The organism is Pseudoalteromonas sp. DY56-GL79 (assembly GCF_041414765.1).
In the GTDB taxonomy this organism is placed as follows: Bacteria; Pseudomonadota; Gammaproteobacteria; order Enterobacterales; family Alteromonadaceae; genus Pseudoalteromonas; species Pseudoalteromonas piscicida.
Window position 1 is genome coordinate 57,672 of sequence record NZ_JANHZS010000025.1, and the last position, 40,549, is coordinate 98,220.

Here is a 40,549-nt window from a genome sequence, read left to right on the forward strand (position 1 = left end):
GGCGATGCGTGAGTATATCTTTGAACCATTTGGCTTAAGTAGTATGAGTTATGGAGGAATCGAAAAGGCGTTTGGTGAAATTGCATCAGGGTACTTTGTTGATGATGAGGGCAATGAAATTAATACGCAGCCTTACTATGCCAATATTGGTGTGGCTGATGCACCGATTGTATCGACGGCTAAGGACCTTGGTGACTTATTTAAAATCATAATAACGAGCCCAGATATTCCCGCGAAGGTGCGTGAGCAATTGCTAGGGGACTCTGTATGGGTGGATACTGATGTCACCGGACAGCAATACAGCATGGGTATCTTTAGTGAGCACGTCGGAAATGAACCTGTTTATCATCATAACGGTGCTGAGATTGGGTACGCGACGTTAAATTGGTATCTGCCGTCAAAAAACATGGTTATGAGTGCAATTATTAATTGCCAAGGCTACAACCAATGCAATACAGAGATTGACAAAATCTCAGATAAATTACGCGATACACTTTTTGGTTTGTAAAGATAAGGGGCTACTCAGTAGTGGCCCCTCAAGTCAATGCAGAAGTCTAAAACTGGTATTTCGCCCCAATAAATGCAAAACGTCCTACACCCGAGCCATAGGCACTATCAAAGTTACCAGTGCCGCCGACGATAAACGGACCTTTTTCATCAAATAGGTTATTCACACCGCCATAAACAGAGAGAGTGCGGTTATCGCCTAGCTCCATACTGTAGTTTACCGTTAAGCTATGAGTCGTTACTGATGGCAGTGCACCTTGCCATAGGGGCTCTGGATTGGCTATACAGGTTGTTTCGCCTGTTGCACAGCGTTCATTATTCTTCTCGATAGCAGCTTGCCAGTCTTCATATCTCGAACGGCTGGCTTCCACTGCACCTTTATATTTTGTGCTCCAGCGTACACGCCAGTCATTCTTATACCAAGTTAGTGAAATAGCGCCTTTGTCTTCAAATATATCGGTGTTGAGGTAGCCTTCATAAAGGTCTTCGTATTGCCCATCAGGACCCGTACTGGTGATTGAGTATTCGATCACGTGTGTCCAATCGGCTTTCACCTTAAAGCTACCATAATCGCTAGCGTCATACACATATTCTAGTGCGATATCGTAACCTTTAGTACGGATCTCATCCGTGTTGATGACACGTTGATTGACTTCATAAATCTGCCCTTCTTCATCGCGTTTAATATCACGACAAAACTCGTTACTGTCACCGAATTCCATAGACGAAGCGTAACAGAACTTAATGATGTCTTCGTTAGCAAGTGAGCTTACCGCATCATCAATTTGAATATCGTAGTAATCTAGCGCAATTCTAAAATCCGGTGCAAAGGAAGGCGCTAAAGATAAACCAAAGGTGATGGTATCTGCGGTTTCCTCAAACAGCTCGCTATTTCCTGAGTTGGGTGAGTAGCCGTTATTTTCGTCTTTAAAAGTACCTTCAGCGGCGATAGCGGCTTGTATTCCCGCATCTTTACGGCAATTGTCGTGGCCTGCATCTGTTGACGTCGCGGTAACACCATCACAGATATCATCAAAGCTATCATAGTCGCCACGAGGTGGTGACATAAGTTCGGTGATTGTCGGTGCTCTCATGGCTCGAGCCCAGTTTGCACGAATGGAATAACCTTCGATTGGCTCATAAATAAAGCCAGCCTTGTAACTTTGGATTAATCCCGTATTTGCCCAGCTGTAATCTGCGATACGAGCAGAGACCTCGGCGCTAAGCGATTTTGCCATTGGTGCGTCTTTTAATAGTGGTAACGATAATTCACCGAAGATTTCACGAACACTTACATCGCCTTCAAATGTGGGCACATAGTTAAACGTTACGCCACCATTTGGCACGTTGGTCGATACGCTCTGTGTATCTTTTCTGTATTCAAAACCAAAAGCTGAAGCAACGGCGCCTGCCGGGAGTTCAAATAAATCACCAGTAACAAATCCAGATACCGTTACCTGATCAATATCGGTTGTAATGGAAGGATTGGCGCGAATATAGTCTGCCGCCTCAGGTGTGATTGAGCCTTCACCGAATAAATTAATTGGTACACAGCCTTGGCTACGTGCTTGCTCGTCTTTACACTGAATCGTACCATCAGCAAGGCGCTCAGCATTTAGCGCCTGTTTAACTCGCGCAACGTAGATTTCGTTACTGCGGGTTTGTTCTTGCTTAAATTTGCCGTAACCTACAGAAACATCCCACTCCCAGTCATCCCAAATATAACCGCGGAGACCACCCCAAGTTCTGATTGTTGTTCTTTCATTGCTGTTGACGATATTACCAACTTCAGTAAACAGCCTATCCCATTTTACGCCTTTTGAGCTTGCCTCAGCTCGAATTGCTTCTGGCATATATGGATTATCATAAGGGATACGGCCCATGCAGTCGGAGCCAAATTGATTACTGTTTGGGTCATAGGTCACAATCGCATCGCACTCATCCTCACTTTCTGGCGATTTAACATTGCGCGAGGTATTACGGCTATATTGCAGTTGGAAGTATGCTTCTATAGCAGAATCAAATTCGTACTCTGTTTTAACTGCCGCTGAGAGATCTTTGTCAGGCACCTTTAACATTGTAAATTGGTTGAAATCGATACCGTGAAGTTCTTCTTGCCAATCGTCACGTAAGGTGGTGCCGTCGTACCAAAAGCCGGAGTTAGGTTTGGCACTGCTTGATTCATCAAATACACCACCGGGAATTGAGTCGCTTAAACTTGTCCACTGGGATTTATCAATATCTCTCATGCAGTGATAGGCACTTTTTGTATCAGGGTCGTAGTTGGCAGTGAGCATCACGTTGCACATACGGTCGGTATCGTAGTCCCAGCTATCTTGCTGCTGAGCACGCTTTCTATCCCAGTAGCTTAGTCCCTTTTCTTCGTCGTAAGTGGCACTGACAAATAAGTAGCCTTTACCATTATCGTAAGTCGTACCGTAATCAGCATTTACCGTATATTCACGAGCGCCGCTTTCGGTACTTTCACCACCTCGAGCACTAAATGTAGCCCCTTCTTGATCTTGCTGAGTAATAATATTCACAACACCTGCAACTGCATCAGAGCCATAAGCTGCCGATGCACCACCGGTAATGATTTCAACTCGCTCAACCATACCTTTGGGGATGGTTGATAGGCTCACATAGTTGCCTGAATAGCTGTTTGATACCACTCTTCGGCCATCAATTAACGTCAATGTCCGACTAACACCTAGCTCACGTAAGTCGATAGTTGAAAGCCCAGTATTTTGCACGCTGCTTTGCGAGTTACCATTCCCTGTACCTTCACTTACTTGCGGCATTTCTTCAAAAAGAATATCTGAAAGCGAACCGAAGCCTGCATCATTGAGAGACTCAGCCCCCATAGTGGCGATAGGAGTAGGTACCGAAAAGCTATCACGCTTGATACGAGAACCGGTGATGACGATTTTTTCTAGTGCTTTATCTTCACCTTGCGTTTTAACTACCGAACTACTTTGTTCAACTTGTTGGCGGTCGATTTGTTGCTCTTCTGCAGTTGCTGTATTGCTACATGCGAGCGCAATAGACAGGGCGAGTAATTTAATATTATTGTTAGGTGACACGGGAGTCCCTCTTTTAATTTCTGATTGTTGTTTATTTATTAGATAGTTAGGGCTTGTTGAAAGAAGTACATACCTCATTGTTTTGACTAAGCAAAAAAGCACTGCACCTCATTTTAGCCATTGTGACTGTCACTATGATTCATGCAACGAATTGGACATCTATTCTTTGACGTTTTTAACTCTATTTAATATCTATTATAAAATAAGTATACAATTCAATTTGTTAGGTCTTATTTCTTGAGGTGTTGTATTGTTGCCATGATGTTTGTCGCGTTACTTTTGTCTTTTGGTCGCTAATTTAGGTATGATTTACAACGTATTTACTCATGGTTATAAAAATGCAGCACAGTGCGACTTATCAGTTATTAGATGTCAATATTGATCCGGTTGGGCATATTTTGTCCAGTGCCGGGCAGGAGTGTTGTGTCCAGCCTAAATTTATCGAAGTGTTGACAGTATTGGCGCTTGCTTACCCAAGCGTGGTTACTCGAGAAGAAATCATTGAGCAGGTTTGGGGGGGGAACCTATTTGTTGGAGAGAAAGCGCTAACTAATGCAATTTGGCATCTTCGCAAAACTTTTAAAACCCTACTTGCAGGCAACGAAGAAGAAAGCAGCACCGCTGATTTTGAGGTGATCGAAACCATAAGAAAGTCTGGATATAGACTAAAAATACAGCCAACCTTCATCGATATCCAGGCTACTCCCAGTAAGCCTGACGAGCAAAATTTACCTTTCAAGCTCAAAGTGGCAGGGGTGGTAACCACATTATTCATTCTACTGAGTGTTTTTATATACTTCTTAGTTGAACAGTCAAGCCATCAGCTCGAAAGTGTGACGGATTACCCTGGACGTGAGCTTTTTCCTAGTGTTTCCCCGAATGAGCAGTACCTAGCGTTTGCTTGGCGAAAGTTTGGCAGTCATGCAGGACTATATTTAAAAAATCTAAAACGTCCTGATGAACCTCTTGAAGTATTAGTCGATGGCCCTGGAAATGTCTCTGTATCTGTGTGGGGGCGAGACAATCGTACGCTCTTTTATATAGAGAAGCGCTCAGAAGCATGTACGATTAAGTCACTGAATATAGTGACCAAAACACAATCAAATATAGCGAGCTGTATTGCAGATACGACCACTACCTTAAGCTATTCAGCTGAAAAAAACCTCCTTGGATTTATCGCAAAGCAAAGCCCTATGGATCCTCCAAAAGTAACCTTGCTAAATTTAAACGATAAAACAGCGACAGAGTTAGGCTGTGAGCTAGATTGTGACGGGAGTGGGCTTGAAAGTATTGCGCTTTCTCCCGATGCCAAGCAAATCGCGATTAGTCGCAACTTGCCGAACGGACTTGAAAATCTCTATTTGAAAAATCTGGATACCGGGAAGGAAGTTAAAATATTAAGTGGACATGATGATCTGCGAGGCGTGAGTTGGCATCCCAATGATGATTATTTGGTTGTATCGATGATTGAACATGGCGCACGTCGCGCGTATAAACTTTCACTTGAAGGTAAAGTATTGGGGACATTGCCATTTGATGGGTTAAGTTACCCAAGTTTTAGTCAATCAGGGCGTTTATATTTTCATGACTGGAACATTAATACTTCTATTATGAAACTTGACCTAAACGCGCAGGTCACCAGTTCACCCTTTCCATTACTACAATCACAAACTAGCTTTCGTTATCCCAGTTATTCACCTGTGTCGGAGCGTTTACTCTTTGTGTCTAACCAATCAGGGTTTGATGAAGTTTGGGTGTCTAATTTGGAAGGTGATCAACGAATACAACTGACAGAGCTTGGGTTACAAGCAATGCACCCTACATGGTCACCTGATGGCACTAAAGTGATTTTTACCACAAAGTCACATCAAGGAAGCCAACTTCAACTTTTGGATATGGCCACTAAACAAGTAACGCAACTAAAAACTGGGCTAAAGTATCACGGTAAACCCAGTTGGTCCCAAGACGGTAGCTCAATTTATATTTCTGATGACAATAATGTATTTCGCATTTTTCTTGATTCAAAAAGCGCTCCAGTGAAGTTAACTACTGGCACCACCGCACTTGAACATGAAGGGTTGTTGTACGTATATAAAAGCGAGACACAAGAAATGTGGTGTATCGATTTAGCAACTGGGGTCAACACGCTGTTATTTGAAAATGCACACTTGGCTTCGAGCGCAAGCTGGTCAGTGTCCGATGCGGGACTTTACTATTTGTATGTTCGTCGTGGAGACTTCCGCATTAGTTATTTTGACTTTGCCAGTAAAGCGCATAAAGATATTATCCGAGTTCCAGAACGTAGCTTTAGCCGAAGTCGCGGGCTTGTATATATAGCAGAAAAACAGTGGCTGCTATTTACCGGTTACGAAATCCCACAAGTAGATATAAAACGAATCGAAATGTAGTCATGAGTCACAATTACTCGACTATCATAACCACAGGTTTGGATAAGAAATTAGCTATTAGCTATCCCAAGCTCAGGTTATATAACAAACTCAAGGCAATTTGCCCTTAGATGAAGGATTTAAACAATGATTGAAGTTGGACAAAAATTACCACAAGCCGAGTTGAGCGAACTTACCTCTGACGGCATGGTTAATCACGAAGTAACGGCGTTGTTCGCTGGTAAGAAAGTAGTGCTTTTTGCGGTTCCTGGTGCCTTTACACCAACTTGCTCTGCATCTCATTTACCCGGTTTTGTCGTGAATGCAGATAAACTTGCTCAAAGAGGTGTTGATATCATCGCATGTGTATCGGTAAACGATGCTTTTGTAATGAAAGCTTGGGGTGATGCACAAAACGCAGAAACAATTATGATGCTTGGAGACGGTGATGCGAGCTTTACCAAAGCGCTAGGACTTGAAATGGATACCGGTTCATTTGGCGGTGTACGTTCGCAGCGTTACGCTATGATTATTGAAGATGGCATCGTGACAACACTCAATGTGGAACAACCTAAGCAATTTGAAGTCAGTAAAGCTGAAGTTATTTTAGATGCTCTATGACTGTAAAACTAAATGACCTGAAGTTCGGGTAAATAATACCAGTTCGCTTTGAATGGCCTAAAGGTGCTCTTGTCTGAGCGAATTGGTATGAAAAAGGGCTACTATTTATTGCTTTTAGAAATCATCCAAAAATGATTAGAAAACGTGCGTCATGGCTGGAGACGAAAGTTTTCCTACTCTTGTAAAAGGTTACATGGAGTTAATGTCGTTACAGTATTTTTCCGGCAATGTCAGAGGTCAATATGTGATGGTAAAATCAGCCGATGATTTTGACGAGTGTGGCTACGTTATAAAACACAGTTTTATACCGCCTGGCGAACTTAATAAAATAAAGCAAGTCGTTTTAGCGTTTCATCATGCGTGGCGGGCTGACAATAATGACTTTTATCAAAACAGAGCAGTAAATTCTGCCTACCTTACTGCATCAAAGTACTTAGGCGAACAGCAAAGGCTTGTCCTTTTTCAATTCATTGCCTCTACTTCTCTGGTGTCTCTAGCCGCATCCATATTCTCGGGTGAGTTTAGGTTTATGAATACTCAGCTATTTTTTAACCCAGTGAACATCACTCAACTCAATTACTGGCACCGAGATCCGCAATACCATTTAACCATCGAAGAGCAAAAACAAGCGTTGTTGTTGGGGCCTGAAGTGGTTCATTTTCGGTTAGCACTGGAAGATGAGCCCGGAATAGAATTGATACCGGGTACCCACAAGCGTTGGGACACCGTTCAAGAGTTAAATGTGAGGTTAGAGCAATCAGGGCATCATAATCATGAAAGTCTGTTAGAAGGTAAAACTATTCCACTGAAAGCGGGTGATCTTCTCGCTTTCTCAGCCAATATGATACATCGCGGTATTTATGGCAAAAATAGGTTGGCACTTGATATATTATTTTGTGAGAGTGACCCCAAACTCACTCAGTATATTAACCAAGAGTGTTTACCCGAGGGTGAAATGCTGACGTTACTTGACGTACCACATGTTTTTCATCGTTAAGTAGTTTATACCAATTGCACTAAGTCTCCAATCAATTTGAAGGGTGAAATACCATATTAGCGTCGTTAAAAATTTCTCATTTAGAACAACTAAATAGCAAAATTTTTGTCTAGCTACTAAAGCTATTTCTCCGCTTCAAATTGCTCATTTACCTAATACAATTGGTATTATTTCGAGGTAAGTAAAGCTCAACACGATTAGCTCCTGTTGAGCTTAAAATATGAATTAATTAACCTGAGCTGCGGATAATTAATGCCTTTCTAGCAGCCAGTTTTAGCGCTAACTGCGTTGAATTCACTTCCAATAGCCAGCTATTGGTGCGTAAATTCGCCTTGTTTTCCCTAAAACTTGCTGGCTAGACAAGGAAAAAACTAAGTTGTGCTTTAGCAACAATGAGTTGGAACATTCCTTATCCAAACCTCAGGTTAATTAGATTCTATAAGTCGCATTCGCAGGATTGGAAAAGGCTTTCCCATATCGTCAGTTGGTGAGCGTTCATATACCTTAAAACCTTTTGCTTCATAAAAGCCGATGGCTTCTGGGTTTTGCTCATTGACATCAACAAACTGCACATTTTGTGTTTCAAGTGCAAAGTGAAGCAGCTCAGTTCCGACACCTTGTCCTCTGCTTTTCGCGAGTACAAACAACATCTCGATTTTTTGGTCATTTACACCAATAAAACCGACAATATCCGCGTCGCTATTTTTTACACAGTGCAGCGTAACGTTTGGAAACGCCTGTTCAATAATAATAGGTTTAAAATAAGCGATATCCGCCTCAGTGATAAAATCATGAGTGGCTCGCACAGAGTCTTCCCAAACAGCCAGTAATTCCTGGTAATCGCTTGGTGTAACTGGACTTATCATCATTTTTCCTTTTGCCTAATAAAACAGTCCAAATGGGGTAAAACGATAAACAAAAGGAAGATTGGCCAGCGGGACGAGCATAACATACCCGATGCATTAAGGGTACAACGGGTATATTCAGATAAATTACTTGTATGTGGTTGTATAGATTGTGCGTCCTTAACTATTCATCTAGTTGAAAAAATGCAACTTGATCGGTAAGTAGTTTGGCTTGATTTTCCATATTTCTACCTGAACGAGATGTTGTTTCAACCAGAGTAACGTTCTGCTGAGTAATATTATCCATTTGCGCGATGGTGGTGGAAACCGCAGCTATCCCTTCAGCTTGCTCTTTCCCAGCGTTATCTATGTCTGCCACCATTTTGCTTACCTCGGCAATTGATTGCATTAGCTCATCGAAAGTCGTGCCAGACTCGTATACAAGTTTGCTGCCTTGCGCCACAGCATCAACGCTATTTTTGATCAATGCTTTGATTTCACGAGCCGCTGATGCGCTACGTTGAGCAAGGTTTCTCACCTCTCCGGCAACCACGGCAAATCCGCGTCCAGCCTCACCAGCCCGCGCTGCTTCAACGGAAGCATTGAGGGCTAAGAGGTTGGTTTGGAAAGCGATTTCGTCAATGACGCTGATAATGTCAGAGATTTTCGTGCTGTAAGATTCGATTTTACCTACTGCGGTAATGGCATCATCAATCGATGCTTTACCCGAGTGTGCTTTTTCTCTAACAATAGTCGCTTTCTCTGCGGCATTGCTCGCGCTACTCGCATTCTTTTTAACCGTAGCGGTAAGCTCTTCCATAGTGGCGGCGGTTTCTTCCAAGCTCGCCGCTTGATTTTCAATGCGGCTATTGAGTTCTTCGTTGTTATTCGCGATTTGTTTAGCCACATCAAACACTTGCTCTGCACCGCTGTTTATGGTGTTAACTAAGTCGCTTAATTTATCGAATAAGCCGTTCATTGCTTGTTGCAGCACCGAGAACTCGCCACCTATGTGGTGGGTGATCCTATGTCTTAAATCACCTTGTTCCATTGCCAAGATTGCATCTTTAATATGTTCAACCGCTTGTTTTTGTTCTGTGATATCCGTTGCATATTTAACGACTTTAAAGGGACGGCCTTGTTGATCGAGGATAGGGTTATAAGACGCCTGGATCCATACCTCTCGACCTTGTTTTGCCAATCTTAAGTATTGCCCTGAGTCGAACTCACCTCGATTGAGCTTTTGCCAAAATTGCTGGTATTCAGAACTAGTGGCTTGTTCGTGTGTAGCAAAAATACGGTGATGTTTACCTTTGATTTCGTCAAGTGAGTACCCCATCGTATCTAGGAATGACTCGTTGGCCCATAAAATAGTACCATCCATTGCAAACTCAATGACGGCTTGTGATTTACGAATGGCTTGAAGCTGACCATCAAAATCAGCAGCAATGGCTTTTTGTTCGGTAATATCTGTCGCAAATTTCACGACTTTTAGCGGTTTCCCTTGCTCATCTAAAATTGGGTTGTAGGTGGCATGAATCCAAATTTCTTTGTCACCTTTCCCTCTGCGTTGAAACTCGCCTGTTTCAAATTGGCCTTGTTTTAAACGCTGCCAGAATGTTTTGTATTCACTGCTTTGCGCGTAAAAGCTGTCGACGAACATGCTGTGATGCTTGCCAATGATTTCTTCTTTCTTGTAGCCCATGACAGACAGGAAGTTTTCATTTGCTTTTAAAATATTACCTTGCAAATCAAACTCGATAACGGCTTGCGAGCGGTTGATGGCTTTGAGTTGTCCGGCAAAGTCGAAAGACGCCAGTTTTGCTTGAGTAATATCCGAGGCATATTTGACGATTTTGCCTAACTGGCCATTTTCGTCATAGATGGGAGTATAGGTTGCTTGGATCCACAGAGTGTTTCCTGATTTGGTTAGGCGTTTAAACTCACCTGATTGATGCTTACCTTGTCGTAAAGCATGCCAAAAGTCTTGATATTCGCTGCTCTCAGCGTCTTCTTGTGCCACAAATAGTCGATGGTGTTGGCCTTGTATTTCACTTAATGTGTAACCAACCGCATTTAAAAATAGCGTGTTTGCAGTCTTTATGTTGCCGTAAGGGTCAAACTCAATAACGGCTTGAGTTTGTTTGATGGCATCAACTTGCCCTTGAAAATCAGCAGCTTTTGATTTTTGTGCGGTGATATCTGAGGCATATTTTACGACTTTAATGGGCCTATTCTGTTCGTCAAAAATAGGATTGTAAGTGGCTTGGATCCATATCGTTTTGCCTGATTTTGTTTGCCTTGCGAATTCACCTTCAAAAAATTCGCCATTGTTTAGGCGTTGCCAAAATGCTTGATACTCCTCACTGGCTGCGTAGTCATCCTTAACAAACAGACTGTGATGCTTGCCTTGTATTTCCTCTAGGCTGTAACCCATAACGGACAAAAAGTTGTCATTCGCGCTCAGCACTTTACCGTGCATGTCGAATTCGATAATCGCAAAGGACGCTGATAAAGCTTGTAAATTTGCACTCATGTTGGCAATGGTGGTGAGGTAATCACTGATGTCAGTCGCAATAACTAAAATTCTGCCTTCTTGAGTACGTGATAGCTCCAGTAACAACTTCTTCGGTTTGTGGTCATTTGCAGTATTGAGAGAGAGCGCTATCTTTACATGTGCTTGGTGCTCAAGTTGAGCGAGCCCACGCTTAAGTGCGGCGGCATCGGTTGAGGTGTGACATATAAAAGCGAGAGATTTCAACTCGTGGGTAACTGGGTATCCGAGTAAGCGGGTAAAGGCCGGACTAACTTGACAAATATCTGTTTGATAATCGACTTCCAAGTAAGGGGTTTTTGCCTTAAAGAGTTGAAATAACGCTGTATCTTGTCCATCTTGCTTTTTTGCTTTTCCCAAGCCAAACGTGATCATATATAAGCCACCTGTAGCGGTAAATTTTAACAATATTAACTATAGTAAAGTTGCTTAGGTCCGCCACAAAATAGCCGCAAAACAAACATATAATTGTGCGACTTAAAGCAAATTACCATCACGGATAATAAGGGTATAGCCGTAACTCAAATGTCTTGGTAAAATCTTCGCCAATTTTTATAAAAACGAGCATTAAGATGGGCAGAGCATTTGAAGTCCGCAAAAACGCCATGGCAAAAACGGCGGCGGCAAAAACAAAAGTAAACTCAAAATACGGAAAAGAGATTTACGTTGTTGCTAAAAATGGCGGCGCAGATCCTGAAACGAACTTGTCACTACGTCGTTTAATCGACAAGGCAAAGAAAGATCAAGTTCCTGCACACGTTATTGATAAAGCAATCGAAAAAGCGGCAGGCGGTGCAGGTGAAGATTACACGCCAGCGCGTTATGAGGGTTACGGTCCAGGTAACAGCATGATCATCGTTGACTGTTTAACAGACAACATGAACCGTACTATCAAAGATGTTCGCTTACCGTTTACCAAAACTGGTTCAAACTTAGGTAACCCAGGTTGTGTGGCGCATATGTTTGACCACTTTGCAATCTTAGGATTTGCAGGTGATGACGACGAGTCAGTTTTGGAAGCGCTAATGATGGCTGATGTTGATGTTACTGACGTAGAAGTTGAAGACGGCCAAGTTTCTGTTTTCGCACCTCACACTGAATACTTCAAGGCGAAAACAGCACTGACAGAAGCGTTTGAAGGGATCACGTTTGAGGTAGACGAAATCACTTGGGTGCCGCAAACTCACGTAGAAATCGAAGATCCAGAAGCAATCGAGACATTCGAAAAGCTAATCAACATGCTTGAAGATGTGGATGACGTACAAAACGTTTACCACAATGCGATTGTCAAAAGATAAGTCGTTTATCGATATAGCGCATAATACCAATTGTACTAAGTCTCCAATCAATTTGAAGGGTGAAATACCATATTAGCGTCGTTAAAAATTTCTCATTTAGAACAACTAAATAGCAAAATTTTTGCCTAGCTACTAAAGCTATTTCTCCGCTTCAAATTGCTCATTGACCTAATACAATTGGTATAAATAGTTAAGGCCGACATCGTTCGGCCTTTTTATTGTCTATGCCTTGGGTGTAGCAACATTAGTTTTTATCATGGCAATAGGAAACAATAATAGTAGCGTTTGCGAGCCAATATAGATGACCCAATTAACGTGCCTTGCAATAGGAAAGTAGCCATCCCCTTGGTTTGCGAACAGCCAAAATTGACCGATAATAGCATCCGCTAGCATTGCTAGAATAAAGCCGCTGGCAACTGCGTAGTTGGTTTTTTCGTTGAGTTTAAGGTTTTGAATCATAAGCCAAAAACCAAAAACACCGAGCAAGGTCACTAATAAGCTATAACTTGCGCTCAACAGCAGGGAGTATTGGCTTATCGTTGGTAGGTACATCATTTTATAGCTAAGCGACGATAACGCAATAGACACCACAACCAATACGGTCGCGGTTGCTAATGTTAATGCAAATTCTCGCCTTAAAAACCGAATAAGCAGTCCGAGTAAAAGCCCATAACCAAAGGCAAAAAACCAAATAGAGTCGATCAAGTAGTCATGCTTTATGGTTTGATCTTGACGATGATAAAGCTCAAAGAGATTGAAGTTGACGATATCTCCGCCAGTACATAAGAGCAGGGCTATCCAACAGAGTTTTATGTCTTTGTGTAAAGTACTGGGACTAGTAGCCAAGCTGGTTTTACGAACATGCCACCCTAATCGCAACACAAGAAGTAGTGAGACTGATGGTAAAACCCATTGAAATAAGGCTTGGTGACTTTGCCAAAGTAGGCTGCTGCCAAGCAAAGACGTCACGGTCGCAATGCCAAGCAAAAGCAATGTGATAGGTTTATAGTGGACGGTTTGCAGTATATTATTCACAGTCATTCCTTGTTGGCAATTATGGCAAGCTGTTTAGAGGCTTGTTTTTTCACCTTATGCAAAGTGTAATAATTATCTGCGTAATTGCCTCTTGCTGTATCAATTTACAGTACAATCATTTACAGTATTTGTCTTGCAGATCTATTACATTGCTACTTTTTATAAGGGTAACTCGTTCATGTCTAATCTTAAACTCAATATAGCGCTTTCATGCTCAGTTCTTGCATTGGCTTTTTCTGGGTTTAATGTCATTCAAACCAAATTAGCAACCTCTCCTGTGGCAACGCACGTATATCAGAGCTCAGCTCAACAGCCTCACTATAATGCAACTCAGTATACGCAGAGCACTCAGATTTCAACTGACGAGTCTGAACAAGTTACTAAGTTAATGGCTCGGATCAATAAACTTGAAACGAGGTTACAGGCATTGTCGATGGAAAAGTCTGATTTACTTTCTGAGCAAGCGCCGGATGAGTTTGAGTCTTTAATCTTCTCTTTGATAGAAAAGCGTGAACAGCAGAAAATTGACGAGATGAAAGCAGAAAACCCCATTTATGGCTTTTATGAAGACTTACCCGAAGACTACGAAATGCGGATCAAAACTGATCCTGAGTACGCAAGTCAAATCAGCAACGATTTAAAACAGAAAATTCTAAATAACAGTTTACCGGCGGCGGAGCGTTTAGCTGCAATGAGTCAGCTGCAAATGAACATGTTTATGCTAAATCGCAATGAATTAGAGCAATATGATTATCAAGCTGTAGAATCTATCCTCAATATGACGCATAACATGAGTGATGAAAAGTTGAGGCTACAGGCGCTTGAGCTTGTGTCGCGTACACCTATCGTTGATGAGCGTTTGTCACAATCGTTTGTGAAAATGTTAGAGCAAGAGCCTAATGATTACGTGAAAAGTCTCGCCGCAGAAGGATTGATGTCACAGTACTTCCAGTCAGGTGCCGATCCAAAGCAGCAACAAAGGATCGCACAAGATTTGCTGTCTCTCTATGAAAATGCATCGGATCCTAAGGTTAAAGCCATCCTCAAAAACTTGATGGGCGATGAGCGTATGCTGGAAGAGCTAAAACGCCAGTCAAATGGTTGATGTACATGGAGTTAAAACTTGGAAAATAAGCAGTTAGATATCGAATATCGAGTAATCAAGGAACATATCAATGAGTTTCCGACCCCCATCACGTTTAAACAAGGCGCCAGATTGAACGTTGGTGAAGAATATGAAGGCGAAGAGGGATGGGACAATTGGTTTTTCTGTGAAACTGAGGAGCAAGTGTCTGGTTGGGTACCTGCTCAAGTATTTCGCTTAGTCAATCCCAAACAAGGTGTTGCATTAATGGACTATACCGCTCAGGAACTATCGGTAGTTCAAGATGAACACCTGTTGGGGCATAACCAACTCAATGGTTGGGTGTGGTGCTCAAGTAAAAAGTCTGAGCTGCAAGGTTGGGTACCGCTTCGTAATCTAACACAAATCTAGCGTGTGTTGCTTTTTAGCAACACTCCTCGCTTTTCTCTACTACTTTTTTAAAATACTTGTGTTTTTTGTCAGTTTTCCGCTCACTCTGTCACTTTATAGCAATTACTTCAAGATGGATGTGAGTTCTAATCTATTGATTTTTAATTGTTTTTATTTGCTTTCTGGTTTCTTAGAAAATATAAGAAAAAATTTTCGATATTTTTATAAAAATTTTTTCTGGCGGTTCTGCTCAATACCGAATGTGAATGATTGTCGCATGAAACTTAACCGCTTTGGGCTGCACTCAAATCCAAATTTTTTATGGTGTTGCTTTTATGCGACACCTTAACTTATTGAAAATAAATAAGTTTTAATTTTATCTCGACATCTCCTGTTGCTAAATGGCAACAATCTCACTGAATCCATCCTTAATGAAAATTCATCTTTGTTTTTAACTTGTTGATTTTTATATTCTTTTAAACTTTGGCATCAAAGTTGGAATAGTTATCTCGAAAGCAAAAAACATTCGCTTCAACACAAACCAACGTAGAGAAGCAGAAACGACAAGTTTAGAAATATGAGAGGAACTGATTATGAAAACTTTAGCAATCGCACTATCAGCAGCTGTACTTTCTTTCGCATCAGTAGGTGCTCACGCAAACTCTGAGTTTGATAAATACGATGTTGATGGAGATGGCTACATCTCACTAGGCGAATCAAAAGCAAATCCAAATTTGATGGCGCAGTTTAAAGACCTTGACGCCGACCAAGACGGCCAATTAAGCCAGTCTGAGTTTGATAACTTTGAAGGCTAAGCACGAGCCGACGACATAATAGCAAAATTTAAAAATACCCCAATTTAAGGAAAAGATTATGAAAAACGTATTAGCAGCACTATCAATCGCAGGTTTATCAATGGTTTCAGCGTCAGCACTCGCTGGTGATGACTTCGCAAAATTAGATACTGATGGCAACGGTTCAATCAGTGTAACAGAAGCGAGCGTAAGCGCGTCATTGAGCGAGCAGTTCGCGGATTTAGACGCTAATGCCGATGGCGAACTAAGCAAGTCTGAATACGCAAATTACGAAGGCTAATTTGGCACTGGATTTAATAATGAGTTAAAGAGCTGGGCCGCATGCCTAGCTCATCAGAACAAAATGACACAATTGAAGGATTAGATTATGAAAAACGTACTAGCAGCACTATCTATCGCAGGTTTATCAATGGTTTCAGCATCAGCATTTGCTGGTGGCGATTTCGAAAAACTAGATACTGATGGCAACGGTTCAATCAGCGTTACTGAAGCAAGCGTAAGCACTTCGTTAACTGAACAGTTTGCAGACTTAGACACGAACGCCGATGGCGAGCTAAGCAAATCTGAGTACGCGAACTACGAAGGTTAATTGCTAGGTGGGCTTAGCGCCCACTGCCTTTAACACCATTACGAAAACGACAGAAGGATTGGACTATCATGAAAAACGTATTAGCAGCACTTTCAATTGCAGGTTTAACATTCGCTTCAGCTTCTGCATTAGCTGGTGAAGATTTCACTAAATATGATACTGACGGTAACGGCACCATCAGCATGACTGAGGCAAAAGTAAATCAGTCGCTTGCAGAGCAATTTACGCAACTAGACAGCAATGCCGACGGTGAGTTAAGCGAGTCTGAATTCGCAAACTTCCAGGGCTAATCAAGCCGTCCAGAAGCAAATCATATTTAGGAAATTTTAGGAGCAAAATGATGAAAAATGTACTTATCGCACTATCAATCACGGGTTTAACATTAGCTTCAGCAAATACTATCGCTGGTGAAGATTTCGCAAGCTATGACACAGATGGCAACGGTGCTATTAGCATGAGCGAAGCAAAAGTAAATACAGCGCTTATTGAGCAGTTTAAAGACCTAGATGTAAACGCTGACGGAGAACTAAACGAAACTGAGTTCTCTAACTTTAAAGGTTAATTTGCGACTAGAGCCGCAATGAGAGACGGGCATAGTGAGGAGAATGGCTATGAAACTTAGAACGGTATGTGCAACGACCATAGGTGTATTGGTGAGTACGATGGCACTGGCAGCAACCTTGTCATTTCAAGATGTAGACAAGGATAAAGACGGGCAGATCAGCCAGCAAGAAGCATCAGTATCATCAACATTACTTGGTCAGTTCGAGAAGCTAGATGCAGACAAAAATGGTCAGCTAAGCGCTTCTGAATTCTCTAACTTTAAAGGCTAGGAGGTCACAATGAAAAAGTTAGCAATAGCAATTACAGCCGCCACAGTACTTTTTGCCGGCTCAGCAATGGCAGCAGAATTTAACGATTTTGATTTAGACAAAGATGGTTTTATCTCTAAAAGCGAAGCGTCACTGTCAGAATCTCTTGCTTCGATCTTTGATAAGCTAGACAGCGACGGAGATGGCAAACTGTCTGAGAAAGAATTTAATCAGTAAGCAAGTGGCAATCCAAAGCGCCACGCCTCCCCAAGCTCGACTTTGTAGTCGGGCTTTTTTTATTTCGAGCTGCTAGGGCCTGCTGACCTTTCAAGTTTGTTTTTGCAGCAGTTTGATTGGTATTTATACAAGGCAGAGCCTGCGTAGCATAGTTATTCTATGTAAGCTAGGCGATAACACAGTAGAAATGCCAATCAAGCGCTGCCCTTTGGGTTCCCCTGAGTGCGCTTTGTTCATTGTTGCTCAACTTTTGCCTAGATTACTAGGCGACAAGTCGAGCGTCGCGATCAAAACACACTCAGGAGAACAAAAATCAAACAGAAAAGGTCAACAGGCCCTAGATAACTTAAGGTTTGGATAGGGAAGGGATTAACTTAATTCATTAATCCAGCGATGATCCCTGATCCATTTCTGCATTTTAGGAAAGCCTTGTTCTGGGCAAGTCATATCCCATGCACTGAGTAATGGGTAGCCGAATCCGTTTCCTTCCTTAAAAGCAATTACGAAGCTAGCGCTAGCGCCTTTATAGCCATCCTTATGTAATACGACCTCTAAAGGCAAACCAATATATTGGATGGCAGCAACCGACCAAGCAATGGCGGCCATTTCTTCCCCTTGCATGGCTTGTTTTTCTCGGCCATTTTTGAGACCATTTTTATACACGTCTTCATGGAGTTGGTCGCGGAATATCGGCTCACATACGGCGATATGGCCGGCTTCGTGCAATATATCACCGGGGTATAGCAATTTCTCGTTATCGATATAAAGTGTACCTTTTACCGTTTTTAGACCAGGTAAAAATGTATTTTCCTCGACTTCATGAAATCGAAAAGGCAGCTGAATTTCGGTGAGAAAATCACAAATGCGTTTTGTATGCTCGTGCATGTTAACTCTACTTCCCTTAAACAACCGTACTTCATTCTTAGTGAGTTTAACCTACGCTTCCAATTGCGCAAATTACTGGAGATTACAACTTGTTAGAGAGGCAGTTTGATCACAGCAAGCATTTCACCATCATCTTCATTGATTCTAATTTCTTCAAAGCCAAAGCTCGCGTAAAACGATTTTGCAACAGGGTTGCTCGGTACATAACAGATTTCTATGGTGGTAAGGTTTGGTGCCTGCTTGATTTCTTCGAGTGCGAGGGTGAGTGCTTTGCGCCCAATCCCTTGTTGCTGACATTGCTGATCAACCATAAAGCGCCAAATGGAGATGCGCTCTATACTCTCTTGTACCCACATTAGCATCCCAACAGCTTCATCATCGTGATAAATTGCGCGCGTGGTGTAGCCATCATTAAATTTTGATTCTACGATGGAAAACATGTTGCAGGCTACCAAATCTTGCTGCTCAGGGCTGACATCTAAATCGCAAATGGCTTCGTAGTTGTGTTTATCAATGGCTCTTAGAGAGATATTCATCACGGCGTCCTTGTATTGTTATAGAAACACTATTTCAAACATGGTTGTTTTGGCAAGAGAAAGTTTGCTTTATTAGCCGCACAATCATTGACCGTTAAGCGCTTCTTCCTCACACTGGAAAGCACCTTCGGCTTTATGTCGTTTTGCCCAAAAACAAGGACCTTGTGATGCAGCTTACCACATTACTTAATATCTCTATTCCTATGATCCAAGCGCCAATGGCGGGTGTGCAAAATTGGCGCTTAGCGGCTGCAGCAACAAATGCCGGAATACTCGGTTCAATTCCTTGTGGGATGCTGAGTAAAGAGCAGGTCGTTACTGAAATTGAGCATTTTAAAGTACATGCTTCAGGCCCATATAATCTTAACTTTTTTTGCCATGAAATGCCGGAACTTGACCCTTATCAACAAGACAAGTGGAAGAAAAAGCTTGCTTCATATTACGATGAGCTGGAGTTAACACCTAGCGATGACATGGGGATCTTAAGACGCCCATTTGATAGGGAAATGGCTGAGGCCATCGCGCCTTATAAACCTCCCGTGATCAGTTTTCATTTTGGGCTTCCTGATACTGAATTGGTCGAGTTCGTAAAATCGTGGGGGACGACTATTTTATCTTCCGCAACGACCTTAGAAGAGGGGATATGGTTAGCTGAAAATGGTGCAGACATCGTAATAGCACAAGGGATTGAAGCGGGTGGGCACAGGGCAACCTTCACAGAGACAAAGCTTGAGTCTCAACTACATACTCGTCAATTGGTAACTATCCTCGCTGATGCGCTATCGGTTCCTGTAGTGGCTGCCGGGGGGATTGCTTCTCATCATGATGTTACTATGATGCATGAACTGGGTGCATGTGGAACACAAATAGGCACTTGCTTCTTACTATGTGATGAAGCTAGCACCTCTTTGGTACATCGTGATGCACTTAAGTCACTGGCTGAGCCATCCGCCGTGACCAATGTGTTTTCTGGCCGCCCTGCACGTGGGATTGAAAATCGACTAATGATAGATCTCAGTTTTATTAATGATGATGTACCCACTTTTCCTTATGCATCAGCTGCATTGACACCATTACGCGCCGCTGCTGAAAAGCAAGGAAGTGGTGATTTTAGCCCACTTTGGGCAGGGGTTAACCGCCAAGGCTGTATGGAAGTCAGTACACAAAAGATGATAGAACATCTGTGGAATGTTAAATAACCTGAGCTGCGGATAATTAATGCCTTTCTAGCAGCCAGTTTTAGCGCTAACTGCGTTGAATTCACTTCCAATAGCCAGCTATTGGTGCGTAAATTCGCCTTGCCTACAGGATGTAGGTACCTTAGCGAGAGCAGGACGCGGAAGCGGTGTTTTCCCTAAAACTCTCTGGCTAGACAAGGAGAAAACTAAGTTGTGCTTTAGCAATAATGAGTTGGAACATTCCTTATCCAAACCTCAGGTTAAATAAGAAACTTTAGTTAACAAATTTGACACATTTCGAGTTTATGCTCTAGCGTTTTATGACAAGGCCAACTCTGTTGTGCCTTGCTCTTTGTTACCTACGTAAATCGATTATTTGCTTGGGTGACGTATTCGTTATGACAATAATAAACACGGAGTCGTGCATGAGACATTCTATTTTAACAGCCGCGTTATTCGCTTCTTTTTCTTCGCTGGCAACCCCTACTTGCCCAAGTATTACCGCACTAGAAACCCATTATGCAGCACCTAATATGGTCAAGCGTAGCTTTTCTAGCTCATTTAACAAATACTTATCTTGGCTGCCGAGTTACCATATGGTACACGATCAAGTAACCGCTGCCGGTGCTACAACTCAGATCACTGCTAAATTTGACTACGGTAGCATCACTCATAAAGACTTGGAATTCGAGTCGGTGGAGTTTTACTACCGTGCTGAGTCGGACACAAATTGGCAATATCTTGGTGAGCAAACCACCAATGGCGATGGCAAGGCGTTTATCACCTTGCCTGAGTTATCGGCGGGTCAGTATCGTATATACGCAGGCGTACCTGCTGATGGCACTGGTGCACAAGGTTATGTCACGGTTGTTGAGCCAGGCACTCAAGCGGTCCTGTTTGACATCGATGGCACATTGACCGAATCCGATGCCGAGCAAATTGGCGACTATACCGGAATAGATCATGCCGACCCCAAAGATGGCGCTTATGATTTAGTTCGCCACTATCTTGATTTGGGCTATCAACCCGTATTTTTGACAGCCAGAGTGTATTGGTATGCTAAAGGGACACGCGGTTGGTTAAATTGGATGGGCTTACCGCAAGGCTTTCTACGCACATCACTTAGCAATGAAACCAGCCTGTTTAAAACGGCAGAGTATAAAACTGCGGAAATTAATCGCTTAAAAGCGCAGGGTATTGATGTCGTTCGTGCTTATGGTAATGCGAAAACAGATGCTGAAGCCTTTGTCAAAGCGGGGATCCCAGCTTCAGAGGCGTTTACTATTGGTTCTGATGCCGGGCATTACGGTACCACAGCTATTACCGGCAATAGTTACCAAGTGCATTTAGGTGAGCTCACAACTTATCCTCACGCTGATTGCTTGTAGACCTTACCCTCGATTGATCCAAATTTTTAGAAATTCGCAAAAGGAGCCGTATTTTGGCTTCTTTTGGGGAATCCTAGGTACTAACTTACACCCCATTATTTACTTTTGTTTATGTAACATTCATCAAAATTTCATTTTTTACACTATTCTGGCTTGACCTCTGACCATTGTAATCTAAAGTTTATTTGTTACTAAATTGTAATAATTGGAGCAAGTACATGAAAAGGTTAATTCTCAGCGCCCTGCTTGGGTTGCTATCGGTCGTTACCTCTCCCGCCCACAGCGGTGAGGAATTAGAGTATCCCGTGGTATTAGTTCACGGTCTGTTTGGTTTTGATAATCTGCTCGGAGTAGATTATTTTTATCGCGTACCACAAGTGATCCATGAGGAAGGTGGGCAGGTTTATGTTGCAGAAGTATCATCAGCCCATAATTCAGAATTGCGTGGTGAGCAACTACTAGAGCAAGTTGCGTTGGTTCGAGCATTAACGGGGAAAGACAAAGTTAATTTAATTGGTCACAGCCAAGGCGCGCAAACTATTCGCTACGTTGCTTCAGTTAAACCTGAGTGGGTGGCCTCAGCGACTAGTATTGGTGGCGTAAACTGGGGTAGCCGTTTTGCTGATGTTGTTCGCGGTGGAGTAGACAGTGGTTCATTTTCGGAGCAGTTTTTAGCGTCGCTTGCTAACGGCCTTGCGGGGTTGATTGATTTGTTATCTGGTAAAGCAACCGCACCAAAAGACGCACTCGAAGCGCTAGGCGCTTTGACCACGGCTGGCACATTAGCATTTAACCAAAAATACCCTGAGGGTGTGCCAAGCCATTATTGTGGCGAAACGCAAAGTCTAGCGAGCAATGGCGTGCATTATTTTTCATGGAGTGGCAGCAAAGCGTGGACCAACGTATTTGACCCTGCTGACAACGCACTTGCACTGTTCTCTCAAGTTTTTGATGAGGCCAACGACGGTCTAGTATCAGCTTGTTCTAGTAATTTAGGTCAGGTGATCAACAACCAATTCAAAATGAACCATTTAGATCAGGTAAACCACACCATTGGTATTCATCACTTGTTCGAAACAGACCCATTAACCGTTTATCGCCAGCATATTCGCCGCTTAAAAGGTCTGGCGCTATGAAAAAGTGGGGCCTTTTGCTAATCATTTTGACTATGCTGTCGCTGGTTTATATCGAGAGTGAACAGCAAGAGACGCCGCGTCATGTTCCCCGGTTCGCGGAGTTATCTGAGCAGCAAAATGATGCGCATAAGGTCCCACAACCCACAAGGAGTGCATCTGTAAGCGTACATTGTGAGACCATTAATAAACAGCATAAGTACCAAATCGACGATTGGCTTTTTGAGCTACAAAACCATAACCAAGCCGAGCAGTGGCAAGCTTATCTGGATTTATTGCCACAATGCCTTCACGAAGTTGCTGGTCTCTACGTGCAATTTAAGCAGGCCTTAATTGATGTGGATGCGCATCTTAATCTACAAGAACGTGTTGAGCTGCTACACGCACTGCAGCGGCAATTTTTTACGGATGAAGTGATCGCAGTTTGGTTTGAAGATGATAATGCGTGGGATACGCAAGCTTTGAGTCGCTGGCAAATTCTGTCAGACGCATCTATATCTGAGTCGCAAAAGCAGCAATTAATTGAGACGCATATCAGTGGGCTTCCAAAGCGCGAACAAGTGTTATTTCAAACCTCAGCCCAGTTACACACCCTAAACGCAAACTGGCAGCAAAAACACTATAATGAACTAAGTGCTGACTACGGCGATAAAGCCGCAACGCGTATACTTGAAGTCCAGAAGCAACAACAGTATTGGCAGCAAAAACTACAAAGCTTTATGCTGCAAAAACAAAATATTCTAGCCGAGCTTGGTGATAGCCAAATCGCAAAAGAAAAAGTCGAGTCACTACTCAAACAAACCTTTACGGAGAATGAGCAAAAGCGAGTTGCTGTATTGGTTAAGTGATAATTTTTTAGTTATTGATAAGATGTATAGGCCGATTACGTGGAGCAGCCAAACCTGCAGCCATGAGCCCACCTTGATAACTGGTCAATACAATCAAAGAAGCAGTAAAACATGAAAATTGAACCAAACCTGTGGCAGCTTTATTTACAAGTATATTTTCAACCAATACAGCCAATCCGCTTTGATACACGGGGCGCTATCTTGAGCCTTTGGAATCCACATGGAAAGGTATTTTGTAAAGATAGAAATCAGCGCTTATCACGATTTTGGCAAGGGGCTTTACAGCGTGCAAATGTGCCTTATCAGTTGCTGTGGGGCGGTGATCAGCAAATGCAATATCGAGAGTTAAGTGCTTATATAAAATGTGATTTAGCATCGGGATACCGATGGGCGGCACGATTAAACCAATTGGGATTTTATTTCGTTGAAGATAATCAATTGCATCTCTATAACAGTAGCGATAAAGCGCAAAGCGATGTGGTGACGGATAAGTTCGTATCTCGGATTATCTTTGCTGCACTGCCTAAAAAGAACTCTGGGTGTCTAACTGTGCGAAGCGCTGTGCAATAACAGAACTGTCGAAAGAGCTAATGCTCAGTTAGGAGACCGAGTGAAAAGGCGATTCAATTGAGTGGACTTACACCGCTTCACCGATTTCTTCATCCACCAAGCTTTTTATTTCCTGCCTCACCCACTGGTGGATTGGACTATTGTGATGAATGAGATGCCAAAATTGTTCAACTTGAAAATCGGCAGTGTGAAACGGTAAATCGGCCACCGTGATGTCATAACGTCTACTTAAATGAGTGACCAGACGTTTTGGTAATGTGGCAATCAGATCCGTGTTAATCAATAACTCCGGCACCATCGAAAAATGTGGTAAAGATGCCACTACTTCTCGCTGAGCATCCAACCTTTTCAGCTCATGATCCATATCCGTTTTGCACAAGCCATTACCAGAAATGATGAGATGTCGGCTCTGGCAATAACGGGTTAACGTCATAGGCTGATGAGCCCATTTATGCTGACAACACATTACGATGGCATAATTATCATTAAATAAGCGCTGTTTAAATACGTTGGTGGGTGTCTCATCTGTGGAGTACAGTAATAAATCCGCCACCTTTTCCAAGTAGTCATGAAGCGGTATAAACGAGTTATAAGACACAATTTGTAATTTCAAATTTGGAGCACGCTGTTGAAAACGCGCTAACAATTTCGGCACTATCATCATCATTTCGAAATCCAGCGCCCCTATAGTGAATACGCCTGAGTATTGCAGGGGATCAAACTCGTCATCCACCAACATATGACGAATAGTAGTAAGTGATAGCTCAAGTTCGCTACGAAGGCGCTCACCTTTTGCAGTTAAACGGTACTCATTTTTCACCTTTACCAATAATGGATCAGCAAATTGCTTACGCAAGCGCATCAGGGCTCGGCTCACTGCTGGCTGGCTCATGTTTAATGCTTGAGCGGCTTGACTAATATGCTTGTGGATCAACACCTTCTCTAAGATCGTTAACAGATTTAAGTCAATACTACGTAGATTTAACTCAGGTACACCCATGCCATCACCGTATAAAATTATGCGTAAATGATCTACATACTATAACAAACATGCATTTTTGATATGTTTGTTTTTGTTTTATCTTTTTTTCATCTTATTGAGGAGAGAAAAATGAAACTATCCACCTTAGCTTTAATCCCTATTGCTGCTGCAGTGTTTGCTTTTAATGTCAGTGCGAAAGGCCATGACCATAATAACCAGCACGCGATTTTATTCCCTGGTGAAACGGTTCAAACCGAAGTCGAACCATCAACAAAGCACTCGCTGAAAATCGGCCAAAAAATCAATAACCTTTATGAACGCCAGTTTGATGACAGTAAATTCACGGTGCAAAAATTGGGTAAAAATACCTACTGGATCGGAGTAAATTACTACAATGCTACCGTTGTGGTGTCCAAAGACTCGGTGTTGCTGATTGACCCTCTTGGTGATGGCCGCATTGATGCGCTTTTTCGAGGTATTCAATCCATCACCAATAAGCCGATCACTGCTATTATGTATTCTCATTATCACCTAGATCATGTCGGAGGAGGTAATCAACTAATTGACTTAATTAAGAAAAGTTATCCAAGGGTGGGGCATGTCCGTGTTATCGCTAGTCAAACCGTTGCTGACAAGATCAACCTCCACGCAGAATTGGACGAAAACGGTGTAAGAACCCCTAAAGTTCCAGCACCAAATGAAGTGTACGATTTGAAAAGAGCTAGAACGGTCAAATTTGGCTCAATAAGGCTGAAGATGATGGCACCAGAAGGTTCTGGTCATACACCGGATAACACGATGATTCTAATTCCAAGCGATCGCGTGCTGCATTTCGCCGACATGATTAACCCTGATCAGCTGCCGTTTTACAATTTCGCGGGAGCGGAAGATTTCCATGGTTACGAAGTGGATCTACAAAATCTTCTGAGGAAACCCCTCAGTAAGCACTGGAACTTTATTAACGGCGGTCATGGCAATATAGGCTCAAAAAAGGACGTAAAAGATCTGCTGGAATACATTGCTGATGTTAGAACTGAAGTCGGTAAACAATTAGAAGTTGCACCCTACACCCCAATTTTTAGTGACGGCAACCACTTCATTTGGTTCAAACGCTGGCAAGAAGAGATCGTCAACAATGTGCATTCCGAACTAGCGAACAAATATGGGCATATGTATGGTTTCGATTCTGGCGCGGTGGAAACCCACGCAGCCATAATTTTAGCTGATATGATCGATCATTAAGTTCACTCCGGTCACACGGCGCGCTAAGCGCCGATTTTTTCTGCACCAACTAAATTGAAGAACCTAGCTGAATTGACATCCACGTTTGTAACAAACTAAAAACTGAATAAAATAAGTGCATATAAAATCTATTTACCACCAGCCATTGGAGAATTGGCTCTTTAACTATTGTATAAAGCCAACTATTTCAAGGTCGGCCAGATAAACTATCATCCATATTTGCTGTACCAGTTCAGATTAGCACTGACAGTAAAACTCCCGGGTCGCTGATATCAGCCTCTTTCATTGCTTCCCCGATCTCTTTACTTAGGGTCATCATTTGCATTTGTAACTGAGCTACCATTTGATGTTGCAATTCTATTTGTGCTTTGAGAGTTTCGTCATCTTGGTTTGTTTGAGCTTTTAACTTTTCAAGTTGCTTCTTTGCCTGTTCTAAAAGTTCTTTAAGCTTTTCTAACTGCTCAACCATTTTTTGAATATGACTTGGTAACTCACTTCTTTTATCTTGTTCAGCTTTTTCTGTTGCTTCACGGCCAGAAAGCCTATTTAGCTCAGTTGAAGTTAATTTGTATCCTACTTTATTTGCTTCAATTTTATATTCGCTGTTTTGCGTTGATAAAGTACTAACTTTAGGAGAGGTGTTCATACAAAATTAATTGGTTTACTGCAGGTGAACTGTTATCGGCAGAGACCTTGAAAACTAGAGTTTGATAGAAGGAATTGTTTACTAACCACTTACTAACTTTGCCTAGCGCATAGCCGTGGCAGCAGTACAAATCAAACCTTTATAATCTGAGAGCTGACTTTGACCTTGAAAGGTTTGCAGCACGAATAAAAAACAGGGCCGAAATTAGGCCCTGTTTGCTCTACTTAATTGGTTTATTTTAAGTCAAAGCGGTCTAGTTGCATTACCTTCACCCAAGCGGCGATAAAATCGTCTACAAACTTCTGTTTGGCATCGTCCGATGCATAGACTTCGGTAATTGCGCGAAGCTCAGAGTTAGAACCAAAGATTAAATCAACTGGTGTTGCCGTCCATTTTATCTCTCCAGTTTTACGGTCACGGCCTTCGTATAGGCCTTCTTGACCTTCTACCTTTGACCATTTAGTCGACATATCTAGCAGGTTAACAAAGAAGTCGTTGCTCAACTGACCTGGTTTGTCAGTAAATACACCGTGCTCTGCACCTTTGTAGTTTGCGTCTAAGCTACGTAGGCCGCCTAATAGTACTGTCATCTCAGGTACAGATAGGTCCAGCATATTGGCTTTGTCTACTAACATTTCAGTTGGTGACATAAACGCCTCATCACTGTAATAGTTACGGAACGCGTCTGCCTTTGGCTCAAGGTAGCTAAATGATAAGACGTCCGTTTGTGCTTGTGAGGCATCGGTACGGCCTGGTTTAAACGCTACATTTACTTTGTAGCCTGCGTCGTTTGCAGCTTTTTCAACTGCTGCAGAACCACCTAACACAATCAAGTCGGCAATAGAGACTGCTTTTTTGCCAGCGCGCTTATTAAAGCGGGTTTGAATGTCCGTCAATGTAGCTAGCACTTTGTTTACCTCGTCAGGGTTGTTTATCTCCCAACTTATCTGAGGCTCAAGGCGTAAACGGCCACCGTTAGCACCACCACGCATATCAGTAACACGGTGGCTAGATGCTGCCGACCATGCTGTTCTGATCAGTTCTTGCTTTGTTAGACCTGAGTTCAAGATTGATTTTTTCAGGGCATTTATGTCCTTACTATCAATCATCTTATAGTCTGCTTTTGGAATTGGATCTTGCCAAGTAAGTACTTCGCTCGGTACTTCCGAACCTACATAACGGGCTCTTGGGCCCATATCACGGTGAGTCAATTTGAACCAAGCTTTCGCGAACGCCAATTCATATTGCTTTGGATCTTTGCGGAAGCGTTCAATGACCTTACGATATTCAGGGTCAAATTTTAATGCCAAATCTGTGGTGAACATTATCGGTGCATGGCGTTTACCTTCAATGTGGGCGTCTGGTACTAGGTTTGCCGCAGCTTTGTTATCTGGGATCCACTGAGTCGCACCAGCTGGGCTTTTTGTCATTACCCAATTGAAGTTCATTAGGTTGTCGAGATAATTGGTTGACCACTGAGTTGGTGTGACCGTCCAAGCACCTTCTAAACCACTTGTTGTGGTGTCTGCACCTTTACCCGTGCCGCATTTATTTTTCCAGCCTAGGCCTTGTGCTTCAATCTCTGCAGCGGCTGGTTCTTTACCCACACAATCAGATGGCTTTTTCGCGCCATGTGCTTTACCAAAGGTGTGACCACCCGCGATAAGAGCGACCACTTCTTCGTCGTTCATGGCCATGCGACCAAATGACATGCGAATGTCTTTCGCGGCAAGTAATGGATCTGGTTTACCGTGTGGGCCTTCAGGGTTGACATAAATAAGTCCCATTTCAACGGCTGCTAATGGGCCCTTTAGTTTGCCTTTCTTGTCACGACGCTCGTCTTTTAAGAAAGCATCTTCTGGACCCCAATAAACTAAATCTGGCTCCCAATCGTCTTGACGGCCACCGGCGAAACCAAAGGTCTTAAAGCCCATTGACTCAAGCGCAACGTTGCCCGCTAAGACCATTAGGTCTGCCCACGATAGGCTACGACCGTACTTTTGTTTAATCGGCCATAATAATCGTCTTGCTTTGTCTAAGTTTGCATTATCAGGCCAGCTGTTTAACGGATCGAAACGTTGTTGGCCACCTGCCGAGCCACCACGGCCATCGTGTACACGATAGACCCCAGCGCTATGCCATGCCATACGGATCATAAACGGACCATAATGTCCCCAGTCGGCAGGCCACCAGTCTTGTGAATCGGTGAGTGTTTGCTCAATGTCTTTTTTGACTTGCTTAAGATCTAATTTATTGAATTCAGCTGCATAATCAAAGTTTGCGCCGTAAGGGTTGGATTCTGGGCTGTGTTGTCTTAATGGGCTTAGGTTTAGTTGTTCTGGCCACCAAAATTGGTTGGTTTTTGCTTCACTCATTGCAGCAAAGCTCGGGGCTGATAGCGTTGTTGTTACTGCGAGCGCTACGGCAGACAACATCGTTCTAGATTTTCTATTCATGGGGTTTTCCCTCGTAATTAAAGTGTGTCTCAAACTGCGTGTTAAACTTTAGTTCACAAATTAAAAAGAGAAAATCCAGAAAAACAAATTGGTATGTTCGGAAAAATAAATCGATAAAAAATGATATTTATCAAGATGTTATATTTTTCCTATAGCGGGAATATTTTTGAAGTAAAACTTTAATTTAGTATTTTGCAATAATTAGCTTAAAACAGAAAGCTTGTAAGATCATATTGAATTTTGGTAGCTAGCTAGGTGCGCAAAGATTGTGCAAAAAAGTCTCGTGATTGTATTGGATATAAAATAAAGATGTCGGAGTAGTGAGTTCTACTCCGCTTTATTCGCCAATATTGAAAATAGCAATGGTACTTGATGCCCTTTATTCAATAATTGAAAGCCTTGTCCAGACACCGCCTCTAAACCTTCAAAGCAGTTATATGGACTATAAGGGTGCTCATCGAAGTGGGTAATTGTAAGACCTGTTTGCATTAAGGACTGCATCACTTCGGCGATTGAGTGTGGCCAAGTCGCAATGGTTTGTTTGCTATCTTGGTGGTTCTCAGTATAGGTTGATTCTTCGCTAATATCCGGCTGAGTTTGTGGGAAGTAAGGGTAACCTAAATGAAGGTCAATACTGGGGTGAAACTCCACGAGACAAAACTGACCGCCGGGCTTTAATGCACGGGCAATAGTGGCAGCCCATTGAGATAAATCTTGCAACCAGCAGATGGTGCCATAGGATGCAAAGACAATGTCGAATTGTGTGGTATTCTCAAGCCCAAATTGCGCGATATCCAGACAGATAAAACTGGCATTAAGCCCAGTTTGTTGAGCCAATGTATTTGCTCGGGTTATGGCTTCTGTCGAAAAGTCGACACCAGTTACCTTAGCCCCCAGCCTTGCGAATGATAGGCTATCTAAGCCGAAGTGACATTGTAGGTGAAGCAGACTCTTGCCTGATACATCACCAAGTAGCTCACATTCAATGGGATTGAGCGAAGAGGTACCTTGCAAAAAGCGATTGACGTCATAAAACTCAGAGTCAAAATGTGCCTTGGCTCGTTCTTCCCATGCCGCACGATTGAGAGAGACATAATCCATATTGAATTCCCTATTTTTGTGGATTTTCTTTAACAATAAACAAGTTAGATAAATTAGTAAATAAACCGAGGCAAGACTGCCCCGGCTTAGTTGGGATCCCGTTTATTTCTTCGGATCGTGTTTGTCGAACCACCACTGAATATAAGCCACTTTGTTTAGCAGGTTGGATGGCCTTTTGGTAATTCCGTGTGAGGCATCTGGAATTCTGACCATAGCTGTTTCTACACCTTGTAGCTTAAGCGCTTGATAATACTGCTCAGTTTCTGAGATTGGCGTACGATAATCCGCTTCACCTGTCAGTAGCATAGTTGGGGTTTTTACATTACCCACATAGCTAATAGGCGAGCGTTTCATATAATGTTCCATGTGCTCCCATGGTTTTCCTGGGAACCAGTAGTCCGCAAAAAATGGATAGAAATCTGCTGTTAATACAAAGCTATACCAGTTGATCACCGGCTTTGCTACGACTGCTGCTGCGAATCTATCCGTGTGACCGACCGTCCACGCGGTGAGTACGCCACCACCTGAACCGCCCGTAACAAACAAGCGGTCTTTGTCTATATAGCCTTCGCCGATCAGATGATCCACACCTGTCATTAGGTCATCAAAGTCATGACTTGGGTAGTTGTGGTGGATAGTTTGGGCAAACTCTTTGCCGTAGGAATCGCTGCCCCGTGGATTCATGTAAAGCACCACGCTGCCTTGGGCGGCAAAAAGTTGTACTTCGGCGCTAAAATGTGGGCCGTAGTTTGCAACTGGGCCACCGTGGATCTCAAGTACGAGCGGATACTTTTTAGATTTATCGAACCCGGGAGGGTAGGCGACCCAAGCTTGAATTGGCAGTTGATCATGTTTCGACTTTAGCCAAACTTCTTCAACTTTTGCCAGTGTTTTATCGCCAAGTGCATCTTCGTTAAGCTTTGTAATTGGTCTTGGCTCGCCGCGTTTTACGATTGCAACATCGGCAGGGCGCTGGGTATCTGCGAGTGTAAAAGCTACTAATCCACGATCGCTGATGGCATAGTCACCACCTGAATAGGGGCGACCAAAACTAACACTACCAATGGCATCCGTTATCTGCTCAAAACGCCCTTTTAACGGCTGGTAGCCAAGTGTGGTTTTCCCTTCACTGTCGTAACTTACATAGACGCCACGGCTGTTGGCGGCCCAAGTGATAGAGGCAAGGCTTCTATCTAAATCGGCTGCATAGGTTTTGGTTTCGCCTGATTTGAGATCTTTGACATAGAGTAGGCTATTCTCGTAATTGGTTTTTTTATCATCATAACCAAGGTAAGCCAGATAGCGGCCATTAGGTGACACCTCAGGGTGATTATCTGGGCCAACTCGGTCAGTTACCGCTGTGATTTCAAGCGAGTTTAGGTCTAGCTTATAGACTTCGCTGTTGGTTGGGTTTAACTGGTTATCCTTGTGGCGATTAGCCGAAAAATACAGTGTCTTTGCGTCATCAGCAAAACTCAGTTCGCCGCCATGATCAAAGTTGCCTGAGGTTAACTGTTTTGCATTGCCACCATTGGCGTCAATTTTGAAAATATGATTAAAGCCCGGTTCGGTATAACCAGCACCGTCGGCGCGATAGTATACCTCATCGATAAATACGGGTGGTTTTGCCCATTCTGCCCCTTTGGGTTTCCCTGTAACAGATACCGGTGGTGCCTTTTGGCTGGGAACAAACTGGCTAAAGTATAAGCTTTTACCATCTGGTGACCAATGTAGTCCTGATGGTCCATGGGCTAAATTGCTGATCTTGGCAATGGCACCGGTTGCTAACCATTTCACATAAATTTGGCTGCTACCGTCGCGAGTAGAAACAAAAGCGATGCGATCATTACTAGGCGACAGCACAGGAGAATAGTCCATGTGCAATCCAGAGGTAACGGGCTGCATTGCATTGGTAGCAAGGTCTACAGACCAGATATTACCGACTTTTCTATCACTTTTGATATCCATGCGGTTGCGCACGAAGAAGACTTTGTCACCGTCATTGGTGATGTCAATTTGATTAGCATATTCAAGATTAAATATATCGGTTGGCTCAAGCGATGCGGCTTGCACAGCGCAAGCTGAGCTTGCAATAGCGACGCCTGCTAGAAAGTATTTCATGACTCATCCTGTTTCTAATTATCATTTCCACTATGCGCCATATTGCAGCTTAATCAACTCTTTGCGGTGAACAAATTAAAAATCCATAAAAAAGTGCTTTACCTCAACTTAGCTTGCGGTTTTATCGTTGCCACCAGTTAGCGAAATTTGTAATGAAGAGGATGATATGTACTTAGAACACGTAAATTTGGTAGTTAGCGACCTAGAAGAAGTTCTTCACTTTTATCGCGCCGCATTTCCTCACTGGAAAGTTAGAAGCAAAGGGCAAGGCGAGTGGTACGGCAAAGCACGAACATGGCTGCATTTTGGCGATGACTATCATTATATAGCGTTTAGCGATCACGGTGAGGGTCACAACAGAGCACTCGAAGGTCACCAAGTCGGCTTGGCACATTTTGCCTATGTGGTTCAAGGTATCGAGTCTGTCGTTAATAGGCTAACCGAAGCGGGTTATGCGGTCGATAAAGTCGGAGCGCAGCATCCACACCGAAAAAACGTTTACTTTATTGATCCAGCCGGATACGAAATTGAGTTTGTGGAATATATGAGTGATCTGCCTTCTGAGCGTAATAGTGATTGAAGACCAAATAGAGCATCCAGTTAGTCGAGAGTTTATAGAGAAAATAGCCACGAAGGCGCTCACTGCTCCTTGCGGCTATTTTAGTTTTAGGCGCTTTAACCTGAAATTATTTAGTTTTGATAGTTTGACCAGCGTTTAATTTGCTCAAATACCGCTGGTGATGGTTCGCTTTCTTCCTGTACCGCTTGTCTATCACTGTGCATGATGGATTTTTGCGGTCGAGACTCCATGTTTTGCTTTACATGACCACTGTTGGCGCCACTCCAAAATTGCGCAAAGTTGAGTATCAGGCTTGACCACTCATCATAGTCATTGAGTACAGAGGTATTTTCGTTATCACCGTTGAGGTCAAAGTTCGTCAGTAGATCAGAGCTACTGCCATTACAGTCAAAGTCGACAGCCTCGGATTTATCGTTGTTTAGTCCTTTTGATTCATCAATATTCGCTTCGTCTATTGGCTTATTATGACCATGAGAGTAGTCAATAATAAAGTGTTCTAGGCCCTCAGTTGGGCTGTTAACGAGCGCCGTTCCCCTAGAGAAGCAGTTTTCGTTGCTATAAAACCATCGACTTAAATACCGATCCCCTTCTTTATTACCAACCGTTGCCAAGCCATCGAGTTGATATAGGTAGTTCATCACACTCACATGGTTTGGTTTGAAGTTTACATTTTCATTGCCGCCATGATACAAACCAAGGTTGTGACCTAATTCGTGCATAATGGTGCCGGCTTGATAGCTGTAAGTCACATTTGCGGCGATTTCTGAGTCAACATTGAGCCCCCAGTTACCAAGTGAAATTATCAAGTCATTCCCAAAAAGCTCAGCCAAACCGGATGAACCTTGACTACCATCTTCTTTTTGGCTGTTTGCCATCAGCATATAGTGAAAAATTGGCCGGCGTTTAAGGTCAAAATGCTTGGCTTTGTGATCAAGAATACTCGGCGCTTGCTCTGAACTTGCAAAGGTTGTGGTTTGTACAAAGGGGATCTGCTCGCCGCCACCCAAATCATGTTGTTCAGGTGATAAGCCTTCTGTTTGGTGATACAAATTACCCACGTCAAAATGCACTGCGATATCTTGAGCAGCAAACGCCGCTTTTACTTTGTCGAGTGCGGGTTTGTGAGGCGTAATACCTGCATCATTACTTTCCATATAGTCAACTTCTATGAAAATATCTCTGACGCCGGCTCTTGCCCCCCATTCGTATAAAGGTAGGCCTGCGAATGTGCCACCAGGTTGCTCTGAACAATCAGGGATTCCATCTAAGTCCTCATCTTTATCACAGAGCACATCATTATTGCCGCCAGGTGTAAAAAAGGCGGCAGATTGCCAATCGCTAATCGAATTGGTATCTGTTAATAGGCTTGTTCTAACAAGGCTTTGACCTAGTTGATTTGAAACTGGTAATAACTCGGCACTTTCTTGCCATTCTGAAGGCGTTGCTGGTGCTTTATCACTTTCGCCAAAACGGACAAAATCAACCGTTTCACCTTGCTTGTTTTGTAATTCGACATACCCAGATATATACCATGCTGGCGCAAACTGTCCATCGCCGACTAGCATCAACTGATTAGAGCTTGTCACGCTGCGCTGCCATGTTTGAGGTCCATGTTCATTTTGCACTACGATATATTCGCCCGGTTCAAGTAGCTGTGACTTCAACGGAAAGACTTTAGTGCCGCCATCATTGTAGTTTTCCAACTCGATGCTTTCGGCAACGAGTTGATAATTACTCAAATCGATAGTTTCGTCTGTACCGTTGTAGATTTCTACCCAGCGGTTATCATCGATATACCTAGACGATGAAATCTCGGTGATAAGTAAATCTTTCTGTCCAGTAACAAAAGTAAGCTTTTCAGCTTGTGCGATGGCAGTTCCATAAAAGTTGGTCACCGTTTCTGAGATGGTTAATTCATATTCAGTGCCTGCTTTAAGGGACTCCATTGGTGTTATAGCAAAAGCGTATCCATCTTCTTGCTGTGTTTGTCCTACTGAAAATTCTACGCAAGTTTGATTACCAGATTCTCTTAGATGAATTGCACCATTACACTCTGAAGTACCTATTTCACTTGACCAAGACGCGGACATATTGTCGTCAAAGTGCAACTGGATCTCACCTGTTAAGCTAACCCGAGTCGCTGAGGACTCTGGCAAACTTGTCATTAGTCGTGGTGCTGATGTATCGATAATTTCTATCTGAACTTCTGCAGAGTTTGTGAGGTCGCCATCGCTCACGCCGAAGTGCAAAATCTCTTTAGTTATGTTGTTATGCGTTGGGGTATAGCTGTATGTCTGCGTTGTTGCATTAATTAATTCAACAACACCCGAAAGTGCTGGCTCGAAAGTGACCTCCAGTGCATCGCCATCTTCATCTTTTACATCTAAAGTAAATTCTAAGGTGTTGTTATATTCAAGACTGTGTTCTGAACCGGTAATTAGAGGGGCTCTATTTATTTGTTTGATGGTGACAGAAACTTCTTTTTCTGTGTTATCACCGTCATCATCTGTAGCAGTTATCAAGAAGGCTACTTTGGTATCTTCAGTGACTTCTGGTGCAGTAAAAGAAAGGCTAGAATCGCCCAAGGTAAGATCGATGACGTCTGGCCCTGAAGTTTGTTTTATAGTGCGAGACGAAATTGATCCATCACTGTCTGAAATTGTCACCCCACCACTTAGGAAGCTCCGCTCCCCAATACTTGCTTCGATTGCGGTTACGATTTCTGGTGGAGTATTCTTATCATCACCACCAAAAAGGTCACAAGCACTCAGATGTACTAACCCTAAGCTGATTAAAGAGAGTTGAAATATTTTTTTATTCATTATTATTTTCTCTGATTGTTACAATATACTTACTAAAAACTTACCCTTTTTAGGGTCTTTAAGTACAGAGGTTGGTGTTAATGAATGTAAAAATAGTCAACGCGGGGTTTATTCTGCTCTTAGCTTGGCTGTTAAAACATGATCTTCCCATTTTCCAGCAATGCGCAGATATTGCTTAGCATAGCCTTCTTGTTCAAAGCCTAGTTTTTGCAACACTCTCGCGCTTGCCACGTTGCTAGGCATATAATTTGCCATGATCCTATGCATGTTTCGCTGATCGAACATATGTGAGATTGCAGCTTCTAAGATCTCGGTCATATAGCCTTGACCCGCAAATTGTGATGCTATGGAATAGCCTAAATAACAAGCTTGAAACGGACCTCGTGCAACTTGGGTGAAGCTACATAGCCCAGCTATCTGAGGCCGTTCTGGCAATAACGCAATAAAGTGATAAGCGGTATCGGATCGTGCGGCATGTTCGGCTTGCTCTGCATGACCCAACCAATAGTCCATTGAGTAGTAGCTTTCTGGTCGAGACGGCTCCCACGGTGCAAAGTAATCGCGATTCTCTAAGTGATAAGTGAAAAGCCTCTCTGCATACACTGAAGTGAGTGCAACAAGTTTTGTTCTCGCTGTACGGATCATATCCTCAGTAACCCAAACTTCTCGTCATTTACCCACTTGCCGTTAATTTGAAAGTTATGTTTTAGCGTGCCTTCAAGCTCAAATCCTAGTTTTTTGAGTAGATGGTGAGAGGCATGATTTCCTTGGGTAACGGTGGCGATGAGCTTGTGGTAATTACATTCGTGCAAGGCAAAATCAATGACTGCTCTAGACGCTTCAAAGGCGTAACCCTTTCCTTGAAATTCGGGAGAGAGCATAAAACCTAACTCGGCCTGTTGAAACGGTGTCCACATACTTAAAAATCCGTGTAGCCCGATTGGGGTCGCTGTGGCCGTTTCTTCAATCACTAAGGTGAGCCAAGTGTTATCTTCTTTGTTCCACTGCCCAAGTCCGGCGCTTAAACCATGGTTAAATTTATCACGCAGCGTAGCTTCATCGGTAATTTCACCGACGAAACGCATGACATCTGGTTGTTGATGAAGTTCTAACCAAAGCGGCCAATCTGTATTAAGTATGGGTCTTAAGGTAAGTCTTTCTGTTGTGAGCTGCATGTAAAGTCCTTTCGCTTTGTTAACTTTCACTTATTAAACATGTACGGCCAGACTATCACAAATTATTGATTTATCACGTTTCTTATTTCTTCAATTAAGGCAATGCTCGCCTCATTGTCACCGTGAACACATAAGGTATCGGCGCGCAAGGAAAGTGACTTCCCACTTGCAGTCGTGACACTGCCTTGCTGGTGTAATTGCTTAACTTGCGCAAGTAGCGCTGATTTGTCATGCACTGCGCCCGCTTCAGAACGGGGAGTAAGTAAGCCTTCATCGGTGTACAATCTATCGGCAAAGGCTTCAAAAATCAGTGATACTTTATAGTCGTCGGCGAGTTGTTGGTGACTTGCTTGTTGCGCAGTGGCTAGCACCATCAACTTAAGCTCACTTGGATAGTGTGAAATGGCCTTGATAACACAGCTTAATATCCTTTGTGACTTCATCATATCGTTGTAAAGCGCACCGTGTGGTTTTACATAATTTAGTGTTAAGCCTTGCACCTTTGCCATCCCTTCAATTGCGGCAATTTGGTAATGTAAGGCGTTGATGATCTCTTGCTCTGAGAGCTGCATTGAGCGGCGGCCAAACCCTTGGCGGTCTGGATAGCTTGGATGTGCGCCAAGCGTCACTTGATGCGTGTTGACCAGCTTTAGTGTTTGCGCGAGTACATCAGGATCTCCTGCGTGAAAACCACAAGCGACATTGGCCATGTCGATATGTGGCATCACGTGTTCGTCTAACCCCATTTTCCAAGCGCCAAAGCTTTCACCCAAGTCGCAATTTAATAACATGCTTATTTCCTACTTCGTTACTGCAAGCTCTAAATCTTGTCTATCTGTCACTAATAAATGGTGTGGACTATTCATAATACAAAACTCAGGTGCCGCTTTTGCTATGGCTAACTGAGCTGTCAGGCTAGAACCCCAAAAAACCGGAAGCTGCCCCTCTTTACAAATCAATGGCTCGCCAAAATTAGGCTTGCTAAGATCTTTGATCCCAACCTCATTTGGCTCACCAAAATGAAGTGGCAACGCATAGGGAAGTCGGCTCAGTGTTGCCGCTTGAATGGCACTAATAAGATTTAGCTTGGTTAATGGGCGCATCGCCAATATTTGATTCGCCTCGTACTTATCTACTGAGTTGCAAGATAAATTACTGATGTAAAGTGGTAAAGGCGTGGTTGGATTCGCCGATGGCGGGTTGATTCCATACTGCGCGAGTAAGTTGTCAAATGAAAGATAACTGGCAAAAGCAAAGGTAACTAAGTCGTCGCGCCAGTGCTCTTCTATATTATGGCATTCTTGAACGAGCTGGCCATGTTTTAAAATCTGATACTTGGGGAGGTGGTAGCGAATGTCTATATCTTTCCCTAAAGTGTCAAAGTTGAAATTGCCCGGCTCGCTGGGCGGAATAATCAGCTTGCAAACAGATTGATTACTCTCACAAAAGCGAAAGAATGAATATGCTTCGCTATGTGGCAAAATAATCACATTACATTGTGTGAACCCAGGCACGAACCCTTTAGTAGGACCCGTATAATCACCATCCTTGATCATTTTTCTTATTGCATGAGGTGCACTTAAAGAAGCACTGGGATCCATAGATTCCTCCAATTAGTGGTTTACTGTAACAGGCAGTGAACCTTCCGCTTTCGCTATTCCCAAAATCACTTTGGCCAGCGCCGTGTAGGCAGGCCCAGCTACTTTTTTATCATGATTTACGTCTACATTATAAGCATAACTTGCTAATACTGCGTTACTAAGAGGGCCAAAGGTACTAATTTCGTATGGTGCTCTTAGGCTGATAAATAGCTGCTTTTTACCCAGTTTCTGACCGTATTGCAGTAATGCTTTCAGCGCCTCAGGTTGTACATTACGCGCCACCCCATGCTCTCGTAACTTTTTTACATCGTCCATGCCGCCAATTTCTACCGCACTTTGCGGTGGTGATGCATGTGCGGCGATTATCACGTCGGCCTGTTTAATTGCATCATGTGCAATGTTTGGGTCGTAGGCTTGTAGGCTTGTACAAGAAAGTGTGAGCGAGTTTTTGCTGTATGTTTGTAACGCTTGCTCCAGTGCAAAACATTTTTGTCTGTCAGGCATGATAAGGTGAACAACTTGTGCGTTATCTCTGAGCGGCAATACACCATCATTTTTTACTTCGGTGATAGCCGCTAGTGCAAGCTCTGCTTCTAAGCGACGATGGCTTGGATTACCCAGTGTTGAATTGGCAATGGCCAAAGAAGCGCTCGATTGCGGCAGTTTTGTCTTAAGCTTAGCGATACGCGTCATAGAATCACTGAGTTGCGCTTTATCTAGTTTATTCTTATCAAGTGCTTCAGTTAACTGAGACATATACTGCTCAAAGCGTTTGATGTCTGTACGATTGCGAATAGCAATAGGCATTAGCGCGATATCCACTCCGGCATTGAACGTTTCAATCGTCGCATCGACTGGATTAAAAAAATCGCTGATCCCGGCCATATCTAGCGCATCGGTGACCGTTACGCCTCGGTATCCCAACTCGTGTCTGAGTAGTTGCGTCATGATCTGATAGGACATAGTCGCAGGCCTTATCATGCTCTCACCTTGGGAGTTTACGACTTTACTGTTATCGAGCGCAGGATATTGAATATGGGCGGTCATTATCATGCCAGGAGGCGATGCTTTGATTATCTCGGCAAAGGGCAATAAATCTTGCTGATTAATTTTGTCGCGATCGTGATCAACACGAGGCAATCCTGTGTGGCTATCAACATGTGTATCACCGTGGCCAGGAAAATGCTTTAGCGCAGATAGAACACCTGCGGCCTCAAATGCTTTTACCTGAGCAAGACCTAACTTGGCGACCACTTTGGGATTTTCCGAGAATGAACGCACATTGATCACTGGATTGTTCGGGTTGCTGTTCACATCTACCGTTGGGGCGAAGTTTACGTTGATCCCTAAGCTATTTAGCTCTTTTCCAATTGCGCTTGCCACTTTGGTTGCGTAAGTATCGGCCTGTTTTGGATAGGTTGCCCCAATACTCATATTGCCGGTAAATGACGTTGCTTGTTCACGATTTATTCGCGCAACACGGCCACCTTCTTGATCGATGGCAATAAATAAAGGAAGTTGACTTTTACTTTGTTGTGCCGCACTTTGCAAAGCATTGGTTAGACTGACGATTTGCGCGGTGTTTTGCACATTTTCGGCGAACAAAATAGCGCCACCGATGTCATATTTACTAATTAATTCGGACAGCTCAGGCGGTAAAGTTGTCATCGCTGCTCTACAATCTCCACTTGGCCTTTTGCTTTCACCGCAGTAATAGCGGAAATCGAGCATAAGCTTTTGTCCAAGCATTTGCGAAGTGGTCAGTGGCACTTGTGCTGCTGTTGCGTGAGCTGAAGTGATGAAACTCATGAATGTGATAGTTCCTAAAGTAGTGAGCAGAGATAATAATCGCACAATCAATAATAAACGCTGAATAAAATTGCCTACACTTTAACACTGATTTAGAAGCGACTACAAAATGCTTTCTATTAGGACCTGTTGATCTTTCAAGTTGGTTTTTGCAGCAGTTTGATTGGTATTTATACAAGGCAGAGCCAGCGTAGCATAGTCATTCTATGTAAGTCTGGCGAT

Annotated in this window: 38 protein-coding genes (1 of these 38 running past the window's edge); 21 read left to right on the top strand and 17 right to left on the bottom strand. The window is 43.0% G+C overall.

What is annotated here, in order from left to right; translation table 11 throughout:
- A protein-coding gene (locus NO992_RS17785) for a serine hydrolase domain-containing protein (protein ID WP_371379503.1) crosses the window boundary here: on the top strand, window positions 1-508 show its 3' end. The gene continues 650 nt to the left of window position 1, outside the view; the window shows 508 of its 1,158 coding nt (coding positions 651-1,158); the start codon falls outside the window, past its left edge; the stop codon is at window positions 506-508.
- 46 nt (window positions 509-554) lie between these two features.
- Here NO992_RS17785 and NO992_RS17790 read toward each other — a convergent pair whose 3' ends face one another.
- The gene (locus tag NO992_RS17790) at window positions 555-3,590 is read right to left on the bottom strand and encodes a TonB-dependent receptor domain-containing protein (RefSeq protein WP_371379507.1); all 3,036 of its coding nucleotides are present in this window, start codon (window positions 3,588-3,590) and stop codon (window positions 555-557) included.
- A gap of 338 nt (window positions 3,591-3,928) precedes the next feature.
- On the opposite strand from NO992_RS17790, the gene NO992_RS17795 reads away from it, so the two are divergent.
- The 3 genes from NO992_RS17795 to NO992_RS17805 all read left to right on the top strand — a co-directional run bounded on the left by NO992_RS17795 (window position 3,929) and on the right by NO992_RS17805 (window position 7,595).
- Window positions 3,929-5,998, top strand: coding sequence for a winged helix-turn-helix domain-containing protein (locus NO992_RS17795; protein WP_371379510.1), 2,070 nt, complete (start codon window positions 3,929-3,931; stop codon window positions 5,996-5,998).
- Between the two features lie 126 nt (window positions 5,999-6,124).
- The gene (locus tag NO992_RS17800) at window positions 6,125-6,598 is read left to right on the top strand and encodes a peroxiredoxin (protein WP_371379513.1); all 474 of its coding nucleotides are present in this window, start codon (window positions 6,125-6,127) and stop codon (window positions 6,596-6,598) included.
- A 202-nt stretch (window positions 6,599-6,800) separates the two neighbouring features.
- On the top strand, window positions 6,801-7,595 hold the full coding sequence (locus tag NO992_RS17805; RefSeq protein ID WP_371379516.1) for a phytanoyl-CoA dioxygenase family protein: 795 nt from the start codon (window positions 6,801-6,803) through the stop codon (window positions 7,593-7,595).
- A gap of 425 nt (window positions 7,596-8,020) precedes the next feature.
- Here the strand turns inward: NO992_RS17805 and NO992_RS17810 are convergent, their stop codons facing one another.
- Both NO992_RS17810 and NO992_RS17815 read right to left on the bottom strand, forming a co-directional pair.
- Window positions 8,021-8,461 carry a GNAT family N-acetyltransferase gene (locus NO992_RS17810; protein WP_371379576.1) on the bottom strand — a complete coding sequence of 147 codons (441 nt, stop codon included), beginning with the start codon at window positions 8,459-8,461 and terminating at the stop codon, window positions 8,021-8,023.
- A gap of 163 nt (window positions 8,462-8,624) precedes the next feature.
- The gene (locus NO992_RS17815; protein ID WP_253106508.1) at window positions 8,625-11,369 is read right to left on the bottom strand and encodes a methyl-accepting chemotaxis protein; all 2,745 of its coding nucleotides are present in this window, start codon (window positions 11,367-11,369) and stop codon (window positions 8,625-8,627) included.
- A gap of 197 nt (window positions 11,370-11,566) precedes the next feature.
- Between NO992_RS17815 and NO992_RS17820 the strand changes: the two genes are divergently transcribed.
- Window positions 11,567-12,292, top strand: coding sequence for a YebC/PmpR family DNA-binding transcriptional regulator (locus NO992_RS17820; RefSeq protein ID WP_010375669.1), 726 nt, complete (start codon window positions 11,567-11,569; stop codon window positions 12,290-12,292).
- A gap of 222 nt (window positions 12,293-12,514) precedes the next feature.
- On the opposite strand, the gene NO992_RS17825 is transcribed toward NO992_RS17820, so the two are convergent.
- Window positions 12,515-13,327, bottom strand: coding sequence for a hypothetical protein (locus NO992_RS17825; protein WP_010375672.1), 813 nt, complete (start codon window positions 13,325-13,327; stop codon window positions 12,515-12,517).
- Between the two features lie 178 nt (window positions 13,328-13,505).
- Between NO992_RS17825 and NO992_RS17830 the strand changes: the two genes are divergently transcribed.
- From NO992_RS17830 to NO992_RS17870, 9 genes are all read left to right on the top strand, one after another.
- A complete protein-coding gene (locus NO992_RS17830) occupies window positions 13,506-14,432 on the top strand; it encodes a hypothetical protein (RefSeq protein WP_010375674.1) in 927 nt (308 codons plus the stop codon).
- An 18-nt stretch (window positions 14,433-14,450) separates the two neighbouring features.
- Window positions 14,451-14,822, top strand: coding sequence for an SH3 domain-containing protein (locus NO992_RS17835; protein ID WP_371379521.1), 372 nt, complete (start codon window positions 14,451-14,453; stop codon window positions 14,820-14,822).
- Between the two features lie 572 nt (window positions 14,823-15,394).
- On the top strand, window positions 15,395-15,616 hold the full coding sequence (locus NO992_RS17840) for a calmodulin (RefSeq protein WP_010375679.1): 222 nt from the start codon (window positions 15,395-15,397) through the stop codon (window positions 15,614-15,616).
- Between the two features lie 58 nt (window positions 15,617-15,674).
- A complete protein-coding gene (locus tag NO992_RS17845) occupies window positions 15,675-15,896 on the top strand; it encodes a calmodulin (protein WP_010375680.1) in 222 nt (73 codons plus the stop codon).
- An 87-nt stretch (window positions 15,897-15,983) separates the two neighbouring features.
- Complete coding sequence (locus tag NO992_RS17850) at window positions 15,984-16,205, top strand: EF-hand domain-containing protein (protein ID WP_010375681.1); 222 nt, start codon at window positions 15,984-15,986, stop codon at window positions 16,203-16,205.
- A gap of 68 nt (window positions 16,206-16,273) precedes the next feature.
- Window positions 16,274-16,495, top strand: a complete 222-nt coding sequence (locus tag NO992_RS17855) for a calmodulin (protein WP_010375682.1) — start codon at window positions 16,274-16,276, stop codon at window positions 16,493-16,495.
- Window positions 16,496-16,545: 50 nt separating this feature from the next.
- Window positions 16,546-16,767 carry an EF-hand domain-containing protein gene (locus NO992_RS17860; RefSeq protein WP_010375683.1) on the top strand — a complete coding sequence of 74 codons (222 nt, stop codon included), beginning with the start codon at window positions 16,546-16,548 and terminating at the stop codon, window positions 16,765-16,767.
- 49 nt (window positions 16,768-16,816) lie between these two features.
- On the top strand, window positions 16,817-17,038 hold the full coding sequence (locus NO992_RS17865) for a crotonobetainyl-CoA--carnitine CoA-transferase (RefSeq protein WP_010375684.1): 222 nt from the start codon (window positions 16,817-16,819) through the stop codon (window positions 17,036-17,038).
- A gap of 9 nt (window positions 17,039-17,047) precedes the next feature.
- Window positions 17,048-17,254, top strand: coding sequence for an EF-hand domain-containing protein (locus NO992_RS17870; protein ID WP_371379526.1), 207 nt, complete (start codon window positions 17,048-17,050; stop codon window positions 17,252-17,254).
- 369 nt (window positions 17,255-17,623) lie between these two features.
- Here the strand turns inward: NO992_RS17870 and NO992_RS17875 are convergent, their stop codons facing one another.
- Together NO992_RS17875 and NO992_RS17880 are read right to left on the bottom strand one after the other, a co-directional pair.
- Window positions 17,624-18,139 (bottom strand): hypothetical protein, encoded by a 516-nt coding sequence (locus NO992_RS17875; protein WP_010375687.1) that lies wholly within the window; start codon window positions 18,137-18,139, stop codon window positions 17,624-17,626.
- A gap of 92 nt (window positions 18,140-18,231) precedes the next feature.
- Window positions 18,232-18,675 carry a GNAT family N-acetyltransferase gene (locus NO992_RS17880; RefSeq protein WP_371379528.1) on the bottom strand — a complete coding sequence of 148 codons (444 nt, stop codon included), beginning with the start codon at window positions 18,673-18,675 and terminating at the stop codon, window positions 18,232-18,234.
- Between the two features lie 143 nt (window positions 18,676-18,818).
- Between NO992_RS17880 and NO992_RS17885 the strand changes: the two genes are divergently transcribed.
- The 5 genes from NO992_RS17885 (at window position 18,819) to NO992_RS17905 (ending at window position 23,792) form a co-directional block, all read left to right on the top strand.
- Window positions 18,819-19,874 (top strand): NAD(P)H-dependent flavin oxidoreductase, encoded by a 1,056-nt coding sequence (locus NO992_RS17885; protein WP_371379531.1) that lies wholly within the window; start codon window positions 18,819-18,821, stop codon window positions 19,872-19,874.
- Window positions 19,875-20,278: 404 nt separating this feature from the next.
- Window positions 20,279-21,241: a phosphatidylinositol transfer protein gene (locus tag NO992_RS17890; protein WP_371379533.1), complete on the top strand. Its 963-nt coding sequence runs from the start codon at window positions 20,279-20,281 to the stop codon at window positions 21,239-21,241.
- A 218-nt stretch (window positions 21,242-21,459) separates the two neighbouring features.
- The gene (locus NO992_RS17895) at window positions 21,460-22,377 is read left to right on the top strand and encodes a triacylglycerol lipase (RefSeq protein ID WP_010375696.1); all 918 of its coding nucleotides are present in this window, start codon (window positions 21,460-21,462) and stop codon (window positions 22,375-22,377) included.
- Window positions 22,374-23,222: a lipase secretion chaperone gene (locus NO992_RS17900; protein WP_371379536.1), complete on the top strand. Its 849-nt coding sequence runs from the start codon at window positions 22,374-22,376 to the stop codon at window positions 23,220-23,222. The genes NO992_RS17895 and NO992_RS17900 overlap by 4 nt, the downstream gene beginning before the upstream one ends.
- Before the next feature lie 111 nt (window positions 23,223-23,333).
- The gene (locus tag NO992_RS17905) at window positions 23,334-23,792 is read left to right on the top strand and encodes a hypothetical protein (RefSeq protein WP_253106490.1); all 459 of its coding nucleotides are present in this window, start codon (window positions 23,334-23,336) and stop codon (window positions 23,790-23,792) included.
- Between the two features lie 67 nt (window positions 23,793-23,859).
- Here NO992_RS17905 and NO992_RS17910 read toward each other — a convergent pair whose 3' ends face one another.
- The gene (locus NO992_RS17910; RefSeq protein WP_017218744.1) at window positions 23,860-24,792 is read right to left on the bottom strand and encodes a LysR family transcriptional regulator; all 933 of its coding nucleotides are present in this window, start codon (window positions 24,790-24,792) and stop codon (window positions 23,860-23,862) included.
- 111 nt (window positions 24,793-24,903) lie between these two features.
- Between NO992_RS17910 and NO992_RS17915 the strand changes: the two genes are divergently transcribed.
- Window positions 24,904-26,016 carry a VarG family subclass B1-like metallo-beta-lactamase gene (locus tag NO992_RS17915; RefSeq protein WP_371379539.1) on the top strand — a complete coding sequence of 371 codons (1,113 nt, stop codon included), beginning with the start codon at window positions 24,904-24,906 and terminating at the stop codon, window positions 26,014-26,016.
- Window positions 26,017-26,248: 232 nt separating this feature from the next.
- Here the strand turns inward: NO992_RS17915 and NO992_RS17920 are convergent, their stop codons facing one another.
- From NO992_RS17920 to NO992_RS17935, 4 genes are all read right to left on the bottom strand, one after another.
- On the bottom strand, window positions 26,249-26,662 hold the full coding sequence (locus NO992_RS17920) for a hypothetical protein (protein WP_010375706.1): 414 nt from the start codon (window positions 26,660-26,662) through the stop codon (window positions 26,249-26,251).
- Between the two features lie 233 nt (window positions 26,663-26,895).
- Window positions 26,896-29,118: a catalase/peroxidase HPI gene (gene katG / locus NO992_RS17925; RefSeq protein ID WP_371379542.1), complete on the bottom strand. Its 2,223-nt coding sequence runs from the start codon at window positions 29,116-29,118 to the stop codon at window positions 26,896-26,898.
- Window positions 29,119-29,445: 327 nt separating this feature from the next.
- Entirely contained in the window at window positions 29,446-30,219 is a 774-nt protein-coding gene (locus NO992_RS17930; protein WP_371379545.1) for a class I SAM-dependent methyltransferase, read from the bottom strand.
- Window positions 30,220-30,321: 102 nt separating this feature from the next.
- On the bottom strand, window positions 30,322-32,340 hold the full coding sequence (locus NO992_RS17935; RefSeq protein ID WP_371379548.1) for a prolyl oligopeptidase family serine peptidase: 2,019 nt from the start codon (window positions 32,338-32,340) through the stop codon (window positions 30,322-30,324).
- A 166-nt stretch (window positions 32,341-32,506) separates the two neighbouring features.
- Here NO992_RS17935 and NO992_RS17940 point away from each other — a divergent pair, with 166 nt between their 5' ends.
- Window positions 32,507-32,920: a VOC family protein gene (locus tag NO992_RS17940; protein ID WP_371379551.1), complete on the top strand. Its 414-nt coding sequence runs from the start codon at window positions 32,507-32,509 to the stop codon at window positions 32,918-32,920.
- A 110-nt stretch (window positions 32,921-33,030) separates the two neighbouring features.
- On the opposite strand, the gene NO992_RS17945 is transcribed toward NO992_RS17940, so the two are convergent.
- The 6 genes from NO992_RS17945 to NO992_RS17970 all read right to left on the bottom strand — a co-directional run bounded on the left by NO992_RS17945 (window position 33,031) and on the right by NO992_RS17970 (window position 40,327).
- On the bottom strand, window positions 33,031-35,742 hold the full coding sequence (locus tag NO992_RS17945) for an Ig-like domain-containing protein (RefSeq protein WP_371379556.1): 2,712 nt from the start codon (window positions 35,740-35,742) through the stop codon (window positions 33,031-33,033).
- A 108-nt stretch (window positions 35,743-35,850) separates the two neighbouring features.
- Window positions 35,851-36,387: a GNAT family N-acetyltransferase gene (locus NO992_RS17950; protein WP_371379560.1), complete on the bottom strand. Its 537-nt coding sequence runs from the start codon at window positions 36,385-36,387 to the stop codon at window positions 35,851-35,853.
- Window positions 36,384-36,917 (bottom strand): GNAT family N-acetyltransferase, encoded by a 534-nt coding sequence (locus NO992_RS17955; protein WP_371379563.1) that lies wholly within the window; start codon window positions 36,915-36,917, stop codon window positions 36,384-36,386. The genes NO992_RS17950 and NO992_RS17955 overlap by 4 nt, the downstream gene beginning before the upstream one ends.
- A 62-nt stretch (window positions 36,918-36,979) precedes the next feature.
- Complete coding sequence (locus NO992_RS17960) at window positions 36,980-37,708, bottom strand: 5-oxoprolinase subunit PxpA (protein WP_371379566.1); 729 nt, start codon at window positions 37,706-37,708, stop codon at window positions 36,980-36,982.
- Window positions 37,709-37,717: 9 nt separating this feature from the next.
- Complete coding sequence (locus tag NO992_RS17965) at window positions 37,718-38,518, bottom strand: D-glutamate cyclase family protein (RefSeq protein ID WP_371379569.1); 801 nt, start codon at window positions 38,516-38,518, stop codon at window positions 37,718-37,720.
- A 12-nt stretch (window positions 38,519-38,530) separates the two neighbouring features.
- Window positions 38,531-40,327, bottom strand: coding sequence for a glycoside hydrolase family 3 protein (locus tag NO992_RS17970; protein WP_371379572.1), 1,797 nt, complete (start codon window positions 40,325-40,327; stop codon window positions 38,531-38,533).
- Between the last annotated feature and the right edge of the window lie 222 nt (window positions 40,328-40,549).

Bases quoted from the DNA above. Each gene is read 5' to 3' on its own strand.
- NO992_RS17915 (WP_371379539.1), top strand. From the start codon at position 24,904: ATGAAACTATCCACCTTAGCTTTAATCCCTATTGCTGCTGCAGTGTTT.
- NO992_RS17960 (WP_371379566.1), bottom strand. From the start codon at position 37,708: ATGTTATTAAATTGCGACTTGGGTGAAAGCTTTGGCGCTTGGAAAATG.
- NO992_RS17940 (WP_371379551.1), top strand. From the start codon at position 32,507: ATGTACTTAGAACACGTAAATTTGGTAGTTAGCGACCTAGAAGAAGTT.
- NO992_RS17880 (WP_371379528.1), bottom strand. From the start codon at position 18,675: ATGAATATCTCTCTAAGAGCCATTGATAAACACAACTACGAAGCCATT.
- NO992_RS17845 (WP_010375680.1), top strand. From the start codon at position 15,675: ATGAAAAACGTATTAGCAGCACTATCAATCGCAGGTTTATCAATGGTT.
- NO992_RS17920 (WP_010375706.1), bottom strand. From the start codon at position 26,662: ATGAACACCTCTCCTAAAGTTAGTACTTTATCAACGCAAAACAGCGAA.
- NO992_RS17865 (WP_010375684.1), top strand. From the start codon at position 16,817: ATGAAACTTAGAACGGTATGTGCAACGACCATAGGTGTATTGGTGAGT.
- NO992_RS17900 (WP_371379536.1), top strand. From the start codon at position 22,374: ATGAAAAAGTGGGGCCTTTTGCTAATCATTTTGACTATGCTGTCGCTG.
- NO992_RS17890 (WP_371379533.1), top strand. From the start codon at position 20,279: ATGAGACATTCTATTTTAACAGCCGCGTTATTCGCTTCTTTTTCTTCG.
- NO992_RS17830 (WP_010375674.1), top strand. From the start codon at position 13,506: ATGTCTAATCTTAAACTCAATATAGCGCTTTCATGCTCAGTTCTTGCA.
- NO992_RS17970 (WP_371379572.1), bottom strand. From the start codon at position 40,327: ATGAGTTTCATCACTTCAGCTCACGCAACAGCAGCACAAGTGCCACTG.
- NO992_RS17875 (WP_010375687.1), bottom strand. From the start codon at position 18,139: ATGCACGAGCATACAAAACGCATTTGTGATTTTCTCACCGAAATTCAG.
- NO992_RS17965 (WP_371379569.1), bottom strand. From the start codon at position 38,518: ATGGATCCCAGTGCTTCTTTAAGTGCACCTCATGCAATAAGAAAAATG.
- NO992_RS17810 (WP_371379576.1), bottom strand. From the start codon at position 8,461: ATGATAAGTCCAGTTACACCAAGCGATTACCAGGAATTACTGGCTGTT.
- NO992_RS17820 (WP_010375669.1), top strand. From the start codon at position 11,567: ATGGGCAGAGCATTTGAAGTCCGCAAAAACGCCATGGCAAAAACGGCG.
- NO992_RS17860 (WP_010375683.1), top strand. From the start codon at position 16,546: ATGAAAAATGTACTTATCGCACTATCAATCACGGGTTTAACATTAGCT.
- NO992_RS17910 (WP_017218744.1), bottom strand. From the start codon at position 24,792: ATGGGTGTACCTGAGTTAAATCTACGTAGTATTGACTTAAATCTGTTA.
- NO992_RS17870 (WP_371379526.1), top strand. From the start codon at position 17,048: ATGAAAAAGTTAGCAATAGCAATTACAGCCGCCACAGTACTTTTTGCC.
- NO992_RS17795 (WP_371379510.1), top strand. From the start codon at position 3,929: ATGCAGCACAGTGCGACTTATCAGTTATTAGATGTCAATATTGATCCG.
- NO992_RS17850 (WP_010375681.1), top strand. From the start codon at position 15,984: ATGAAAAACGTACTAGCAGCACTATCTATCGCAGGTTTATCAATGGTT.
- NO992_RS17805 (WP_371379516.1), top strand. From the start codon at position 6,801: ATGTCGTTACAGTATTTTTCCGGCAATGTCAGAGGTCAATATGTGATG.
- NO992_RS17840 (WP_010375679.1), top strand. From the start codon at position 15,395: ATGAAAACTTTAGCAATCGCACTATCAGCAGCTGTACTTTCTTTCGCA.
- NO992_RS17930 (WP_371379545.1), bottom strand. From the start codon at position 30,219: ATGGATTATGTCTCTCTCAATCGTGCGGCATGGGAAGAACGAGCCAAG.
- NO992_RS17815 (WP_253106508.1), bottom strand. From the start codon at position 11,369: ATGATCACGTTTGGCTTGGGAAAAGCAAAAAAGCAAGATGGACAAGAT.
- katG (WP_371379542.1), bottom strand. From the start codon at position 29,118: ATGAATAGAAAATCTAGAACGATGTTGTCTGCCGTAGCGCTCGCAGTA.
- NO992_RS17800 (WP_371379513.1), top strand. From the start codon at position 6,125: ATGATTGAAGTTGGACAAAAATTACCACAAGCCGAGTTGAGCGAACTT.
- NO992_RS17905 (WP_253106490.1), top strand. From the start codon at position 23,334: ATGAAAATTGAACCAAACCTGTGGCAGCTTTATTTACAAGTATATTTT.
- NO992_RS17935 (WP_371379548.1), bottom strand. From the start codon at position 32,340: ATGAAATACTTTCTAGCAGGCGTCGCTATTGCAAGCTCAGCTTGCGCT.
- NO992_RS17945 (WP_371379556.1), bottom strand. From the start codon at position 35,742: ATGAATAAAAAAATATTTCAACTCTCTTTAATCAGCTTAGGGTTAGTA.
- NO992_RS17855 (WP_010375682.1), top strand. From the start codon at position 16,274: ATGAAAAACGTATTAGCAGCACTTTCAATTGCAGGTTTAACATTCGCT.
- NO992_RS17955 (WP_371379563.1), bottom strand. From the start codon at position 36,917: ATGCAGCTCACAACAGAAAGACTTACCTTAAGACCCATACTTAATACA.
- NO992_RS17950 (WP_371379560.1), bottom strand. From the start codon at position 36,387: ATGATCCGTACAGCGAGAACAAAACTTGTTGCACTCACTTCAGTGTAT.
- NO992_RS17895 (WP_010375696.1), top strand. From the start codon at position 21,460: ATGAAAAGGTTAATTCTCAGCGCCCTGCTTGGGTTGCTATCGGTCGTT.